The 57,182-nt window shown below is 62.5% G+C and carries 51 protein-coding genes (2 of these 51 cut by a window edge); 15 read left to right on the top strand and 36 right to left on the bottom strand.

The features are described from left to right. The 6 genes in view from D6Z43_RS15185 to D6Z43_RS15210 are tightly spaced (at most 41 nt apart) and all read right to left on the bottom strand, a layout consistent with a single transcriptional unit that may run on beyond the window. Positions 1–196: the start of a GspH/FimT family pseudopilin gene (locus tag D6Z43_RS15185; RefSeq protein ID WP_120652988.1), read on the bottom strand. It extends 296 nt beyond the left edge of the window; only the first 196 of its 492 coding nucleotides appear in the window; the start codon lies at positions 194–196; its stop codon lies beyond the left edge, outside the window. 41 nt (positions 197–237) lie between these two features. Continuing rightward, on the bottom strand, positions 238–3,264 hold the full coding sequence (locus tag D6Z43_RS15190; RefSeq protein WP_120652989.1) for a pilus assembly protein: 3,027 nt from the start codon (positions 3,262–3,264) through the stop codon (positions 238–240). Between the two features lie 25 nt (positions 3,265–3,289). After that, positions 3,290–3,787 carry a PilX N-terminal domain-containing pilus assembly protein gene (locus D6Z43_RS15195; protein WP_120652990.1) on the bottom strand — a complete coding sequence of 166 codons (498 nt, stop codon included), beginning with the start codon at positions 3,785–3,787 and terminating at the stop codon, positions 3,290–3,292. After that, positions 3,784–4,929, bottom strand: a complete 1,146-nt coding sequence (locus D6Z43_RS15200; protein WP_305955658.1) for a PilW family protein — start codon at positions 4,927–4,929, stop codon at positions 3,784–3,786. The genes D6Z43_RS15195 and D6Z43_RS15200 overlap by 4 nt, the downstream gene beginning before the upstream one ends. Then, on the bottom strand, positions 4,926–5,498 hold the full coding sequence (gene pilV, locus D6Z43_RS15205) for a type IV pilus modification protein PilV (protein WP_174235585.1): 573 nt from the start codon (positions 5,496–5,498) through the stop codon (positions 4,926–4,928). Before pilV ends, D6Z43_RS15200 begins: the two co-directional genes overlap by 4 nt. Positions 5,499–5,503: 5 nt before the next feature. After that, positions 5,504–5,845, bottom strand: a complete 342-nt coding sequence (locus tag D6Z43_RS15210) for a type IV pilin protein (RefSeq protein ID WP_371924423.1) — start codon at positions 5,843–5,845, stop codon at positions 5,504–5,506. Positions 5,846–6,320: 475 nt separating this feature from the next. Between D6Z43_RS15210 and D6Z43_RS15215 the strand changes: the two genes are divergently transcribed. Then, complete coding sequence (locus tag D6Z43_RS15215; protein WP_120655275.1) at positions 6,321–6,836, top strand: GspH/FimT family pseudopilin; 516 nt, start codon at positions 6,321–6,323, stop codon at positions 6,834–6,836. 87 nt (positions 6,837–6,923) lie between these two features. On the opposite strand, the gene ispH is transcribed toward D6Z43_RS15215, so the two are convergent. The 6 genes from ispH to murJ form a co-directional block, all read right to left on the bottom strand. Then, complete coding sequence (gene ispH / locus D6Z43_RS15220) at positions 6,924–7,871, bottom strand: 4-hydroxy-3-methylbut-2-enyl diphosphate reductase (RefSeq protein WP_120652993.1); 948 nt, start codon at positions 7,869–7,871, stop codon at positions 6,924–6,926. Between the two features lie 28 nt (positions 7,872–7,899). Continuing rightward, positions 7,900–8,337, bottom strand: coding sequence for an FKBP-type peptidyl-prolyl cis-trans isomerase (gene fkpB / locus D6Z43_RS15225; protein ID WP_120652994.1), 438 nt, complete (start codon positions 8,335–8,337; stop codon positions 7,900–7,902). Beyond that, positions 8,330–8,833 carry a signal peptidase II gene (gene lspA / locus D6Z43_RS15230; protein WP_044872181.1) on the bottom strand — a complete coding sequence of 168 codons (504 nt, stop codon included), beginning with the start codon at positions 8,831–8,833 and terminating at the stop codon, positions 8,330–8,332. The genes fkpB and lspA overlap by 8 nt, the downstream gene beginning before the upstream one ends. Then, complete coding sequence (gene ileS / locus D6Z43_RS15235) at positions 8,826–11,660, bottom strand: isoleucine--tRNA ligase (RefSeq protein ID WP_120652995.1); 2,835 nt, start codon at positions 11,658–11,660, stop codon at positions 8,826–8,828. The genes lspA and ileS overlap by 8 nt, the downstream gene beginning before the upstream one ends. 15 nt (positions 11,661–11,675) lie before the next feature. Next, positions 11,676–12,614, bottom strand: a complete 939-nt coding sequence (ribF, locus tag D6Z43_RS15240; protein WP_120652996.1) for a bifunctional riboflavin kinase/FAD synthetase — start codon at positions 12,612–12,614, stop codon at positions 11,676–11,678. A 110-nt stretch (positions 12,615–12,724) separates the two neighbouring features. Further along, positions 12,725–14,260 (bottom strand): murein biosynthesis integral membrane protein MurJ, encoded by a 1,536-nt coding sequence (gene murJ, locus D6Z43_RS15245; protein ID WP_120652997.1) that lies wholly within the window; start codon positions 14,258–14,260, stop codon positions 12,725–12,727. A 217-nt stretch (positions 14,261–14,477) separates the two neighbouring features. Here murJ and rpsT point away from each other — a divergent pair, with 217 nt between their 5' ends. Then, positions 14,478–14,753, top strand: a complete 276-nt coding sequence (gene rpsT / locus D6Z43_RS15250; protein ID WP_069082204.1) for a 30S ribosomal protein S20 — start codon at positions 14,478–14,480, stop codon at positions 14,751–14,753. 123 nt (positions 14,754–14,876) lie between these two features. Here the strand turns inward: rpsT and D6Z43_RS15255 are convergent, their stop codons facing one another. From D6Z43_RS15255 to rplU, 5 genes are all read right to left on the bottom strand, one after another. Beyond that, positions 14,877–15,341: a CreA family protein gene (locus D6Z43_RS15255; protein ID WP_120652998.1), complete on the bottom strand. Its 465-nt coding sequence runs from the start codon at positions 15,339–15,341 to the stop codon at positions 14,877–14,879. Between the two features lie 13 nt (positions 15,342–15,354). Then, complete coding sequence (gene proB / locus D6Z43_RS15260) at positions 15,355–16,473, bottom strand: glutamate 5-kinase (RefSeq protein WP_028629629.1); 1,119 nt, start codon at positions 16,471–16,473, stop codon at positions 15,355–15,357. 79 nt (positions 16,474–16,552) lie between these two features. Further along, the gene (cgtA, locus tag D6Z43_RS15265) at positions 16,553–17,770 is read right to left on the bottom strand and encodes an Obg family GTPase CgtA (RefSeq protein ID WP_120652999.1); all 1,218 of its coding nucleotides are present in this window, start codon (positions 17,768–17,770) and stop codon (positions 16,553–16,555) included. A 140-nt stretch (positions 17,771–17,910) separates the two neighbouring features. After that, positions 17,911–18,168, bottom strand: a complete 258-nt coding sequence (gene rpmA / locus D6Z43_RS15270; RefSeq protein WP_120653000.1) for a 50S ribosomal protein L27 — start codon at positions 18,166–18,168, stop codon at positions 17,911–17,913. A 24-nt stretch (positions 18,169–18,192) separates the two neighbouring features. Further along, positions 18,193–18,504: a 50S ribosomal protein L21 gene (rplU, locus tag D6Z43_RS15275; protein WP_120653001.1), complete on the bottom strand. Its 312-nt coding sequence runs from the start codon at positions 18,502–18,504 to the stop codon at positions 18,193–18,195. A 244-nt stretch (positions 18,505–18,748) separates the two neighbouring features. Here rplU and D6Z43_RS15280 point away from each other — a divergent pair, with 244 nt between their 5' ends. Continuing rightward, positions 18,749–19,717 (top strand): polyprenyl synthetase family protein, encoded by a 969-nt coding sequence (locus tag D6Z43_RS15280; protein ID WP_120653002.1) that lies wholly within the window; start codon positions 18,749–18,751, stop codon positions 19,715–19,717. A 129-nt stretch (positions 19,718–19,846) separates the two neighbouring features. Further along, positions 19,847–20,089 carry a hypothetical protein gene (locus tag D6Z43_RS15285; protein WP_120653003.1) on the top strand — a complete coding sequence of 81 codons (243 nt, stop codon included), beginning with the start codon at positions 19,847–19,849 and terminating at the stop codon, positions 20,087–20,089. Positions 20,090–20,229: 140 nt separating this feature from the next. On the opposite strand, the gene D6Z43_RS15290 is transcribed toward D6Z43_RS15285, so the two are convergent. From D6Z43_RS15290 to D6Z43_RS15315, 6 genes are all read right to left on the bottom strand, one after another. Beyond that, entirely contained in the window at positions 20,230–20,847 is a 618-nt protein-coding gene (locus D6Z43_RS15290) for an FKBP-type peptidyl-prolyl cis-trans isomerase (RefSeq protein ID WP_120653004.1), read from the bottom strand. A gap of 86 nt (positions 20,848–20,933) precedes the next feature. Continuing rightward, positions 20,934–21,239 (bottom strand): DUF6482 family protein, encoded by a 306-nt coding sequence (locus D6Z43_RS15295; protein WP_120653005.1) that lies wholly within the window; start codon positions 21,237–21,239, stop codon positions 20,934–20,936. A 122-nt stretch (positions 21,240–21,361) separates the two neighbouring features. Further along, complete coding sequence (locus D6Z43_RS15300) at positions 21,362–21,856, bottom strand: TIGR00645 family protein (protein WP_120653006.1); 495 nt, start codon at positions 21,854–21,856, stop codon at positions 21,362–21,364. A 193-nt stretch (positions 21,857–22,049) separates the two neighbouring features. Next, a complete protein-coding gene (locus D6Z43_RS15305) occupies positions 22,050–22,391 on the bottom strand; it encodes a hypothetical protein (protein WP_028629637.1) in 342 nt (113 codons plus the stop codon). A 211-nt stretch (positions 22,392–22,602) separates the two neighbouring features. Further along, positions 22,603–25,113 (bottom strand): Lon protease family protein, encoded by a 2,511-nt coding sequence (locus tag D6Z43_RS15310; RefSeq protein WP_120653007.1) that lies wholly within the window; start codon positions 25,111–25,113, stop codon positions 22,603–22,605. Between the two features lie 88 nt (positions 25,114–25,201). Beyond that, entirely contained in the window at positions 25,202–25,525 is a 324-nt protein-coding gene (locus D6Z43_RS15315; RefSeq protein WP_120653008.1) for a TraR/DksA family transcriptional regulator, read from the bottom strand. 161 nt (positions 25,526–25,686) lie between these two features. Here D6Z43_RS15315 and D6Z43_RS15320 point away from each other — a divergent pair, with 161 nt between their 5' ends. The 3 genes from D6Z43_RS15320 (at position 25,687) to D6Z43_RS15330 (ending at position 29,376) form a co-directional block, all read left to right on the top strand. After that, positions 25,687–27,540 (top strand): DUF4105 domain-containing protein, encoded by a 1,854-nt coding sequence (locus D6Z43_RS15320; RefSeq protein ID WP_120653009.1) that lies wholly within the window; start codon positions 25,687–25,689, stop codon positions 27,538–27,540. Positions 27,541–27,701: 161 nt separating this feature from the next. Then, entirely contained in the window at positions 27,702–28,922 is a 1,221-nt protein-coding gene (locus D6Z43_RS15325; protein WP_120653010.1) for an RtcB family protein, read from the top strand. A gap of 91 nt (positions 28,923–29,013) precedes the next feature. Then, positions 29,014–29,376, top strand: a complete 363-nt coding sequence (locus tag D6Z43_RS15330) for a hypothetical protein (protein WP_120653011.1) — start codon at positions 29,014–29,016, stop codon at positions 29,374–29,376. Between the two features lie 136 nt (positions 29,377–29,512). Here D6Z43_RS15330 and gdhA read toward each other — a convergent pair whose 3' ends face one another. The 3 genes from gdhA to ettA form a co-directional block, all read right to left on the bottom strand. Further along, positions 29,513–30,847 carry an NADP-specific glutamate dehydrogenase gene (gene gdhA, locus D6Z43_RS15335; RefSeq protein ID WP_120653012.1) on the bottom strand — a complete coding sequence of 445 codons (1,335 nt, stop codon included), beginning with the start codon at positions 30,845–30,847 and terminating at the stop codon, positions 29,513–29,515. Between the two features lie 600 nt (positions 30,848–31,447). Further along, positions 31,448–31,978, bottom strand: a complete 531-nt coding sequence (locus tag D6Z43_RS15340; RefSeq protein WP_120653013.1) for a hypothetical protein — start codon at positions 31,976–31,978, stop codon at positions 31,448–31,450. 64 nt (positions 31,979–32,042) lie between these two features. Continuing rightward, positions 32,043–33,710: an energy-dependent translational throttle protein EttA gene (ettA, locus tag D6Z43_RS15345; protein ID WP_120653014.1), complete on the bottom strand. Its 1,668-nt coding sequence runs from the start codon at positions 33,708–33,710 to the stop codon at positions 32,043–32,045. A 340-nt stretch (positions 33,711–34,050) separates the two neighbouring features. Here ettA and D6Z43_RS15350 point away from each other — a divergent pair, with 340 nt between their 5' ends. Together D6Z43_RS15350 and glyA are read left to right on the top strand one after the other, a co-directional pair. After that, the gene (locus tag D6Z43_RS15350; protein ID WP_120655276.1) at positions 34,051–38,190 is read left to right on the top strand and encodes an EAL domain-containing protein; all 4,140 of its coding nucleotides are present in this window, start codon (positions 34,051–34,053) and stop codon (positions 38,188–38,190) included. Positions 38,191–38,325: 135 nt separating this feature from the next. Next, positions 38,326–39,579 carry a serine hydroxymethyltransferase gene (gene glyA / locus D6Z43_RS15355; protein ID WP_120653015.1) on the top strand — a complete coding sequence of 418 codons (1,254 nt, stop codon included), beginning with the start codon at positions 38,326–38,328 and terminating at the stop codon, positions 39,577–39,579. Between the two features lie 486 nt (positions 39,580–40,065). On the opposite strand, the gene D6Z43_RS15360 is transcribed toward glyA, so the two are convergent. The 4 genes from D6Z43_RS15360 to D6Z43_RS15375 form a co-directional block, all read right to left on the bottom strand. After that, entirely contained in the window at positions 40,066–41,133 is a 1,068-nt protein-coding gene (locus D6Z43_RS15360) for an extracellular solute-binding protein (protein ID WP_120653016.1), read from the bottom strand. Between the two features lie 243 nt (positions 41,134–41,376). Further along, entirely contained in the window at positions 41,377–41,580 is a 204-nt protein-coding gene (locus D6Z43_RS15365) for a YbdD/YjiX family protein (protein WP_120653017.1), read from the bottom strand. Positions 41,581–41,593: 13 nt separating this feature from the next. Then, complete coding sequence (locus D6Z43_RS15370; protein ID WP_120653018.1) at positions 41,594–43,660, bottom strand: carbon starvation CstA family protein; 2,067 nt, start codon at positions 43,658–43,660, stop codon at positions 41,594–41,596. A gap of 154 nt (positions 43,661–43,814) precedes the next feature. Beyond that, positions 43,815–44,321, bottom strand: a complete 507-nt coding sequence (locus D6Z43_RS15375) for a DUF3015 domain-containing protein (protein WP_120653019.1) — start codon at positions 44,319–44,321, stop codon at positions 43,815–43,817. Positions 44,322–44,492: 171 nt separating this feature from the next. Here D6Z43_RS15375 and D6Z43_RS15380 point away from each other — a divergent pair, with 171 nt between their 5' ends. From D6Z43_RS15380 to D6Z43_RS15390, 3 genes are read left to right on the top strand one after another with little or no spacing between them, the layout of a single operon-like run. Continuing rightward, positions 44,493–45,674: a DUF3142 domain-containing protein gene (locus D6Z43_RS15380; protein ID WP_120655277.1), complete on the top strand. Its 1,182-nt coding sequence runs from the start codon at positions 44,493–44,495 to the stop codon at positions 45,672–45,674. Then, entirely contained in the window at positions 45,661–47,826 is a 2,166-nt protein-coding gene (locus D6Z43_RS15385; RefSeq protein ID WP_120653020.1) for a hypothetical protein, read from the top strand. The genes D6Z43_RS15380 and D6Z43_RS15385 overlap by 14 nt, the downstream gene beginning before the upstream one ends. Positions 47,827–47,878: 52 nt before the next feature. After that, on the top strand, positions 47,879–48,247 hold the full coding sequence (locus D6Z43_RS15390; RefSeq protein WP_120653021.1) for a PilZ domain-containing protein: 369 nt from the start codon (positions 47,879–47,881) through the stop codon (positions 48,245–48,247). A gap of 281 nt (positions 48,248–48,528) precedes the next feature. Here D6Z43_RS15390 and radA read toward each other — a convergent pair whose 3' ends face one another. The 3 genes from radA to D6Z43_RS15405 form a co-directional block, all read right to left on the bottom strand. Beyond that, positions 48,529–49,893 (bottom strand): DNA repair protein RadA, encoded by a 1,365-nt coding sequence (gene radA / locus D6Z43_RS15395; RefSeq protein ID WP_120653022.1) that lies wholly within the window; start codon positions 49,891–49,893, stop codon positions 48,529–48,531. Between the two features lie 43 nt (positions 49,894–49,936). After that, positions 49,937–50,215, bottom strand: a complete 279-nt coding sequence (locus D6Z43_RS15400; protein ID WP_120653023.1) for a hypothetical protein — start codon at positions 50,213–50,215, stop codon at positions 49,937–49,939. 79 nt (positions 50,216–50,294) lie between these two features. Then, positions 50,295–50,540, bottom strand: coding sequence for a YdcH family protein (locus tag D6Z43_RS15405; protein WP_120653024.1), 246 nt, complete (start codon positions 50,538–50,540; stop codon positions 50,295–50,297). 209 nt (positions 50,541–50,749) lie between these two features. Between D6Z43_RS15405 and mscL the strand changes: the two genes are divergently transcribed. Continuing rightward, entirely contained in the window at positions 50,750–51,166 is a 417-nt protein-coding gene (gene mscL / locus D6Z43_RS15410) for a large-conductance mechanosensitive channel protein MscL (RefSeq protein WP_120653025.1), read from the top strand. A gap of 121 nt (positions 51,167–51,287) precedes the next feature. On the opposite strand, the gene D6Z43_RS15415 is transcribed toward mscL, so the two are convergent. The 3 genes from D6Z43_RS15415 to D6Z43_RS15425 form a co-directional block, all read right to left on the bottom strand. Then, entirely contained in the window at positions 51,288–52,850 is a 1,563-nt protein-coding gene (locus tag D6Z43_RS15415) for a TerC family protein (RefSeq protein WP_120653026.1), read from the bottom strand. Between the two features lie 278 nt (positions 52,851–53,128). Then, positions 53,129–53,605: a DUF934 domain-containing protein gene (locus tag D6Z43_RS15420; RefSeq protein ID WP_120653027.1), complete on the bottom strand. Its 477-nt coding sequence runs from the start codon at positions 53,603–53,605 to the stop codon at positions 53,129–53,131. Then, entirely contained in the window at positions 53,602–55,272 is a 1,671-nt protein-coding gene (locus D6Z43_RS15425; protein ID WP_120653028.1) for a nitrite/sulfite reductase, read from the bottom strand. Before D6Z43_RS15425 ends, D6Z43_RS15420 begins: the two co-directional genes overlap by 4 nt. A 270-nt stretch (positions 55,273–55,542) precedes the next feature. Here D6Z43_RS15425 and ccoN point away from each other — a divergent pair, with 270 nt between their 5' ends. Both ccoN and D6Z43_RS15435 read left to right on the top strand, forming a co-directional pair. Then, positions 55,543–56,979, top strand: coding sequence for a cytochrome-c oxidase, cbb3-type subunit I (gene ccoN / locus D6Z43_RS15430; RefSeq protein WP_120653029.1), 1,437 nt, complete (start codon positions 55,543–55,545; stop codon positions 56,977–56,979). Further along, positions 56,972–57,182: the 5' portion of a cbb3-type cytochrome c oxidase subunit 3 gene (locus tag D6Z43_RS15435; protein ID WP_120653030.1), read on the top strand. 35 nt of this gene lie beyond the right edge of the window; only the first 211 of its 246 coding nucleotides appear in the window; it begins with the start codon at positions 56,972–56,974; its stop codon lies beyond the right edge, outside the window. The genes ccoN and D6Z43_RS15435 overlap by 8 nt, the downstream gene beginning before the upstream one ends.

Consider the following 57,182-nt stretch of genomic DNA (forward strand, 5'->3'; position numbering starts at 1 on the left):
GGGTCACCGGTTGGTTGCGCTTGATCGCCTCGCTTCTTGCCAGTGTGGCGCCAGCGACCAGATCATTGGCCTGGCTCCGCAGCTTGCTGCCCAGGGTCACGCCAGTGAAAGACGGAATCGCAATACCGAGCAGCACCGCCAAGACCGCCAGTGTGACCATCAGCTCAATCAGGGTGAAGCCGACGGAGCCGCGCATCCCAGCGGCTCTGCCGTCATCCAGTCCCAAAGCTAAACGACTCATTCTCTGTCGATGCTCCAGTAAACCCGGCCCTTGGGTTGTGTCACAGAGGAGAACTCGGGATCTGGCTCGAAGCACTCGAGGGTGCAGACGAACGGCAATTCCGTACCATCATCCAGCCTAACTTTGCCCGCCACTGGAGAAGGTGAAAGCCCGCCTCCGTCGAGAACGACGAACCGGTCGCCATCGAGGCCAGAAGCATCCTTATAGGCGATGTTGTAAGCCCGGTTGGTGCCCAGACCGGAACAGGCATTCGGATCCGGCGGGGTCGGTTGATGGGTATTGAAGACGATTCGGCCGAAAACCGTCACTGCCGAAGTCACTACCTGTTCGGAGGCCTCCAGGCCAAGGTACCAGCCCTTGGGCTTGGCATTCAGTTGCTCCTGGGTCGGAGTGGAATCGCCGGATATCGCCAGCAGGGAATCTAGACAGATGAAGTCTTCCCCGTCATCCGAACAGGTGTCATCAGTGCTAAGCCAGTCCGATTCGGTAGGCCTATCCTTGAAATTGAAGAAGTAATTGGTAACCCCCGCGGTTGCAGTGAAGGTGCTCAACGGCTTCTCCCGGTCGCCGGAGCCAATCTGGAGCAGATAGCCATCACTGGCAACCACCACCTCAGGGGCGAACATGAATTTCCGGTTGCTAGAGCAACTTTCCTCATCCGCACAGCCGAACGAAGCAATCCGGGTGATATCCCAATCGTCCGGCTCGTCATTGCCGATGGTTATGCGGTAGACATTGCCTCCGACATCGGCGGCATAGGCATATTTCGCCAATCCCGAACTGTCGGGCACTACAGTGATATCTCCGACCACACCACGCTTGGTATCCAGTACCGCCAGCACGGCTCCGGTATTGGCATCCAGCACGTAGATCTTGTTGCCCTTGCTGGAGGCGGTACAGGAGTGATTGACCGTGCCGTTATCGGTATCCTCGCAGTTGTCATAACCCCCGCCCATAATAAGCATCGGCGAGTTGCCGGCCCCATAACCCGCAGCCTTCAATACCACTGCCGAGGACCAGGTCTGCCCAATGCCGCTCATCTGGCTGGAGCAGCCATCATCATTCGCAAGGTTCGGGCAGCCAACCTTCCATTTCAGCGAGGGGCTGGCCGGGGTTGTGACATCGAATGCATAGAGGGCCCGCCCACCACGCCGCATGCCGGCATAGATAAAGGTCTTCTCCGTAGTGTCGACGCTGCCGCGGAAGGCCGTGATGGGGCCATCGATACCATAGCTCTTCGGCTGGCCGCCGGTACTGCCCTGGAAGCTGATGGTCGGGGACTCCGCGCGCAACCGACCCAGCTTGCCGTAGAACTCGGGCGGGACGAAGGACCACAGCTCGCCACCCGCTGCAACGGAGCCAATGCTATCGGCGCGATTTCCGTTGATCGCCCGGAATACACCATCGTTGCCTCCATAGAAAACCACGACCCGAGGCGAACCGGTGGTGCCGTAGTCAATTGCCACCGGGCGCGAATGCACCACGTCACCATGGGCGGACTGACGCTTTTCGGCGGTGGTGACCGAATCCTGATCCTCGTTATTCACGTCCAGGCCGCGCGCCCAGTTGATCAGATTGCTCCGCTCGGAATCGGCGACGCCCAGCAGGGACGAGGTGATGTCCGGGTTGGTGCTGTCAAAGCTGGTGAGTTGGTTACAGGAGGCGAAAGACGGATTGCAGGTGTAGACCGTCCGGTTGGCATCGCTGCGCAGCAGGTAACCCTGTCCGCCCTTCTCGACCACGTTGCCGTCCGGCGTATTCGAGATGTCGGAATTGGCCACCGTCAGGCAGGCGCCCTGCGGCTTGTTCTGCCAGTAGGTATCGAGGCTCGTGGGCGTCCAGAAGCTACGGGCGCACTCAGTGATGAAGTTGGTCGAAGTGTTGATCGCCGTGTTTCCGGCGGCGTCCTGCAGTCGCAGGGCACCATTGCTGAGGCCCAGCTTGTATTGCTTGAGATTGCCGGCCCAGCGTGGTCCCAGGTTCTCATCGGGGCGGAACATCCCGATGAAGACCTGGTTCAGATAGGTCCCCTGGGTGTTCACGCTCACCGGCAAGCTAACCGAGGCGAAGGCACTGTTCACCGACTGGATCTCTGAAAGAGCTGTCTTCAGCGCATCGGCAATTTCGCTACCACTGCTGGTCACGTTGAAGTACTTGCCACCGCTGACGCTCGCCATACTCTTGAGCAGCGCCGTCCAGCCTGGCCCCTGGCCAGTGGTCACCTTGTTGACGTCGATTGTGTAGGTAACGATGCCGTGCTCACTGGACTTCATGAAGCGCGCCCACTCATCCGCCACATTGTCCTGCGAACCACTGGGCGAAATGGGAATGGTGGTCGTCCTGCCCCCGGCCGCGGCCAAGGCTGACGTGCCGGCAGTAATGTCGGCGTTGTTGTCCTGGGCCGCCCCATTACTGATATAGATGATGAAGTTCTTGGCACATCCCGAGGCTATCGGCGTGTTGTATACCGTCGCATCCTTTGCGGCCAGGGCATTGCCGGCCAGGGCATAGACCGCGTTCGACGCTGTGGTACCCAAGGCGTTGCCGGTGTAATCCGTCTTCTTCTTGCCATTGCCCGCGTGGGGCGCTCCGGCGGAGAAGTACTGGTAGGCCTCCCACATGGCCAGGCCTACCTTGCCGCCATTCGACTTGTCGTCTGTGATATGCAGGCTTTGCACGAGCTGCTGGTACTTGGTTTTGTTGCTGCTATCCAGCAAGCGAATGGCGGCGCGCACATAAGCACCATCCGTGTTGGAGTTGCCCTGCCCGGTTTCGGTGAACATCATCAGTCCAAGGCGAAACTTGTTGGCATCCAGGCCACCCAGCACGGTACTCAGCGCAGCCATTTCATTAGTGAAGGCGTTGTTCCAGTTCGCGGTGTTGTCCAACACAATCAGTACATTCGGCACATCGTTGTCGCTGGGTGTAGTACCCACGAACAGGTCAATGTCCTCCGCCTGGACGGGCAAGCAGAACGACAGGGCCGACGCCGCCAAAACTCCTTTCAAGAACCCCGTTCTCATACCGCTCTCCTGAAACAACATTCGGTTACGGACACACGCTTTCCTTCTCGATCTCCGACAGTAACACCCGCACGCCAGACCGCACGCGCGCGGATGCACCGCTAACCGGATCGGAGACTGTCGCCACCAACTCCCAGACCGTGTTCCATTGCGAATCTGGCGGCTCCACCCCAGCGCGCAAGCCACTGAGCTGATCCTCGGTCGCGACAGGAAGCTCGGTTTCGCTCATGCAGACTGGGGTAGCGATGTCCACTGTGTAGTCGGCGGTACCGTCATTATTGATGTCCACGTTAATCGACTCGGCCGCCGGCGCATCGGTGAATGGCGAACTCACAACCTGTTCGATTGCGATGTTGGCGGCGGCCAGCGCCTCGTCTCGAGCCTGCATATTCCCAACCGATTTGAGGCTGCTGCCACTCATGGTGAACGCACTGCCCACCAGAAGGGTAAGCATCAGCAGCATGATCAGTCCGACGACGAGCGTCGCGCCTTGTTGATCGCGGTGCGCAGCCCTCATGATCATGGTGTTTCCCTCCGTCCCGAGACGTTGACCAGGCGAGCAGTGGTTGAATAGACGTGACGTTTGTAGTTACTACCGACGATCTCCGCTGCCGGATCGGCCGCCCCCAAGGCGTAGCTCTTGCTGTCGCTGAAACCCAGCGAAGGCTGAACGCCACGGACTAGCAGGTAGACCTTGACCGCGACCACGTCAATGAGCTGTTCCTCTGAGCAACCTGCGGCCGGGCAACGCACGAACTCGCCGTCCGCGGTCCCGTTGCCCCGATTGATCGGTCGCGAACGATCAACGTCGCCCTGGGCATTCAGGGCGAAATTGATCGCTTCGCTGTAATCATTGGCCACGCCACCATCGCCGACGCTGTCGATGCCCAGCTCAACCCGGAAGCCCTCGATGCCTTCGATCAGCGCTTCCCCTGCACCCGGCGTAGCTCCCGAACCGAAAGTCGAACGCATGAGCGTCGGTATGCCATCCCCGGCGGTAACCGAATAATCGCGGATGTAATAGAGATTGGAGACGAACCTGCGCTTGTCCGATAGTGTGGCGCAGTCCCTTTTCCTCAAGGTGAAGCCACTGGTGCCCAGCACGTAGCGAACCGCGTCATCCGCGCAGAAGGAGGACTGGAAGTAGAGCTTTCCAGATTGCTCGGCCTCGCAGTTGCCGACTCCGGGACGACACGTTTCAGCATGCCGCACCACGAGTACATCCGTATTGGCCTTCTTGTTGGTGACTATTCCAGAGCAGCCAGGCGGCACGCCGTCATATACCTGCACGGAGATGCCCAAAAGGTTCGCGTTATCGGCGGCGGTCCAGGAACACGGCTCTGGTACCGAGTCGGGAACGTCGGTAGGCACTGCGCTGCTGCTCAGGTCATCGAACTCGGGAACATAGCCACTCCAGAATCCTGCATGAGCCAGATCCTCTTGGAGCAGTTGCAACGCAAAGCGGCCATTCTCAATCTGCGCGTTAGTTTTGGCCATTTCATCGTTGGTCCTCGACACGTCTAGGAAAAGCGTCAGGACCGCCGCCATTATCAGTAGGCTGATGACGGCCGCGATCATCAGCTCGACCAGGCTAAATCCCGACTGTCGTAGGCGGCCACAAGTTCCGGATGCGAGGCCGCGAAAAGCGGTATTCATGTCATTCATAGGTTTGCGACACGCACAATGGTGGTTACCACACGCCGACAAAGGTCATTCGCACAAGCGGACCCGGTTACGCCGTTATAACTGTTAGCCCCGCACGCTACACCTGACGGTGGAGCCGAGATTGGTGTAAGCCCTTGCCAGGCAACGGTGACCAGATACTGATTGCTACCTATAGACTCCACGCAGCCCCTTGCCCCTACCATCGCACCGACCCTGGCCGTGCCGCTGGTCTCCGTCACGCCTTGCAAGGTATTGCACCACTCGCTGATGTCCCGGTCTCTAGGGGACGAACTCGACGTCACGCTTGCGCAGGTCATTCCAGCGCCCAGGGGAGATGTCGTTCCGGTGACATAACTAACCGCCGCGTTGCGATTGGCAGCAATGCGGTTTGCCATATCATCAAGCAGCAGCAAGGCCTGGGCACGCTGATACGCCTCCATTTCGGACTGCTGTAGCCGGGCCTGAAGGCCAGCCATACCCAGCAGCCCGATGGACAGGATGAGGATAGTGACCAGCACCTCGATAAGGGTCAGGCCGCGCTGCGGGGTCAACCACAATGAAGGATTCATTGCACCTACCACTTGGCCGGAGGGTTCTTGACCCCCTCATTATTGAGGGTCAAGTTTCCATCACTCGCCTGCGACCCAGCCGCCGTGAAGGTGATGGTGAAGCTGGGGACGGAACCGGAGCCCAGAGTGATGCTATCGGTGTACTTGCCGACCAGGTCGCTCTCAAGGCTATAGCCCAGTTGCTCCTTGGTCGCATACGTACGATTGGCGAGGAAGTACTGCTGCTGGCGATTGGCGATATCCATCATCTGCGCCTGTGCAGCCGCACGATTACCGCGAATCACATACTGCTGGTAACTCGGATAGGCGATTGCTGCAAGGATGCCGACTATCGCAACCGTGATCATGAGTTCTATGAGGGTAAAGCCACGCTGCTTCGTTCTGCCCACCGAGTCACCTTCTTGGGTTGACGACCAGAGTAGTGCCTGATTCGACTGCTTAATCCCTGATTCAGCTGAAATCCCTTCAGTTGCCGCCATTGTCCATTCTCCGACTGCTGTCGCAACTTCACCCGATTCTCGTCTCAGTTTCAGTGCGCACAACGGGTATCAGTCACCGACAGTGTAATGCGCGCTTTACACATGCTTTCCTAGGACATCCATACCCACAGCATGCGTCATTCCTTTATGGCGCGAAGTGATCTGCCGCCAATTTCCGGAGTTTTCCCTAATTCACCGTCGACCTGGTGATCTTGAGAAATCCCTTCAATTCCAGAAGCTTACAGGCCAGGCCTGATTCCGGTCCTTTTGTCGGCGACGGGCGGACAAAGGTCAGGGACGACAGGCCGATATTCCCTGAATTCTCAAGAAGGGCAAGGATGCCATGGTCAAAACCCCACACGGATTCACCCTTATCGAAGCATTGATCGTACTGACACTTGTCGCGCTGTCCATCAGCCTTGGCGTTCCGGCGCTCAGCCAGTTCATCCGGGCGCAGGAATTGACTTCCGCCAATCAGGCACTGATCACAAGCTTTGCCTATGCGCGCCAAGCATCGGTAACACGGAGGGTCGCGGTGCTCGTTGATAACCAGGACGGAAACTGGTCTACAGGGTGGCTGATCTACGCCGACCGGAACGACAATGGTCGATGGGACTACGACGACCCCGTACTGAAGCAGGTCGGTCCACAGCCGGAAGGGTTGGTCATCAAGGGCAATTCGCCAGTACGACGTTATGTGCGCTACACGCCAATGGGCCGAACAGCCTTGATAGGCGGCGCCTTCCAAGCCGGCACATTGACGCTTTGCCATGCCAATGGCCAACTGCCGGTCAGGCAGTTGGTACTAAATGCAACAGGCAGGGTACGCAACGTCAAGAAGAGGCCTGACAAGTGCTGACTCGCGGCTGCCCCGGTCTGCAGCAGTTTCAGCTCCGGATGGGCAAAGACTCTCGCACGCCTCCGGATTTGGGCGGTATGGGTAGTGTCAACCTACGTTGACCACCCGCAATTCCTTCGGCATGGAGAAGGTCACGTTCTCCGGCCTTCCATCCAGCTCTACCGCGACCTCCGCGCCCCACTCCCGGAGCTGGTCAATCACTCCTTGCACCAGCACCTCAGGCGCGGAAGCGCCGGCGGTGATGCCGACACGCTGTGCCTTGTCGAACCATTCGCGTTTGAGGTCCTCGGCGCCGTCGATCAGGTAGGCGGGGGTGTCCATGCGCTCAGCCAGCTCGCGCAAGCGGTTTGAGTTGGAGCTGTTGGGGCTACCGACCACCAGGACGATGTCGCTCTCGTTGGCCAGTTGCTTGACCGCATCCTGGCGGTTCTGGGTGGCGTAGCAGATGTCGTCCTTGCGCGGCCCACCGATGCTGGGGAACTTCGCGCGCAACGCGTCGATGACGCGACTGGTGTCATCCATGGACAGGGTGGTCTGGGTTACGAAGGACAATGCTTCCGGATTGCGGACCTGCAAGCGCTCCACGTCGGCCTCGTCTTCAACGAGGTAGATTGCGCCGCCATTGCTGGCATCGTACTGCCCCATGGTGCCTTCCACTTCGGGGTGGCCGGCGTGGCCGATCAGGATGCATTCGCGGCCGTCGCGACTATAGCGCGCGACTTCCATGTGCACTTTGGTCACCAGCGGACAAGTGGCGTCGAACACCCTCAGGCCACGGCGGGTGGCTTCCTGGCGCACGGCCTGGGAAACGCCGTGGGCGCTGAAGATGACGATGACGTTGTCCGGCACCTGATCCAGTTCTTCGACGAAAACCGCCCCCCGGGCGCGCAGGTCCTCGACCACGAACTTGTTGTGCACCACTTCATGGCGCACGTAAATCGGCGGGCCGAAGACTTCCAGGGCGCGGTTGACGATCTCGATGGCGCGATCGACGCCGGCGCAGAAGCCGCGCGGATTGGCGAGTTTGATTTGCATGGCAGTTACCTCGTCCGGCCGCAGGAGATCAGGCCGGCTTGACCGACAGGATCTCTACCTCAAATGCGAGTGGCTTGCCGGCCAATGGGTGATTGAAATCGATGGTCACATGCGTGTCGTCGATCAGCTTGACCACCCCAGGCAACTCGGCATTGGCCGCGTCATTGAAGATGATCAGCAGGCCTTCGGAAAGCTCCATGTCCTGGAAGTTGCCTCGAGGCATCACTTGCACGTTCTGCGGATTAGGTTGACCGAATCCCTGCTCGGGCTCGATGGCCAGGACGCGTTTGTCGCCGCTCTTGAGGCCGAAAAGCACGCTCTCGAAACCTGGCAGCAGATTGCCATCGCCCACTTTGAAGGTGGCTGGTTTCTTCTCGAAGGTGCTGTCCACCACGTCGCCGTTATCCAGCTTGATGGCGAAATGCAGGGTGACTTCCATGTCCGGCCCTATGCGATGTTCAGTCATGGGCAGGTTCTCCGGACTTCTTCGCTTTGAACATATCCAGCGCCAGCATCACGGCGCCGACGGTGATGGCGCTGTCGGCCAGGTTGAACGCCGGGAAGTACCAGCGGTTCTGCCAATGCACCAGGATGAAATCGACCACGTGGCCAAGCACCACGCGGTCGTAGAGGTTACCGAGGGCGCCGCCAAGGACCAGGGCCAGCGCGACAGCCAGCCAGGTTTCCTCGGGTTTCAGGCGCTTCAACCAGACCACCAGCACACCGCTGACCACCAGTGCGATCACGGCGAACAGCCAGCGCTGCCAGCCGGAGCTGTCGGCGAGGAAACTGAAGGCCGCACCAGTGTTGTAGGCCAGAGTCCAGCTGAAGTAGTCCGGAATGACCACGATCTGCTGGTAGAGGTTGAGTTCGGTTTCGAAGAACCATTTGCTCGCCTGGTCCAGCACGAATACCAGGGCAGTCAGCCAGAGCCAGCCGAGTCGGCCGTATGCCTTAGGCATAGTGACGAACCTCGCCGGCTCCATCGATATTCTCGACGCAACGACCGCACAGATCCGGATGCTTCACGAACTGGCCGACATCGGCTCGGTGGTGCCAGCAACGACCGCACTTGGTGTGGGCTGACTTGTGGATCTTCAGCTTGAGACCGGCAACTTCGGTCTCCACGGCATCGGCCGGCGCGCTGGCCAGGGGCTGGACGTCAGCAGCCGAGGTTATCAGCACGAAGCGCAGTTCATTGCCCAGCTTGGCCAGGCTCGCCACCAGGGCGTCCTCGGCGAACAGGGTGACTTCGGCCTGCAGGTTGCCGCCAATCGCCTTGTTGCTACGCAGGTTTTCCAGCTCCTTGTTGACCGAGGCCTTGACGGCCATGACCTGCTCCCAGAACTCGCGGTCCAGCTCAGTGCCTTCGGGCAGTTCGGACAGGCCCTGGTACCAGGTATTGAGCATGACGGACTCGTTACGCTCGCCCGGCAGGAACTGCCAGATTTCCTCGGCGGTGAAGGCCAGGATCGGCGCAATCCAGCGCACGAGCGCCTCGGCGATGTGGAACAGCGCAGTCTGGCAGGAGCGGCGCGGTATGCTGTCAGAGGCTGTGGTGTACTGACGGTCCTTGATGATGTCGAGGTAGAAGCCGCCCAGCTCTTGCACGCAGAAGTTGTGCACTTTCGAGTAGACGTTCCAGAAACGGTACTCGCCGTAGGCTTCTTCCAGTTCGCGCTGCAGAAGCAGGGCGCGGTCCACGGCCCAGCGGTCGAGGGCCAGCATGTCTTTGGCAGGCAGCAGGTCCTTGACCGGGTCGAAGCCGTTCAGGTTGGCCAGCAGGAAGCGCGCGGTGTTACGGATGCGGCGATAAGCATCGGCGCTGCGCTGGAGGATCTGCTGGGAAACGGCCATCTCGCCGGAATAGTCGGTGGCCGATACCCACAGGCGCAGGATGTCGGCACCCAGGCTGTCGGTAACCTGCTGCGGGGCGATGACGTTGCCGAGGGATTTGGACATCTTGCGGCCGCTCTCGTCCACGGTGAAGCCGTGGGTCAGAAGCTGGCGGTAAGGGGCATGGCCGTCGATGGCGCAGCCGGTCAGCAAGGACGAGTGGAACCAGCCACGGTGCTGGTCGGAACCTTCCAGGTAGAGGTCGGCAGCCGGGCCGCTGGCGTGGCCCAGTTCGGCGTGGGATCCGCGCAGGACGTGCCAGTGCGTGGTACCCGAGTCGAACCAGACGTCCAGGGTGTCGCTGATCTTGTCGTACTGGCCAGCCTCGTCACCGAGCAGCTCGGCAGCGTCCAGCTTGAACCAGGCTTCGATACCTTCCTGCTCGACGCGTTGAGCAACCTGCTCCATCAGCTCGACGGTGCGCGGATGCAGGTCGCCGGTGGCCTTGTGCAGGAAGAACGGGATCGGCACGCCCCAGTTGCGCTGACGGGAGATGCACCAGTCCGGACGGCCGGCGATCATGCCGTGCAGGCGGGCCTGCCCCCAGCCGGGGACGAACTCGGTCTGCTCGATGGCGGTCAGCGCACGCTCGCGCAGAGTCGCGCCCTGCTCCGGCTGCTTGTCCATGCCGACGAACCACTGTGCAGTGGCGCGGTAGATCAGCGGGGTCTTGTGGCGCCAGCAGTGCATGTAGCTGTGGCTGATGGATTCGTGCTTGAGCAACGCACCCACTTCTTCCAGTTTGGCGACGATAGCCGGATTGGCTTTCCAGATGAACTGGCCGCCGAAGAACGGCAGGTCCTGGACGTAGACGCCATTGCTCTGTACAGGGCTGAGAATGTCATCGTTGCTCATGCCGTACTGCTTGCAGGTACGGAAGTCATCCTCACCGTAGGCCGGCGCGGAATGAACGATGCCAGTGCCGGCACCCAGCTCGACGTATTCGGCCAGGTATACGGGGGACAGGCGCTCGTAGAACGGATGACGGAAACGGACCTGGTCCAGCGACTCGCCCTTGGTGGTGGCGATGACCTGACCTTCCAGGCCGTAGCGCTGCAGGCAGGATTCAACCAGTTCTTCGGCCAGCACCAGCAGGCGCGCGCCGGTATCGACCAGCGCGTAGTCGAACTCGGGGTGGACGTTCAGCGCCTGGTTGGCCGGAATGGTCCAGGGGGTGGTGGTCCAGATGACGATGGCAGCAGGCTTGGCGAGGCTGGACAGGCCAAAGGCGGCGGCCAGCTTATCGGCATCTTCGATGGGGAAGGCGACGTCGATCGCATCGGACTTCTTGTCGGCATACTCGACTTCCGCCTCGGCCAATGCCGAGCCGCAGTCGAAGCACCAGTTCACCGGTTTCAGGCCCTTGAACACGAAGCCCTGCTTGACCATTTCAGCCAGCGCGCGGATTTCGCCCGCCTCGTTGCTGAAAGCCATGGTCTTGTAGGGATTGCTCCAGTCGCCCAGCACGCCGAGGCGGATGAAGTCGGCCTTTTGGCCTTCGATCTGCTCGGCGGCGTAGGTACGGCACAACTCACGGGTCTTGTCCGCGGCCATGTTCTTGCCGTGGGTGGTTTCGACCTTGTGCTCGATGGGCAGACCGTGGCAGTCCCAGCCCGGGACATAAGGGGCGTCATAGCCCGCCAGGGTCTTGGAGCGGACGATGATGTCCTTGAGGATCTTGTTGACCGCGTGACCGATGTGAATGCTGCCGTTGGCGTAAGGCGGGCCATCGTGCAGGACGAACCTCGGGCGACCTTCGCCGATCTGCCGCAGCTTTCCGTACAGGTCGATGCTGTTCCAGCGCTGCAGCAGTTCCGGTTCGCGCTGGGGCAGACCGGCCTTCATCGGGAATGCCGTCTCTGGCAGGTTCAGGGTCGCTTTGTAATCGGTCATTTCAGTCCAGGCTCTTCAATTTGATTGAGTACCCTGCCAATAGGCACGGGCGGCAGCGACATCCGCATCGATCGCCGACTTCAACGCCTCCAGGGAGGCAAAACGCTGCTCATCACGCAGCTTGTGGTGGAAGGTCACGCTGATCCGCCGGTCGTAGAGGTCGGCGGAATAGTCCAGCAGATGGACCTCCAGGTGGGCGCGTCCGTCGCCCTTCACGCTGGGGCGCACGCCGATGTTCGCAACGCCAGGCAGTTGCCTGCCTTCCAGCTCCACACTGACCAGGTACACACCATTGAGCGGGACGCGGCGGCGCTTGAGCTGCACATTGGCAGTCGGGGTACCCAGCTGGCGGCCGAGCTTCTGCCCGTGCAGCACACGGCCGGTAATGGTGAATGGACGCCCCAGCAGCCGCTCGGCAAGCACGAAGTCGCCCTCGGCCAAGGCTTGGCGCACGCGGGTGCTGCTGACCCGCAAGTCGTCCAGCTCAACAGTTGCAGCGGCTTCGACACTGAAACCTTCCGCTTCGCCGGCTTGCAGCAGGAAATCGAAATCACCGGCGCGGTCGCAGCCGAAACGGAAATCGTCGCCGATCTCCAAGTGCTTGGCGCCCAGCCCCTCGACGAGTACTGCATGCACGAATTCGGCGGCACTGAGCTCACGCAGGCGGTGGTTGAACGCCAGGCAGAGCACCCGATCCACCCCTTCACGAGCAAGCAGCTCGAGCTTGTCACGCAATCGTGTGAGGCGGACAGGAGCAGTGTCAGGGCCGAAGTATTCGCGTGGCTGCGGCTCGAAAATCACCACGCAAGTGGGTAAACCCAGCTCAGCCGCACGCTCGCGCAACCGCTTGAGAATGGCCTGATGGCCGCGGTGCACGCCGTCGAAATTGCCGATGGTGGCGACACAGCCCCGATGATGGGGCCGCAGGTTGTGTAAACCTCGAACCAGCTGCATAGCACAAGTCTTGTTCACAAAGTGGTCGATTATACGCACAGCCGAGGCTGGACAACAGGCGCTACAGGCCCGTCACCGCGACAAGCGGCGACGAGTCGCAACCCGAAGAGTCACACGGCCCGTCGTGCGAAGTCCCGAAGACGGAAGCCCAGCAGTGCCAGCATGCCGAAATAAGTGATCACACCCGCACCCACAAGGGCAGCCAGGCGCACCAGGCGCTCGGCCATCCCCCCCTGCTCCCAGGCGGGCAGCAGGTACATCACCCCGAGCAGAACAGCACACATTGCCAGCACCGCGAGCAACAGTTTTGCGAGGAACTTCCCCCAGCCCGGCTGCGGCTGGAACAGCTGCTGCTTGCGCAACTGCCAGTAGAGCAATCCGGCGTTCATGCAGGCGGCGAGACTGATGGCCAGTGCCAGGCCGGCATGTTTCAGGGGGAAGACGAAGGCGAGGTTCATCAACTGGGTCGCCACCAGGGTGAAGATGGCGATCTTCACCGGCGTACGGATGTTCTGGCGCGCATAGAAACCGGGTGCCAGAACCTTGACCAGGATGATCCCGAGCAGACCCACGGCATAGGCGATCAGCGCGCGCTGGGTCATCAGCGCATCGATGGCGGTGAATTTCCCGTACTGGAACAGCGCCACGGTCAGCGGTTCGGCCAGCAACGCCAAGGCCAGGGTGCATGGCAATACCAGCAGGAAGCAGAGACGCAGACCCCAGTCGAGCAACTGCGAGTAGGCATGGCGGTCGTCGCTGGCGTACGTCTTGGCCAGGGAAGGCAGCAGGATCGTCCCCAAAGCCACGCCAAGCACGCCTGACGGCAGCTCCATCAGACGGTCCGCGTAGTACATCCACGACACCGACCCCGCCGCCAGGAACGAGGCGAAGATGGTGTTGATGATCAGCGAGATCTGTCCTACGGAAACCCCGAAGATCGCCGGCCCCATCTGTTTGAGTACGCGCCAGACGCCGGTATCTCGCAGATTCAGGCGCGGCAACACGAGCATACCGATGCGCTTGAGCGCCGGCAGCTGGTAGAGCAGTTGTGCCAGGCCGCCTACGAGCGTCGCCCAGCCAAGAGCCATGATCGGCGGGTCGAAATAGGGAGTCAGGAACAGCGCGAAGACAATCATGCTGACGTTCAACAGGGTCGGCACGAAAGCCGGAACCGCATACCGGTTCCAGGTGTTGAGGATGGCCCCCGCCAGGGAAGACAACGAAATCAGGAAAATGTACGGAAAGGTCACCCGCAGCAGATCGGTGGTCAGCGCGAACTTCTCGGGGGTGTCGGCGAAGCCCGGCGCGGTCACCCAGATCACCCACGGCGCCGCGAGTATGCCCAGCAGGGTCACCAGCGCCAGCACCAGCGTCAGCAGACCGGAGATGTAGGCGATGAACGTACGGGTCGCCTCCTCGCCCTGCTGGGTCTTGTACTCCGCCAGGATCGGGACGAATGCCTGGGAGAACGCCCCTTCGGCAAAGATGCGACGCAGCAGGTTGGGCAACTTGAAGGCGACGAAGAACGCGTCAGTGGCCATTCCCGCGCCGAAATAGCGTGCGACGATGGTATCGCGGACGAAACCCAGTACGCGGGAAAGCATGGTGATGGAGCTGACGGCCGCCAGCGACTTGAGCAGGTTCATTCAGGGGTCCGGACAGGTGTTGCACAGCCCTTAGGCAGTGCTGCCAGGGGACGGTCAAGGCTGCCGAGTGTAGAGTCCGTGCGGGATAAAAGCATCCAGCAAGAAAAGCTGACGCTCGTCGCCCGACCTGCCTGATCGCCCTTGACAAGGCCAGATCACGTCGGCATGATTCGCGGCCTTAATTTGATTCAATTCCCCAGTTTCGAGGAGCTTGACGGTGGCCAACACACCTTCTGCCAAAAAACGCGCCAAACAGGCTGAGAAGCGTCGTAGCCATAACGCCAGCCTGCGCTCCATGGTTCGTACCTACATCAAGAACGTGGTCAAGGCTATCGACGCCAAAGACCTGCCCAAGGCACAAGCCGCTTTCACCGCTGCTGTACCGGTGATCGACCGCATGGCCGACAAAGGCATCATCCACAAGAACAAAGCTGCTCGTCACAAGAGCCGCCTGAACGCCCACATCAAGGCGCTCGGTCAAGCTGCTGCCTAAGCTTGAGTTCTTGCGAAAAACCGGCCTTCTGGCCGGTTTTTTATTGCCTGCATTTTATGCAACAGGATCTGCATCCATGAAAAAGCCCGGAGATTCCGGGCTTTTCTTCGCTCTGGCATTAACTCAAGGCCGGTTCGGCCATGGAATGATCGGGATCGCGGTAACGGCATTCTGCGGACTGCCCTCGATTATGCGATCGCTGTAGACCAGATAGACCAGCGTATTGCGCTTGCGATCGAAGAAGCGCACGACCTGCATGGTCTTGAACACCAGCGATGTGCGTTCCTTGAATACCTCTTCGCCATCCTTGAGCTCGCCATTGAAGCGAATGGGCCCCACCTGACGACAGGCAATGGACGCCTCGGCACGATCCTCGGCCAACCCCAGACCACCCTTCACACCGCCAGTCTTGGCTCGCGAAAGGTAGCAGGTCACACCCTCCACCTTCGGATCGTCGAATGCCTCGACGGTAATCTTGTCATTCGGCCCCACCCACTTGAACACCGTGGATACCGAACCGATTTCCTCCGCGACAGCCACCAGCGGCATTGCCAGAAGCGCCACCACCATTCCCTTGATCAGTCGCATCTACCCCTCCAACTCAGACCAGAACCAGGTTGTCTCGATGCACCAACTCCGGCTCATCGACATAACCCAGTAGCTTTTCGATGAGATCGGACGATTGGCCGATGATCTTCTGCGCCTCGAGCGCACTGTAGTTGGCCAGGCCGCGGGCGATTTCCGCACCATCAGGCCCGACGCAAACGACCATCTCGCCGCGACGAAAGCTACCCTGGACGGCTTTCACGCCGACCGGCAGCAGGCTCTTGCGGTCTTCGCGGAGCGCCTTGACCGCCCCCGCATCGAGCACCAGGGTGCCACGGGTCTGCAGATGACCAGCCAGCCACTGCTTACGCGCGGCCAGCATGCCGCGCTCAGGCGCAAGCAGCGTGCCCAGACGCTCACCAGCCTTGAGGCGATCCAGAACACGCTCGATTCGCCCACCAACGATCACCGTATGGGCGCCGGAGCGAGCCGCCAGCCGCGCAGCGCGCAGCTTGGTCTGCATGCCACCGCGCCCCAGAGCACCACCGGTGCCGCCAGCCACAGCATCCAGCGCCGGGTCATCGGCACGGGCCTCGAAGATCAATTGAGCATCAGGATTGTGGCGAGGGTCTGCATCGAACATGCCGTCGCGATCGGTAAGGATCACCAACAAATCCGCCTCCACCAGGTTGGCCACCAGAGCCGCCAGGGTGTCGTTGTCACCGAAGCGAATTTCATCGGTAACCACGGTGTCGTTTTCGTTGATCACCGGAATCGCACCCAGCTCCACCAAAGTGCGCAGAGTGCTGCGAGCGTTCAGGTAGCGCTTGCGATCGGACAGGTCGTCGTGAGTCAGCAGGATCTGCGCAGTGTGACGGCCATGCTCGGCGAAACTGGACTCCCAAGCCTGGACCAGCCCCATCTGCCCTACGGATGCGGCAGCCTGCAGCTCGTGAACGGCGCTCGGACGGCTCTGCCACCCAAGGCGACTCATACCAGCCGCCACGGCACCGGAAGACACCAGCACCAGCTCCACCCCCGCATTACGCAAGGCCACCATCTGCTCGACCCAGACAGCCATTGCCGAGCGATCCAGCCCGCGACCGTCAGCCGTGAGCAAAGCACTACCAATCTTCACCACCCAGCGCTGCGCGCCAGTCACCTTGTCCCGCATATCGTCCAACCTTAGCTAGAAGGCCACGCGGCAAGGCGCGCGGCCATGCGAACACCCACAGCGCCGGGCGGCGCCGGGATCAGGGTACGTAGAAGATTTCCGGCCCGTCGCCGTCATCCTCGTCGTCATCGAAATCGTCGTCGTCATCGACGCCAGCGCTCTTCATGCCGGCACGACGCAGGGCACGCTGGTCATCCATAGCCTGCAGACGGGCACGCGCCTCGTCCTCGATGCGCTGATCCAGCTCGGCAAGCTGCTCGGCATACTCCGGCTCCTCGCTCATGCGCAGGGTGCGCTCGTCGAGGTAACGCATGATCTCCTGCGAGAGTGCCTCGGTACCCTCGCGCTCCAGCGCGGAGATCACGAACACCGGACCCTCCCACCCAAGACGCTCGAGCACAGCCTTCAGGCGCGCATCGCGATCATCATCAAGAAGCTGGTCAGCCTTGTTCAGCACCAGCCAGCGATCACGCTCGGTCAGAGCCGGACTGAAGCGCCCCAGTTCTTCGATGATGGTTGCGGCAGCCTCGGCCGGATCGCTCTCATCCAGCGGCGCCATATCGACGATGTGCAGCAACAGACGGGTCCGCGCCAGGTGCTTGAGGAAGCGAATGCCCAGGCCGGCACCTTCCGCGGCACCCTCGATCAGACCCGGGATATCGGCCACCACGAAGGACTTGAAACGCCCCACACTGACTACACCGAGGTTCGGCACCAGCGTGGTGAACGGGTAATCAGCCACTTTCGGCTTGGCGGCGGAAACAGCACGAATGAATGTGCTCTTGCCCGCGTTCGGCAGCCCCAGAAGACCGACATCAGCCAGCACCTTCAGCTCCAGCTTGAGATCGCGGGACTCGCCCGGCTTGCCCTTGGTGGTCTGACGCGGCGCGCGGTTGGTACTGGACTTGAAACGGGTATTGCCCAGGCCGTGCCAGCCACCCTGGGCAACCATCAGGCGCTGCCCCGGCTTGGTCAGGTCGCCAATGATTTCCTGGGTCGCAGCATCGATGATCGTGGTCCCCACCGGCACCGGCAGGATCAGGTCCTCGCCCTTGCGACCAGTGCAATCCTTGCTGCCGCCATTTTCGCCACGCTGGGCATCGAAACGACGGGTGTAGCGATAATCAACCAGGGTATTGAGGTTCGGATCGGCCTCCATGAACACGGAGCCGCCATCGCCCCCGTCACCACCGTTGGGGCCGCCCTTTTCAATGAATTTTTCGCGACGGAAACTCATCAGGCCATTGCCGCCGTCGCCCGCTTTTACAAAGATCGATACTTCATCGACGAATTTCATCAGGACGCCTCCCGCCACGGGGACGGGTTGAGTGAAACAAAGCACATAGGATACAGGGAACCCTGCTCAATGCAGAGTTTCCATGAAGCAGAAACGAAAAAGCCCCGTCGCAAGACGGGGCTTCTCCAGCGAAGTCGCAATCAGGCTGCGACGATGCTTACGTACTTGCGGCCGAAAGCACCTTTGACCTCGAACTTGATCACGCCGTCCACTTTCGCGAACAGGGTGTGATCCTTGCCCAGGCCAACGCCGACGCCGGCGTGGAACTTGGTGCCGCGCTGACGCACGATGATGTTGCCAGCTTTGACAACCTGGCCACCGAACAGCTTCACGCCAAGGCGTTTACTTTCTGAGTCGCGGCCGTTGCGGGTAGAACCGCCAGCTTTTTTGTGTGCCATGAGTCAAATCCTCCAAAAAGGAAATTAGGCCTGGATGCCGGTGATTTTGATTTCAGTGAACCACTGGCGGTGGCCCTGGCGCTTCATGTGGTGCTTACGACGGCGGAACTTGATGATGCGCACTTTGTCGTGACGGCCTTGAGAGACCACTTCTGCGACCACTTTGGCGCCATCAACAACCGGAGCACCGATCTTCACGTCTTCGCCATTGCCGATCAGCAGGACGCGGTCGAAAGTCACGGATTCGCCAGTGGCGATTTCGAGCTTCTCGACTTTCAGGAATTCACCTTCAGCGACTTTGTATTGCTTGCCGCCGGTAACGATAACTGCGTACATGGATTTTCTCCGTTAAACCTGCTCACCCGACGCTTTATAAAAAGAGGTATCGGTCGGCATGGCTGCATGGGGCCGGAACTGACGCCCGTGCAATTGCGTAAGGCAGGAAAATGCCCAAGGAAGTTCAGGGGCCGCGATTGTACGCAAGCCGAGATTACCGCGCAAGCACCGCCAGCGCTCGCCTTGACAGCCCCCGGCCCGGTCCCTAGCATGCCGCGCATCCCAACAGGAGCACATCTGGCCGATGCAACCCCAGGCTTTCTACCGCGTGGTGGCGGACGATTTTACCGCAGTCGACGACATCATTCGCCGGCAGTTGACCTCTCGCGTCCCCCTGGTGGAAAAGATCGGTGACTACATCGTCTCCGCCGGAGGCAAGCGCCTTCGCCCTCTGCTCGTACTGCTGAGCGGCAACGCTCTCGGTTTCGGTGGCGACCAGCTCCGCCTGCTGGCCGCCACCATCGAGTTCCTGCACACCTCCACCCTGCTCCACGATGACGTGGTGGATGCCTCCGGCCTGCGCCGCGGCCGTTCCACCGCAAACGCACTGTGGGGCAATGCGCCCAGCGTGCTGGTGGGCGACTTCCTCTATGCCCGCTCCTTCGAAATGATGGTGGAACTCGGCTCCATGCCGGTGATGCGCATCATTTCCCAGGCCACTCGGGTCATCGCCGAAGGCGAAGTGCTGCAGTTGTCGAAAATCCGTGACGCCAGCACCACCGAAGAAACCTATATGGAAGTCATTCGCGGCAAGACCGCGATGCTCTTCGAAGCCTCCACACACAGCGCCGCTGTGCTCGCCGGTGCAAGCACCGAGCAGTCCGAAGCCCTGCGCCAGTTCGGCGACGCCCTGGGCATCGCTTTCCAGTTGGTGGACGACCTGCTCGACTACCGTGGCGATGCAGCCACCCTCGGCAAGAACGTCGGTGATGATCTGGCCGAAGGCAAGCCCACCCTGCCGCTGATCGCCACCATGCGCGACGGTACTCCGGAGCAGGCGAGCCTGGTGCGCAAGGCCATCCAGCAAGGCGGCAGCCAGGACCTGGAGGGTATTCGCGCTGCCGTGGAAGCAGCTGGCGCCCTTGACTACACAGCCCAACTGGCCCGCGACTACGCAGCCCGTGCCATCGCCTGCCTGGACACGCTGCCGGCCAATGCTTATCGCGATGCGCTGGTCGAGCTCACCGAGTTCGCAGTCGCGCGAACCCACTGAGGTTGAGCCAGCCGAAAAGCCCGTCTTGGTGACGGGCTTTTTTCTGCCTCGACGAAAAGCATCGACTAGCACTTGTTATTTATAAAATAAGAATTATTCTCATCTCGAAGATTTTCAAGGAGATGAGCCATGACCTACCTGATCGATGCCTGGCTGGATCGCCCCCACCCTTACCTGCGGATACTTCATCGGGAAACCGGTGAGGTCTGCGCCGTGCTGGAAGAAGAAGCCCTCGACGAACTGCGTGACCAGGGCGACCTCGACCTCGCCGGCCTCAACTCCAGCGAACCGCTGGTGCTCAAGGAACTGGTGCGCAACCTCTTCCTGTTCTGCTACGCCAGAGCATTGCGTCCGCACGGCGAGCTGCACTGAAGGTCATTTGGGAATCTGGATGACGCCAGGATGCGTCATCCGCAAGAGCGGCGCCCGGGCGCCGCTCTTGCAGCGAGGGCAAAGGCGCCCTCGCCGGTTCCTGGGCGTGTCAGGGACGACTAACCCAGGGGTCGACTGGATCAGAGGATGTCCAGGAGTTCCACGTCGAACACCAGCACGCTGTGCGGCGGGATACTGCCGACAGCCTGGCCGCCGTAGGCCAGTTCGCTCGGAACGTGCAGGCGCCATTTGCTGCCGGCATTCATCAGTTGCAGGGCTTCGACCCAACCGGCGATCACGCCGCCAACCGGGAATTCGGCCGGCTGACCGCGATCGTAGGAGCTGTCGAACACAGTGCCGTCGATCAGGGTGCCGTGGTAGTGAGTCCGCACGGTGTCTTCAGCGGACGGCTTTGCGCCCTCGCCCGCTACCAGTACTTCGTACTGCAGGCCGGACGGCAGGACGGTCACGCCTTCGCGCTTGGCGTTCTCTTCAAGGTAGCTACGGCCGGCGCCAGCGGCGGCTTCGGCCTTGGCCGCGGCTTCTTCCTGCATGCGCTCACGGATCACGCGGAAGCTGGCGGACAGGGCGGCGCCATCAACACGGCTTTCCAGGCCCTGGAAGGCATCGCTGAGGCCAGCGATCACAGCTTCCAGACTCACGCCGGGCGGAGGATTGTCACGGATCTGGTCGCCGAGCTGACGGCCAATGCCATAGCTGACGCGGGTTTCGTCGGTGGAAAGATCGAGTTGGGACATGGCGGAACTCCGCTCCGGGAAAAAAGGCCGGCCAGACTAGCACAGCTTCCCTTCCCCGGCGCGGGCTCCCGCCGGCAACAACCGGGTCAGTGGGAGACGCGAGTGGAAATGGGCACGCGCACCGTGTCCTGGCTGTCCGCCTCCATCCCACACATCTCATCGTGCACCACGCTGTGCACCAGATGGAACGGCAACTCCGGGAACTCGCGAAGCACTTCCCGCGCATGTTCCACCGAGCGCAGGTGCGTTGCATGCCCCTGGCCGTCGTCCAGATGATGGGTGCGGCCATCGATCCGGGCTTCCAGCAGGTAGATGCCGCCCTCCAGGGAGATCAGGTTGATTTCTTCGACGTGCCCGGCACGGGCATGACTACTGAGGTCGTGCAATTTCATGGCGTCGCCCTCGCTCGATGTACACCTCAAATCTAATGCACAGGAACCAATGGGGGCGGCAGATACGCAACCGCCCGTCCGCTTTTCAGCGGCCGGGCGGTCTGGATGGCGATTTCACCCGGTCAGTGGTCGTGCTTGGTCATCTTGTCCAGGTAACCCATGGCGAAGGCCGAGACGACGAAGGTCATGTGCAGGACGACGTACCACATGATCTTGTTGTTATCGATGTTCTGCGCGTCCATGAAAATGCGCAGCAGGTGGATGGATGAGATCGCTACGATGGATGCCGCTACCTTCATCTTCAGCGAGCCGGAGTCCATCTTGCCGAGCCAGCTCAGCTTCTCTTTGCTGTCGTCGATATCCAGTTGCGAAACGAAGTTCTCGTAGCCGGAGATCATCACCATCACCAGCAGGCCGCCCACCAGCGACATATCGATCAGCGACAGCAGCACCAGGATCAGATCCGCTTCGGTCTTCTCGAAGACGTGCGGCAGGATGTGCACGATTTCCTGGAAGAATTTCAGGGTCAGAGCCAACAGAGCCAGGGACAGGCCGAAGTAGATCGGGGCCAGCAACCAGCGTGCGGCGTACATCGAATTTTCTATAAAGCGTTCCATGGCTTCTCGTAGTCAGTAAAAAACCGGCCGCGAGTATAACTAGCTGTTTCCTACAGAAAAATAATGGCAGCACGGGGAGAAATATCCCCAAACACTGTGGATAAGTCTGTGAACGAGCACTGGAGCGTCTGGCGAACGCCGCTTCGGCCGCAGGCTTGCAGCCGCTGCACAAAAGCTGGCCAGCCGAAATCCGTCAGGTTTCAGGACGGAACTGGTAGTCACCAAGGTTTCGGCAACGTGTGCCATTGATGCGTCGCAGCTCACCCTGGAGATGCAGGCGCCAGATCGGCGGATCGTGGGCTTCGGTGTAGCCCTGCTCGGCCAGGCAATCGGCAATGGCGGAGAGTACCGACTCCGCCACGAGAGGCCCATGGAACGGGCCCTGGGCTTTGATTGCCGAGGGTTGCTCCCCCGACATCCCCGCTGCGCAAAGCAGCGTCCAGAGTCCATTCTCTCCCGCCAGCGGACGGATCACGCACTCGATCCGGGTCACGAGTCCCAGGCACTGGCGGGTAAGGCAGAGGTTGCGCGTCATGGCGGCTTTCCTCGCAGAGGCCTGTTTTCAGCCTACACCCGAGTTCAGACCTGCGAAAGCGCGATGCTTATCCACGTGAACTGTGGATAACCCTGTGTACAGGGTGAGGGAAAGGCGGTGGGGCGTTGGCTGACCGAGGCTCCTCCCCCACCGCTCAATGACTGACCAGCCACACCGGGCACCAACCCCGGCGTGACGAGTCAGGGTTTGCTCACGATGGGCCCTGAGTCTTGTCCGGAACCGGCGCCTTGCCCGGCTCCTGCTTGGGGCCCTTGCGCGCAGGCTTGGGCGGTGCCGCAACCTTGGCGACGGCCTCCACCACCTCCTGGGCAAGTGCTGGTTTCTCTTCTTCCTCCAGCCCCATCTCGGCGATTTCCCGCAGTCGCGCCACGACGCGGGCGTTGACGCTGCCTTCAGGGAACTGGCCCTTGTCGTCCGGAACACCCGCCGGCTCGCCCACCAGCAGGCTCAGGGCCTCGTCGGCCTGGCGAACCGCGTAGACGTGGAAGCGGCCCTGGCGCACCGCCTCCAGCACGCGCTCGTCCAGCATCAGGGTGGTGACGTTCGCGTGAGGAATGATCACCCCCTGCTCGCCGGTCAGGCCGCGGGCCTCGCAGAGCCGGAAGAAGCCCTCGATCTTCTCGTTGACGCCACCCACCGCCTGCACTTCACCGAACTGGTTGATCGAGCCGGTGATGGCAAAGCACTGCTTGAGCGGCGTGCGCGAGAGAGCGGAGATCAGGGTGCAGGCCTCGCCAAGGGAAGCGCTGTCGCCGTCCACATAGCCGTAGGACTGCTCCAGGGCGATGCTCGCGGAGATTTCCAGGGGGAATTCCTGGGCATATCGGCTGCCGAGGTAGCCAGTAAGGATCATCACGCCCTTGGAGTGGATGGGCTGGCCCAGGTTGACCTCGCGCTCGATGTCGACGATGCCCGAGCTGCCCGGGTAGACGGTCGCGGAAATCCGCGCCGGCACACCGAACGCCGAATCGCCCACTTCCAGTACTGTCAGGCCGTTGCACTTGCCTACTGCGGCGCCAGCGGTGTCGATCAGGATGATGCCCGCCAGCATGTCGTCGAGGATGCGCGCGGAGACGCGGCCAGTCCGCGTGGCCTTGGCCTTGAGGGCGCGGTCGATATGATCGGCGTCGGTCAAGGGCTCATTCGCCAGCTGACGGATGAAGTCCGCTTCGCTGACCAGCTGGAACAGGTCGCCAATGCGCGCGGAAAGGCGGCCCTGGTGTTCGGCCAGACGGGCGCTGTAGGTCGCCAGACGGGCTACAGCTGCGGCAGTGAGGGGGGCCATGCCTTCTTCCGAGGTGCGGGTCTTCAGCAACTGAGCGAACTGCTCCAGGCTGTCGTCCGACAGGGCAATTTCCTCGTCGAAGTCCACGAGCACGCGGAACATCTCCTGGAAGTCGGGATCCAGGTCCTGCAGCGTGTAGTAGAGCTGGCGCGAACCGATGATCACCACCTTGACCTGCAGCGGGATCATCTGGGGTGTCAGGGTCACGGTGGCCAGGCGGCCGAGCTCAGCAAGGGGCGACTCCATCTTCAGCTTGCGCGACTGCAGTGCGCGTTTCAGGGCATCCCAGACGAAGGGTTCGCTCAGCAGTTTCTCGGCTTCCAGGATCAGGAAACCGCCGTTGGCCCGATGCAGCGCACCTGGGCGCAGCTGGCGGTAGCTGGTGTAGAGGGCACCCTGGTCGGTGCCGTACTCGATACGGCCGAACAGGTTGTCATACGTGGGGTGCGGCTCGAATACCACAGGGGCACCGCCGCTGGCGTGATGGCCCACCACCAGGCTGGGGCAGTATTGCTCTTCCAGCAGCTCGCGACGCTGGGCGTCCGGCTTGTCGTCCAGCAGCTGGTCCACCACCGTCTTCAGCAGATTCACCTGCATGGCCTGCAGATAGGCCACCACGCCGGCATTCTCCGCGTACTTTTCCGACAGAGGCGAAAGCAGCGGTTGCAGTGCCTGGGTAATGGTTTCCTCGTTGAGATGGCGCAGCTGGTTGCTGGACTCGCGCTTCCACTGCGGCAGGCTGGACAGCTCCTCGTTCAGGCGCTCCTCCAGCAGGGAAATGTCGTCATGGAATCGATCGCGCTCGGCTTCATCCAGCTGGGCGAAGTCCGCTTCGTCCAGGGCCTTGCCGTCCTTCATGGGCGTGAAGGCGATGTTCGCGCTATCGCGATAGAGGGCGACATCCTTCTCCAGGGCCAGGCGCTCGATCACGTCCAGAGCACGGTCGTAACGCTGGTTGAAGGCGCGATCGATAGCGCTTTTCTTCTGTTGGAAAGTGGGCGTCTCGAATACCGCTGGGAAAGTAGCCAGCAGGTTATCCACCAGATGCTCGATGTCGCTGATGAAATCGTTCGCCTCGCCAGCCGGCAACTGCAAGGCCCGAGGCTCGCGGGGCTCTTCAAAGTGGTTGACGTAGAGCCAATCAGCCGGGGTTTCCAGGCGTTTGCCCTCGGCTTTGAGGTAGCGCTTGACGAAGGAGAAGCGGCCGGTGCCCGGCTCCCCCATCACATAGACGTTGTAACCGGGACGTGGCATCGCCACGCCGAACTGCAGGGCCTCCACCGCGCGCTCCTGGCCGAGCACGCCGCGGAAAGGCTCCAGATCTTCGGTCGACTTGAAACTGAACTGGTGGGGCTCGAAGGGACGGGTCAGCGCATCGGGCGCCAGTCGTAGGCTGGCAGCGAAGGAGTCAGGCATCGAGTGTCCTTAATGGCTCGGCAAGAAAGCAATGGCCGCATTCTGGCGCCGCCCTGACATCACTGGCAAGGCATAACGCCAGAGGTCTTCAATGGGGCAGGTCAGCGCAGCTCAGGCAGTACTCGGCCGCAGGTAGCACCGCCAGTCGCGCCGGCTCTATGGGCTCGCCGCAACGCTGGCAGTAGCCGTAGCTGCCGTCCGCCAGACGCAGCTTGGCCATGCCCACACGGCGCAGGGCAGCCTCGGTCTCGGCGAGGATGGCCGTCAGCACTTCGTCGTTCTCGCGCTCCCCCGCCTGTTCGGCGAAATCCGGTGAGTGGCTACTGGCCAGGTCTTCGCGAATCGAATTGGCGCGTGCGGTGTATTCCACTATCAGGGCGTCGAGGGCGGCCCGAGGGTCGGTGGTATTCATGCTGGAATCTCCCCTGTTCACTCCCTAAGTGTGGACGCTGTAACGCAGCCTGCACCCCGCTTGTGCAAACTTGCGCAAATGCACGTCTTAACCTTGCTTGACACCCGCCCCGGCGTTACCCAAAGCTCCGGGCGAATCTCTCACCAGGAAGAGCTGCGCCCTTGAAACGGATTTTCCCGTACCTCGCCCTGTGCACCTGGATCAACGCCCACGCCACTCCCCAGATCTCAGCCGAGCGCCTCGAGGCGCTGGCGAACAATCCCTATTGGATTGCCCTCGGCCATTACGAGACCGGAAAACTGGGTGGCTGGCGCAGCTATGTGGATGATCCCGACTTCTTCCTCGCCGAAGAGGGAGCGAGCGACCCGGCAGCCGAGCTACGTGCCACCCTGACGGCCCTCTACACGGCGACCGATCAAGGCGACAAGCATCCGCAATGTGTCTACCCCGCTCGCACCCGCTGGCTTCGAGAGCAGCTCCAGCTCAGCGACCTGCCGCAGCCGGTTTGCGGCGAATACAAGGCCTGGTACGCCGACATCAACCCGCACAGCACCGTTCTGGTATTCCCCGCCGCCTACCTGAACAGCCCCTCGTCCATGTTCGGCCACACGCTGCTGCGCATCGACCAGCCGGACATCCACGAAAACAACACGGCAATGCTCAGTTATGCGCTGAACTTCGGCGCATTCATCGAAGGGGCGGACAACAGCATCCTCTACGCCTGGAAGGGCCTGATGGGGGGTTACCCCGGCCTGTTCGCCCTGGTGCCCTACCGCGACAAGCTCAAGGAGTACAGCCGCCTCGAGAACCGCGACCTCTGGGAGTACCGCCTGAACCTCACCGCCGAGGAAACCGGGCGCATGGTGGAGCACGTCTGGGAGCTCAAGCAGATCCGCTTCGACTATTACTTCTTCGACGAGAACTGCTCCTACCGCCTGCTGGAACTGCTGGAGATCGCCCGCCCTGGAATCGAGCTCACAGACCAGTTCCCGATTACCGCCATCCCCACCGATACCGTGCGCGCGGTCAAGCAGGCCGGCCTGGTGGAATCGATCGACTATCGTCCCTCGCGAGAAAAGGAACTGCTGGCACGCGCCGAGCCGCTGAACCATGCCGAGCAACAATGGGTACGCCAGCTGGCCGAAAACGAAAAGCTGCTGGATGCCCCGGACTTCCTCGCCCTGCCCGCTCCACGCCGTGCCCTGATCCAGGACGCCGCCTTCCGCCTGGTTCGCTACCGCGCGACCGGGGAAGCGCGCAGCAGCGAAAACGCCACGCGCAGCTACAAGCTGCTGCGGAGCATCAATCGCAATCCGCCGCCGGAGCTGAGTCTGGACCGCCCCGGGCTGCCCGAGGAGGGCCACGAATCGCGTACCTGGCAACTGGGCGCTGGTACCCGTGAGGACCGTGCTTTCGCCGAGTACGGCCTGCGCATGGCCTATCACGACCTCAACGACAACCTGTCAGGTTTCCCGCTGGGTGCGCAGATCGAGATCCTCCAGCTCAAGCTGCGCCAGTACGAGGACAGCCACTGGCAGTTGCAGCGCCTGGACCTGGCCACCATCCGTTCACTGACCCCACGCGGGGAACTGCTCAAGCCCCTGTCCTGGCAAGTGGCCGGTGGACTAGAGCGCGTGCTGGGCGAAGATGGCGACGAACGCCTGGTCAGCCATCTCAATGGTGGTGTCGGTGGCTCCTGGCAGCTTGATGAAGACGCCCTCGGATTTGCCCTGGCAACTGCTCGCATCGAGCACAACGAGGACTTCGCCCCCTTCGTCGCCACTGCAGCGGGCTTCAACACCGGCCTGCTATGGCACAACCCGCTGGGCAGCCTCAGCCTGGAGGCGGCCGGTGACTACTTCCACAACGGTGAAGTCCGCCGCCGGCTCTCCCTCAACCAGCAATGGGACATCTACCGCAACCTCGGCTTGCGCCTGACAGCACAGCGGGAGTTCAGCCAGCTTGCCGCGCCAGTGAACGAAGTGATGCTCGAACTGAAGTGGTATCACTATTGATGGGTTTCGTACCTCAAAGAAACGCCGCGCGTCCCATCCCAAGGTGCCTGCCTTGTCACGGCGGCGGCAGCGATTACCGCCGGCGCAGCCATCTGTAAGATGCGTCGCCGACCTGCCCCGACAGGCCCACAATAGATATCCACTCCTACCTGGCAGCACCGATGAAACCGAACAACTCACAACTGCTGGAAGTGGCCGGCGGCAAACCCATTCGCCTCTGGACGCAGGGCGTGCCGGTGGAGGACGAAGCTCGCCAGCAGTTGATCAACACCGCGAAGATGCCCTTCATCTTCAAGCACCTGGCGGTGATGCCCGACGTTCACCTGGGCAAGGGTTCGACCATCGGCAGCGTGATTCCCACCGTGGGCGCCATCATCCCCGCAGCGGTCGGCGTGGACATCGGCTGCGGGATGATCGCCGCCCTCACCTCCCTGCACGCCCGCGACTTGCCGGACAATCTCCACGGCCTGCGCAGCGCCATCGAACGCGCGGTCCCCCACGGAAAGACCTTCGGCAGGCGTGACCAGGGCGCCTGGGATGATGTACCGGACATCGCTGACCAGGCCTGGCGGCCGCTGGCCCGACGTTTCAAGGCCATTACCGCGAAGTACCCTCGCCTGGAAAAGACCAATAACCGGCATCACCTGGGCACCCTGGGAACCGGCAATCACTTCATCGAGGTCTGCCTGGACGAAACCGACCGAGTCTGGTTCATGCTGCACAGTGGCTCGCGTGGGGTCGGTAATGCTATCGGTACCCTGTTCATCGAACTGGCCCAGGCCGACATGCGCCAACACATCGCCAACCTGCCCGACCGGGACCTGGCCTACTTCGAGGAAGGCAGTCGACACTTCGACGACTACGTGGAAGCCGTGGGCTGGGCCCAGGACTTCGCCCGGCAGAACCGCTCGCTGATGATGCAGGCGGTTATCGAGGCTGCCCGCAAGGCGCTCAAGCGTTCCTTCGAGGCCAGCCTGGAAGCGGTGAACTGTCACCACAACTACGTGCAGAAAGAACGGCACTTCGGCCACGAGGTACTGGTGACGCGCAAGGGTGCGGTGTCAGCGCAGAAGGGCGAACTGGGCATCATTCCCGGCTCGATGGGCGCCAGGAGCTTCATCGTACGTGGCCTCGGCAATGAAGACGCCTTCTGCTCCTGCAGCCACGGTGCCGGTAGGGCCATGAGCCGTGGACGGGCAAAAAAACTGTTCACGGTGGAAGACCAGATCCGCGCCACCGCCCATGTCGAATGCCGCAAGGACAAGGATGTGATCGACGAGATCCCCATGGCCTACAAGGACATCGACGCCGTGATGGCAGCCCAGCGCGACCTGGTGGAAGTCGTGCACACCCTGCGCCAGGTGGTCTGCGTCAAGGGTTGAGCGCCTTGACGTTTTCATCACGCGCCTCGCGCTAGAGTCGCTCGCAACCCCCATTGCGCGTGCGCCCGCTTCCCGGCGCACGGGAGTCAACATGGCGTCGCGTCACGCCGCCCTCTTCATACTCATCAGCAGCCTGCTGGCAGGGTGTGAGTCCACCCATGACCACCTGATCGCCCAGGGTTATCCACCTGCATTCGCCGACGGTTTCGCCGATGGCTGCAGCAGCGGCCGCCAGGCCGCCGGAACCATCAGCGGAGAATTCCGCAAGGACGTACCGCGCTATCTCAAGGACGCAACGTACGCCGAAGGCTGGAGCGATGGATTCCGCCAATGCCAGGCACAAGTGCAGAGCGAGGAACGCCGCGAGTACGAGGATTGGCGCCGCGATCGGCACGACGATGAATGGGAACGGGACAGGAGCAACGCCATGGGGAGGGCGTTGCATCCGGATTGACGGCAAAGAATCTGTAGGGGCGAATTCATTCGCCAAGCAGGCCGAAGGTCTGCCCGTCAGCCCCTGAAGGGGGCAGCCAAGCTGCCCTTGGCGAATGAGTTCGCCCCCACGAGGTCTGCCTCAGGAAACAGCAGCGTTACACCACACCTTGCGCCAGCATGGCATCAGCCACCTTCACGAAGCCGGCGATATTGGCGCCCTTCACGTAGTTCACCCGGCCGTTCTCCTCGCCGTAGCTCACGCAGGCGTGGTGGATGTTCTGCATGATGCCGTGCAGGCGCTGGTCCACTTCACCCGCGGTCCAGTGCAGGCGCATCGCGTTCTGACTCATTTCCAGGCCGCTGGTAGCAACGCCGCCGGCGTTGGATGCCTTGCCCGGAGCAAAGAGGATGCCCGCTTCGTGGAACAGGTCCACTGCTGCCAGAGTCGACGGCATGTTGGCGCCTTCGGCGACGCAGACACAGCCATTGGCCAGCAAGGCGCGAGCATCGTCGGCGTCCAACTCGTTCTGGGTCGCGCAGGGCAACGCGATGTCACAAGGCAGGGCCCAGGGACGCTGCCCAGGCAGGAAGCGCAGACCCGGGGCGGAGAGCTCACTGAGACGGCCACGGCGGACGTTCTTCAACTCCATCGCTGCTTCCCACTGTTCGACGGTCAGACCCGCCTCGGCGAACAGGGTGCCTTCGGAGTCGGACAGCGAAATCACTTTGCCGCCCAGCTCCATCACCTTCTGCGCCGCGTACTGGGCCACGTTGCCAGAGCCGGAAATGGCCACGCGCTGGCCGTCGAAGCCACGACCGATGCCTTTGAGCATTTCCTGAGCGAAGTAGACGCAACCGTAGCCCGTCGCCTCCGGGCGGATCAGGCTGCCGCCGTAGGCCAGGCCCTTGCCGGTGAACACCGACGTGAACTCGTTGGACAGACGTTTGTACTGACCGAAGAGGAAGCCGATTTCGCGGGCGCCGACACCAATGTCGCCGGCCGGCACGTCCAGGTCGGCGCCGATATGGCGGTAAAGCTCACTCATGAAGGACTGACAGAAGCGCATGACTTCGGCGTCGCTCTTGCCCTTGGGATCGAAGTCCGAACCGCCCTTGCCGCCGCCCATGGGCAGTGAGGTCAGGGAGTTCTTGAAGACCTGTTCGAAGGCGAGGAATTTCAGCACGCCCAGGTTCACCGAGGGATGGAAACGCAGGCCGCCCTTGTAGGGGCCGATGGCGCTGCTCATCTGCACGCGGAAACCACGGTTGACGCGGACCTGCCCTTGGTCGTCGACCCACGGAACCCGGAACAGCACGGCGCGTTCCGGCTCGACGATCCGCTCGACGATGCCGGCCTCCAGATACTGTGGATGGGTTTCAAGGAACGGCCAAAGGCTACGCAGTACCTCTTCCACGGCCTGATGGAACTCAGGCTGGTCGGGGTCGCGCTGCTTCAGGCGCAGCAGGAAGGCGTCGACAGATTGCGTCATGACTCTCACCAATTTCTTCTTTTGTGAACAATTTATGGCGCGAGACTCTACCAAGCCAGGCAGCACCTCGATAGGGCAAAATGACGCATATATGAATCTTTTTGGTGCAAAGAATATAAATCTTCACCAGCCGCAGTGAACTTACCTGCCAAAGGCCCAATTCCACGGGCACATAGAACGCACCCGTTCAAGCCATGAAGGCACCATCACAAAGCATCAACGCACCACAACGGACACTCAACCATTCATGCCTGATTGCTACATCGATGCCGGCGCTGCTGCCAGTCACGACTGGATACAATTCGCCATCTCAGGAACATGCGACGCGAGGAGAAATCATCGCGATGTGCCATATCGGCACTCATTGAGGAGTCCAAGGGATGCCCGGCCTGCGAAACGAACCCTGCACATTCATTGACACGGCACTTGGCGTCTTGATGCTGGGCGAGCTGATCACGCCAGCAGCAGCTCCAACGAACTGGATCGCCTCAAGCGCACTGTCGAAGAGCAAAAGAGCCAGATGGATCAATTGAAGCGCAGCGTCGAAGACCTCAACCGCAAGGTGAAGTAACCCAAGGCGTGGGACGGGGCCTGAACGGTTCAGCGCCCCGCCGACGTGCGCAGCACCTCTCGGGGATTGATGCCCAGTGCACTGCGCTTGCCGCGCAGCACTACCGCGCCGTGGTCCGGCAGGGAATGCCAGACATCTTCCGCAACGCAGACACCGACGCCCATTGCCGCGTCGTCCAGCACCAGCTCCACCCGGAACTGGCAGCCGAGGCCGCCGTCATCCTTGTCCAGAACCCTGGCCGCGAACTCGGCGTCCTCCCCCAGCCACTGGGTGTAAAGCGCCGCCACCGGCACCTGCAGCGCGCCCCAGACCACCAGGATCAGTAGCGACCCCAGGACAGCGTGTAGCTGCCAGCGCGCACTGTCGGTTTCCAACTGAAAGAGGCTGACGAAACGCTCCCGCCAGGCCAGCCAGGCGTACAGCCCGCTGCCAGCCACGAGGGCACAGCCGACCGAACCGGCTTTCCAGGCAGGTGACGGGTAGAACGAGAAGTACAGGCCGCAGACCCCGAACAACGCCAGGGACGAGAGCCAGAACAGGTAGTGATTGAATCCCTTCACGGAGCCTCCTGAAACGACAACGGAGCCAAAGGGCTCCGTTGTCTTCTGCTGCCTGCCCGGTAAATTACTGGGCGAGCTTCTTGTAGCGCACCCGGTGCGGCTGGGCGGCAGCCTCGCCGAGGCGTTTCTTGCGGTCCGCCTCGAACTCGGTGTAGTTGCCTTCGAAGAAGGTCACCTTGCCGTCGTCCTCATAGGACAGGATGTGGGTGGCGATACGGTCCAGGAACCAGCGATCGTGGGAGATCACGATGGCGGCGCCCGGGAAGTCCAGCAGCGCTTCTTCCAGCGCACGCAGGGTTTCCACGTCGAGGTCGTTGGACGGTTCGTCGAGCAGCAGCACGTTGCCGCCCTGCTTCAGGGTCAGGGCCAGGTGCAGGCGGCCACGCTCACCACCGGAGAGGTCCTTGACGAACTTCTGCTGGTCGGCGCCCTTGAAGTTGAAGCGGCCGACATAGCTGCGCGACGGGACTTCATAGTTGCCGATCTTGATCTGCTCGAAACCGTCGGAAACCTGCTGCCAGACGGTCTTGGTGCCTTCCAGGCTGTCGCGGCTCTGGTCGACGCTGGCGATCTGCACGGTTTCGCCGATGTCGATGGTGCCGGAGTCCGGTTGCTCCTTACCGGTGAGCATGCGGAACAGCGTGGACTTACCCGCACCGTTGCCGCCGATCACGCCGACGATGGCGCCTTTCGGAATGCTCAGGGACAGGTCGTCGATCAGGACACGATCACCGTAGCCCTTGGTAACGTTGTGCAGCTCGATGACCTTGTCACCCAGGCGCGGACCGGCCGGGATGTAGATCTCGTTGGTTTCGCTGCGCTTCTGGAATTCCTGGGATTGCATTTCCTCGAAGCGTTGCAGGCGCGCCTTGGACTTGGACTGGCGAGCCTTGGCGCCCTGGCGAACCCACTCCAGCTCGGCCTTCATGGCCTTGGCGTGGGAGGCTTCCTGCTTGGCTTCCTGGGCCAGGCGGTTGGCCTTGGATTCCAGCCAGCCGGAGTAGTTGCCCTCGAAGGGGATGCCGTGGCCACGGTCCAGCTCGAGAATCCAGCCGGCTACGTTGTCGAGGAAGTAACGGTCGTGGGTAATGGCTACCACGGTGCCGGGGAAGTCGTGGAGGAAGTGCTCCAGCCAGGCCACGGAGTCGGCGTCCAGGTGGTTGGTCGGCTCGTCCAGCAGCAGCATGTCAGGGGCGGACAGCAGCAGGCGGCACAGGGCCACGCGGCGCTTCTCGCCACCGGAAAGGTGTTCGATCTTCGCGTCCCACTGCGGCAGGCGCAGAGCATCGGCGGCGACTTCCAGCTGGCGCTCCAGGTTATGGCCATCGGAGGCCTGGAGGATGGCTTCCAGCTTGGCCTGCTCGGCAGCCAGGGCATCGAAATCGGCGTCCGGCTCGGCGTAGGCGGCGTAGACCTCGTCCAGGCGGGCCTGGGCCTGCTTGATCTCGCCCACCGCCTCTTCGACGATGTCGCGCACGGTCTTGGTCGGATCCAGCTTGGGTTCCTGGGGCAGGTAGCCGACTTTGATGCCAGGCATCGGGCGGGCTTCACCATCGATCTCGGTATCCACCCCGGCCATGATGCGCAGGAGGGTCGACTTACCCGCGCCGTTCAGACCGAGCACGCCGATCTTGGCGCCCGGGAAGAAGGAAAGGGAAATGTCTTTGAGGATCTCACGCTTCGGGGGCACGACCTTGCCGACCCGGTGCATGGTGTAGACGTATTGAGCCATGACTGACCTTGGTGCTGTGACGAATGTGGAATAAGGCGGGGAGCGACTATCAGGGAACAGGCGCTCCCGCGCGCGTGCGGCAAAGCTACCGGAATGCACCGGGGAGGGCAAACGACACTCGTCGGTCGTACTGGCACTTTGCATGCCTTCAGGGCATGCTAGCCGCCCCGCGCCCCATGTGGCACGGGACACCCCGTCACCTGCCAATCGAGCAGTAGCAGGAACGCCACGCTTGCCAGTCAGCTCCCGCCCTCCAACCCAGCATGAGCCAGGACATCTCCTGGCCAGCGCGCCCGCGCGCGGCTCGGTCAAGGGACTGCTGGTCGGTCTCGTGCTGCTGATGCTCGCACTGCTCCTCTGGCAGCTGCATCAGGAGTACCGCCAGCTGCAGGACGGCGCCCGGGAGCGCAACTACACGCTGACCCGCGAGCTGGCCAGCCACCTTGAGCTGGTCATGCAGATGAAGGCCGACGCGGTGCTTGCACTGCTTCGCCAGCAACCGACCAGGCCCGAGGTCGAAGACGAGCGACTGGCCGAACTTGAGCTCGTGCGCCCCATCCTGCCAGCGATCACCAGCCTGGCCTGGCTCAACCCCAATGGCGGCGTACTGGCAGATACCCAGGCCGACAGCGACGATGAACTGTTCCTCGCCAGCCTGGCCCAGCGTAGCGAGGGCCAGACCTATCACTTCGCCTTCAGCACCGCGGGTCGAGGCGAGGTCTACCTGATCCTGCGCCAGTCGCCGCTGCCCGAGCCCAGCGGCTACTGGGCCCTGCGCCTGGACGCCGAGGCCATTCGCACCTGGCTGCTCAAGCACGAAGACCGCAATTACCGCTGGCTACTGGAAGACCATTTCCTGCAGCGGGTCCTGGCGCAAAGCGGCAAATTCAGCCACAGCAATCCCATCGTGATGCCCGTGACCGCCGAGCAGGAAGGGCAGACCATCCTCGTTTCGGCGCTCAAGAACAGCGATTGGCAATTGCGAGCGCTGCACGACGAGCGCCAGGTACGCGCCCGACTGCTGCCTGAACTGCTCAGCAAACTGCTGCTGTTCCTCATCAGCGCCAGCCTGGCGTTGATCGCCCTCTACTACCTGCAGCGCGAGCAACGCGGCCTGCGCGAACTCAACGCCGCATCACGACGCTCGCTGCGCCAGGCTGCCAGTGCCCTTGGTGTGATCGAGGAGCGTGTGCTGGTGACCCAGGTAGACGGCCGCCTGAGCTACCTCAACCCCCAGGCCGAGACCATGTTCGGCATCAGCGGCGAAACCGCCCAGGACCACCACCTGCTGGCCCTGCTGCCGGGCCTGGACCCGCTGCTGCTCAATGCGCCGAACCTGGACCACGAACTGGGTTCGGACCTGGTGCAGTTTCGGCGCAACGGCGAGACGCGCCTGCTGGCTGTCACCCGTAACGATCTCAATGACGGTAGCCAGCTGCTCGGCTATGTCTGGGTGGTGCGCGACGTCACTGAAGAGCAGCACGCACTGCGCGTACTGCAGGAAACCCGGCGTCGCTACCAGGACATCTTCGAGGGCAGCGGCATCGCGCTCTGCGTGCTGGACCTCGCCGATCTGCGCAAGTACCTGATCCAGCAAGGTATGCGCGATCACGCCAGCCTCGCGGCATGGTTCAAGGACAATCGCGAACGTCACGCCGAACCGCTGCGCCTGCTGCGTATCACCGAGGTGAACCAGGTGGCCATGCGCCTGCTGGAAGTCAGCAGCAGCGAGCAGGCCTGGTGCCAGTTGATCGGCACGCACCCACTGCGTGAGGGCGGCATCCGCTTCCAGGTGATGGCCGCCCTGCTGGGAGGCAACAGGCACCTGGAAATGGAAAGCCAGATCGTCACGGCCCAGGGACAGGTGAGACACATCTGGCTGGTGCTGCACCTGCCGGACATGATCCAGGACCTCGAAGCCGTCACCCTCAGCATCAGCGACATCACCAGCCGCAAACAGGTCGAGCTGTCGCTGATCGAACGTGAGCGATTCTGGTCCGACGTGGTGCTGGCGGTGCCCGATACCCTTTATGTGCACGACATCATCAGCAAACGGGTGATGCTCACCAACAATCGCCTTGCCCAACAGCTGGGCTACAGCCGAAAAGATGTGCGCAAGATGGGCGAGCGCTTCTGGGAGGAAGTGCTACATCCCGACGACGCCGAACAGTACTGGCGCGTGCGCAGCCTGCAGCAGGTAGTGGGCGATGGCATGCTTCTGCAGTGCCAGTTGCGCTGGCGACACAAGGACGGAAGCTGGCACTGGTTCGATGTGCGCGAGCAGGCCCTGGCCCGCGACGACAAGGGCCGCGTCAGCCGCCTGATCGGCGTGGCGAAAGACATCACCGAGCAAATCGAAGCCACCGAGTCCATGCGCGAGAGTGAACGCCGCTACCGCATGCTGGCCGAAAGCATCAGCGACGTGATCTTCACCACCGACAGCGAACTACAGCTCAACTACGTCAGCCCCTCGGTCCAGCCAGTACTCGGCTATAGCGCTGACTGGGCCATCGCCAACGGTTTCCAGGGAATGGCGGCCGACCCACGGCAAATGCTCGAGCTGTTCGATCAGCTTGAGCAGATTCGCAGCGCCCTGGGCAACCCCCAGCGCCTGGCCGAACTGCGCAACCAGATGCCGGCGCGGCTGTTCCTTTTCGACTGCATGCGTGCCGATGGCCAGAAGATCCCGGTGGAACTGCGCACCATGCTGATGTGGGACGAATACGGGCGCTTCGAAGGCATGCTCGGCGTCGGTCGGGACATCAGCCAGCAACGCCGCGCCGACAAGGATCTGCGCATGGCGGCTACGGTGTTCGAGCACTCCACCTCGGCCATCCTCGTCACCGATCCGGCGGGTTACATCGTCCAGGTCAACGAAGCCTTCTGCCGCATTACCGGCCACAAGGCCGACGAAGTGCTGGATCAGCTGCCATCGATGCTCACCGCCGACCGCCAGCAGGCCAATCAGCTCAACTACATCATTGGCCAACTCAACCAGCGCGGCAGTTGGGAAGGCGAGATCTGGCTCAAGCGCCACGAAGGCGACACCTACCCCGCCTGGGTCGGCATCACCGCCGTGCACGACGAAGACGGTGACCTGGTCAGCTACGTCTGCTTCTTCAGCGACATCAGCGAGCGCAAGGCCAGCGAGCAGCGCATCCATCGCCTGGCCTACTACGACGGCCTGACCCACTTGCCCAACCGCACGCTTTTCCAGGACCGGCTGCATACGGCCCTGCAGTACGCCGAGCGGCACCAGGAATGGGTGGTGCTGATGTTCCTCGATCTCGACCGTTTCAAGCCGATCAACGACTCCCTCGGTCACGCCGCCGGCGATCGCATGCTTAAGGATGTCGCCGTGCGCCTGGCGGCCTGCGTTCACGATGACGACACCGTGGCGCGCATGGGCGGCGACGAATTCACCTTGCTGCTGCAGCCACGCGCCACCCGAGAAGGCGCCCTGAACCGGGCCGTGCATGTCGCCGAACAGATCCTCGACAGCCTGGCCCGCCCCTTCGTTCTTGAAGGCCGCGAGTTCTTCGTCACTGCGAGCATCGGCATCGCCCTCGCGCCCCAGGACGGCCGCGAGCTGAGCCAATTGATGAAGAACGCCGACACGGCGATGTACCACGCCAAGGAACGCGGCAAGAACAACTTCCAGTTCTACCAGGCGGATATGAACGCCCGCGCCCTGGAACGCCTGGAACTGGAGAGCGATCTGCGTCACGCCCTGGAGCAGGGCGAATTCCTTCTCTACTACCAGCCGCAGTTCTCCGGCGACGGCAAGCGCCTGACCGGAGTGGAGGCCCTGCTGCGCTGGCGCCACCCCAAGCGCGGGTTGGTACCGCCTGGTGAGTTCATTCCGGTGCTGGAAGAGCTCGGTCTGGTGGTGCAGGTAGGCGACTGGGTACTGAACGAAGCCTGCCGCCAACTCAAGGCCTGGCACCAGGAGAAGATTCGCCTGCCGAAGATTTCGGTGAACATTTCCGCCCGCCAGTTCGCCGACGGACAACTGGCCGAGCGCATCGCCGCCATCATCGAAGACAGTGGCCTGCCACCGGCCTGTCTGGAGCTGGAATTGACCGAGAGCATCCTGATGCGCGACGTGGCCGAAGCCATGGACATCCTCGAGAACCTCAAGCGCCTGGGCCTGTGCATTGCAGTGGACGACTTCGGCACCGGCTACTCATCGCTCAACTACCTCAAGCAGTTCCCCATCGACGTACTGAAGATCGACCGCAGCTTCGTCGACGGCCTGCCCGATGGCGAGCGCGACGCACAGATCGCCCGCGCCATCATCGCCATGGCCCACAGCCTGAACCTGGCGGTGATCGCCGAAGGCGTGGAGACCCACGCCCAGCTCGAGTTCCTTCGCGAACACGGTTGCGACGAAGTCCAGGGCTACCTCTTCGGCCACCCGATGCCGGCGGCGCGCTTCGAGCACCTGTTCGGCAGCAGTGCCAACTTCATCCTCAGCTGAGTCGGCGTTCAGTTCCGCACAAGCGCTGGCCATGAGGGCCACTTGTCTGTCACATGACCGACCTTCATATGCCAGCCAGCGACCTATCAGGTAGAATGCGACCCTTTCCTAGCACCGATCCTTATGAGGACCGCCATGTTCAGCCGTGATTTGACCCTCGCCCGCTACGATGCCGACCTGTTCGCCGCCATGGAGCAAGAAGCCAAGCGCCAGGAAGAGCACATCGAGCTCATCGCCTCCGAGAACTACACCAGCCCGGCGGTGATGGAAGCCCAGGGCTCCGTGCTGACCAACAAGTACGCCGAAGGCTACCCGCACAAGCGCTACTACGGTGGCTGCGAATACGTCGACATCGTCGAGCAACTGGCCATCGACCGCGCCAAGGAACTGTTCGGCGCCGACTACGCCAACGTTCAGCCGCACGCGGGTTCCCAGGCCAACGCCGCTGTCTACCTGGCGCTGCTCAATGCCGGTGACACCATCCTCGGCATGAGCCTGGCCCACGGCGGCCACCTGACCCACGGCGCCAGCGTGAGCTCCTCCGGCAAGCTGTACAACGCCGTACAGTACGGCATCGATGCCAATGGCCTGATCGACTACGACGAAGTCGAGCGCCTGGCCGTCGAGCACAAGCCGAAGATGATCGTCGCCGGCTTCTCCGCCTACTCCCAGGTTCTGGACTTCCCGCGCTTCCGCGCCATCGCCGACAAGGTAGGCGCCTACCTGTTCGTCGACATGGCCCATGTTGCCGGTCTGGTCGCCGCTGGCGTCTACCCGAACCCGGTTCCGTTCGCCGACGTGGTCACCACCACCACCCACAAGACCCTGCGCGGTCCGCGTGGCGGCCTGATCCTCGCTCGCAAGAACGAAGAGATCGAGAAGAAGCTGAACTCCGCTGTATTCCCGGGCGCCCAGGGCGGTCCGCTGGAGCACGTGATCGCCGCCAAGGCCGTGTGCTTCAAGGAAGCCCTGCAGCCTGAGTTCAAGACCTACCAGCAGCAGGTCCTGAAAAACGCCCAGACCATGGCCCAGGTCTTCATCGACCGTGGCTTCGACGTGGTTTCCGGCGGTACCCAGAACCACCTGTTCCTGCTGTCGCTGATCAAGCAGGACATCACGGGTAAAGACGCCGACGCCGCCCTGGGTCGCGCCTTCATCACCGTGAACAAGAACTCGGTACCGAACGACCCGCGTTCTCCGTTCGTCACCTCCGGCCTGCGTATCGGCACCCCGGCGGTCACCACTCGCGGTTTCAAGGAAGCCGAGTGCCGCGAACTGGCCGGCTGGATCTGCGACATCCTCGAGAACATGGGCGACGAGTCCGTGATCGACGCGGTTCGCGAGAAGGTCAAGGCCATCTGCGCCAAGCTGCCGGTTTACGGCAAGTAAGCGACAGAGCAACGAGAAAGCCCGGCAAATGCCGGGCTTTTTTGTGGGTGTTCAGCTCGTACCGGATTGGCAATCCGGTACGAGTCGGCTTCGACATAGGTGACCCGTTCATTGCCGAGTGGACTTCCACTTTCTGTTTCGTCTTCCCAGGCGAGTCCCTTCCTCAATCGGCAGATGGCCGCACCCGGAAAGAAGCCAAAGGGCTTGCCCCTGCATCCGGCCCCGGCTTCGCCGGGGTGCCCTCCCTCCATCATTGCGCTGGGCTTACTGAAGAGGCGGAGTCGCTGCCCCACCTCCTCTGCAAACCTTCAGGCGATACCCACGCATCAGCATTGTTCTGCCACTTCCGGTGCGAGTCCCCCCTCTACCTCGGGGAGAGGGGCGGGGGTGAGGGAAGCCCGCGCCTCTCGCGCAATCTTGCCAATCGAGGATGAGACCTTGATCTGGAAATCCGCATACCTCCAAGGCCTCAGGATGCTCCACCCCTCACAACGCAGTACGCGCCGCCTTGATCTGCTGCCACAGCGCGTCGACGTGCGTTTTCTGCTCTGGCTTCAGGCGCTCCAGGAAGTACAGGCGCTTTCGCTCTGCCTGGTCGGGCACCAGCATCGGTTGCTCCTGCGCCAGCCGGGCCATTTCCGGCGAATCTGCCGCCATGGGCGAATAGAAGCGCGATGCCAGGGCATTGCGCCGCGCATTCTCGGGCTTCAGCAGATAGTCGATGAACCGGTAGGCAAGGTCGGGCCGCGCGGCATTGGCGGGAATCGCCAGGCTGTCGATAAACACCAGGGCACCCTCATCAGGAATCCGAAAACGCAGCGCAGGGTTCTTTTCCGCCGCCGTCAGCGCATGTCCAACCCAGGCCATGGCCACACAGAGCTTGCCGCTGGCGAGGTCGCCGACATAGCCGTCGTTGTCCAGGTTACGGAACTGCCCCTGCATGGCCAGCAACTGCTTGCCGGCCTGGTCAATCTGCCGGGTGCCTGCCTTGCTCAGGTTACGGCCTCGATAGTTGAGCCATAGTGAAAGGGTCTCCTCCGGTGCATCCAGCATTCCCAGGCCGCAGCCCGCCAGGCGCGATCGCTGCTGCTCGTCGAAGAGCAGGCTCCAGCTGTTTGGCAAGGCACCGCCAAGCGCCGCTTCAGCCAGGGACGGATTGCTCACCAGGCCAACCGAGCCCCAGAGATAGGGCACCACGTAGCGGTTCGCAGAATCGAATCCGGCCAGCATGGCCAGCAGTGCAGGGTCCAGGCTGCCGTAATGGGGCAACTGAGCGAAATCCAGAGACTGCAGGCGCTTTTCGCCGATCAACCTTGTGAGCTGGAAATGCGAGGGCACCACCAGGTCGTACTGCGCCGACCCGGCCAGGGCCGCATCCAGGTCAGCGGCAGTATTGAAAGTGGTGTACTCGACGCGAATCCCGCTTTCACGCTGGAAAGCGGCGAGCACCTCGGGATCGATGTAGTTGGTCCAGTTGTAGACCCGCAAAACCTCTTCGGCCTGGGCAAACGCGGTCAGCAACGTGCACAGCAACAGGCAGAACGTCTTCTTCATGGTTCCCTCCCGCCCTGCTCCGTTGAGGGCTGGGAAGGATTAGAACCATCACCATCGACGGCGTCGTGATCGTGCGTGCCAGTCACTTGTGTCTGGCTGCCGGATTGTTGGGACTGCGGGCCGGTTCGCACCGGGCCCAGGTGGCACGTCACGTGGAGTGGACCGCGCTTCACCGGTCCAGCAACTGAGCACAAAAAAAAGCGCCACGACAACGCGTGGCGCTCCTTGCCTCTGCCTTTCAGCTCAGCAACAACGCACGGGCCGTCCCTTGCCACCGCCGTAACGCGCCTCCTGGCGCTCGCGGAAGAACTCCTCGTAAGTCATTACCGGCTTGTCCGGGTGCTTGTTGTGCATGTGTTCGACGTAATTGTCGTAGTCGGGCATGCCCACGAGCATTCGCGCGGCCTGCCCGAGGTATTTCCCCATGCGGCTCAAGTCATTGAACATACGCGCGGCCTCCTCATGCGTCCGGAATCGGCTGGAACGGCGATTCCTTGTCGGTGCGCTCCGGTTTCATCCAGGCGCTGCGTCCCACCTTGATGGCGTAGAACAGGATGCTCAGTACCACGAAGAGGAACAGCACGGTCAGGGTCGCGTTGGTGTAGGCGTTGAAGATCACATGCTGCATCTGGGTAATGTCCTTGGCCGGTGCCATGATTTGGCCAGCCTCGAGCGCATCGCTGTACTTCTTGGCCAGGGCCAGGAAACCAACGGCCGGGTTCGGGTCGAGCAGCTTGATCAGGCCCGCAGTGGTGGTGCAGATCAGCAGCCAGGTGGCCGGAATCAGCGTCACCCAGACGTAGCGCTGGCGCTTCATCTTGATCAGCACCACGCAACCCAGCATCAGGGCGATGCCCGCCAGCATCTGGTTGGAAATGCCGAACAGCGGCCACAGGGTGTTGATACCGCCCAGCGGGTCGATCACGCCCTGGTACAGCAGCCAGCCCCACATGGCCACGCAACCGGCGGTGGCGATGACGTTGGCGGTCCAGGACTCAGTGTTGCTGAGTGTCGGTACGAACTCACCCAGAAGGTCCTGCAGCATGAAGCGCCCGGCACGGGTACCGGCGTCCACCGCGGTGAGGATGAACAGTGCCTCGAAGAGGATCGCGAAGTGGTACCAGAAGGCCATGGTGTTCTCACCCGGCAGCACCTGGTGAAGGATCTGCGCGATACCCACGGCCAGAGTCGGCGCACCACCGGCGCGGGCCAGGATGGTGTGCTCGCCGATGTCCTTGGCGGTGGCCTCCAGTGCCTCGGGCGTGATGGCGAAGCCCCAGTTGCTGACCGCCGCGGCCACGCTGGCGACATCCGCACCTACCACGGCAGGCGGGCTGTTCATGGCGAAGTACACACCCGGCTCGATCACCGAGGCGGCGACCATGGCCATGATGGCGACGAAGGACTCCATCAGCATGCCGCCGTAGCCGATGTAGCGGGCATGGGACTCACTGGACAGCAGCTTGGGTGTGGTGCCGGAACTGATTAGCGCGTGGAAGCCGGAAACGGCGCCGCAGGCGATGGTGATGAACAGGAAGGGGAACAGGGCGCCCTTCCACACCGGACCGGTGCCGTCGACGAACTGGGTCAGCGCCGGCATTTTCAGTTCCGGCATGGTGATCAGGATGCCGATGGCCAGCGCGACGATGGTGCCGATCTTCAGGAAGGTCGACAGGTAATCACGTGGCGCCAGCACCAGCCACACTGGCAGCACGGCGGCCACGAAGCCGTAGCCGATCAGCATCCAGGTGATCTGCACACCGGTGAAGGTGAAGGCCGGGCCCCAGACCGGGTCAGCAGCCACCTGGCCACCCAGCCAGATGGATGTCAGCAGCAGCACCACGCCCACCACCGAAATCTCACCGATGCGCCCCGGGCGGATGTAGCGCATGTAGATGCCCATCAACATCGCGATGGGGATGGTGGCCATCACGGTGAACATACCCCACGGGCTTTCGGCCAGGGCTTTCACCACGATCAGCGAGAGCACCGCGAGGATGATGACCATGATCAGGAAAGCGCCGAACAGCGCAATGGTGCCAGGGACCTGCCCCATTTCCTCGCGCACCAGCTCGCCAAGGGACCGGCCGTCTCGACGACTGGAAATGAACAGCACCATGAAGTCCTGCACCGCACCGGCCAGCACCACGCCGGCGATCAGCCAGAGCGTGCCGGGCAGGTAGCCCATCTGCGCGGCGAGTACCGGGCCCACCAGCGGACCGGCACCGGCAATGGCGGCGAAGTGGTGACCAAAGAGCACATGCTTGTTGGTCGGAACGTAGTCCAGACCGTCGTTATGGATGATCGCCGGTGTGGCACGGGCGGGGTCGAGCTGCATCACCTTGTTGGCGATAAACAGGCTGTAGTAGCGGTAGGCAACCAGATAAAGGGCAACGGCGGCCACCACAATCCACAGGGCGTTGATCGCTTCGCCGCGACGCAACGCGACGACGCCCAGAGCACAGGCGCCGACCACAGCCAGCACTGCCCATGGCAGGTGGCGCAGGACGCTGTTGTTATTGTTCATAGGAAGCTCCGAATGGATGGACAAACAAGCTGCCGCACAAGCTTAGTCCGTCTGGAGGCAACCGGTGGCTGGCCACCGTCTGCAATGACCCTTTGCACGACCGGGGGCTAGAAAAAAGCCGGGCATTGCCCGGCTCTTTTATGCGCTGCGGAACTTAACTCGGCTGCTTGGCATAGCGGGCCAGCTGGTGGTCGCGGCTCATCACGTCCAGGGTCGCGGCAAGTACTTGCTCCCCGGTGACGTCCGAGCCGGAGAAGATGGTAGAGAAATTGGCCTGGGTGACCTGGGCGAAGTGCGCGCGGTCGCCCTGTTCGATACCCAGCAGGGTCGCATAGGCATCCAGTGCCTCGCCCTTGCCCTGGGCCATGTCCTCGGCAATGTTGTCCAGCATGCCGTTCATGGCAAGCAAGGACCGGCCTCCATAGCCAATGCGGACGCTGGAATCGCAACCGTTGGTCCCCGAAGTCAGGCCGAAGGTGGCATTACCTGACGTACCGTTGGTGGTGGTGGCCAGCAGATGTGGCACGAGGCCACGCTGACCTTCGAACACCATGTTGCCCCAGCCGCAGCCGCCACCCCCGGCCTGGTCCGCTTGTGCAGCCAGACTCGCCGCACTCAGCAGTCCTACGATCAACCCCTTGCTCAGCAGTCGCTTATCCATATTCTGCGCTCCGCATGGATTTATAGAGAAACCGCCTAAGGAGCTTTGGTGACGGATGGGGAACTGTCAAACCAGCGCCGGCAGGCCTTGCCGGCACCTGGGAATGCGGATGTAATTCGCCGCACTCCGGCTCGAATGCCCAAGGACACCGCCCCAGTGCGCGTCGCATCCATGCCTGTCCCCTATCTCCGTGTCGCCCTCGCCCTTCTGCTGCTCGGCGAGGCTGGCTGTCGGCCGGAAATACCACAAGCGCTCGACCAGCAGCTCTACATCTGGCAACGCCAATGGCGGCCCGCCCACGCAGATGCGCTGGCTGCCAGCCGCGCCGACTTTTCTACCCTTCGAGTGCTCGCCGCCCAGGCCCATCCCGGCGCAGGCTGGTCTCGTATCAGGGTGAATGCAGGGATGCTCAAAGCCGATAGCCGTCCGCTGGTGGCCGTCGTGCGGCTGGATGGCCAACTGCCGGAGCTGGACCTACAGCGCACCCGCGACGATATCCTCGCGCTGATGAACGACTGGCGCGCGCTGGGCCTCGCCGTGCAGGGGCTGGAGATCGACCACGATTGCGCCAGTGCACGCCTGCCAGCCTATCGCGCCTTCCTCGGTGAACTGCGCCAAGCGCTGCCAACGGAGCTGAAACTCAGTATTACCGCCCTGCCCGCCTGGCTCGACAGCCCCGCCCTCGTCGATTTGCTGCGCGAGGTGGACAGCAGCGTGCTGCAGGTCCATGCAGTCAACGCCCCGGCGAACGGACTGTTCGACCCTGCCCGCGCCCTGACCTGGACCCGGCGCTGGAGCCAGATCAGCGACCGCCCCTTCCAACTCGCCTTGCCCGCCTATGGCATCGCCCTGGTGAACGGCGTGGTGGAAAGTGAAAGCCCGCTGGCGCTTGCCGGACCGCGCCGTGAACTACAGGCAGACCCGCGGCAACTGGCCGAATTGCTCACCGAACTACGGCAGACGCCTCCCGCGCACCTGGCCGGCGTCATCTGGTTCCGCCTGCCGCTGGCCGGCGACCGTCGTGCCTGGCCGCTCGACACCCTCAAGGCTGTAGCGCGCGGCGACGAGCTATACGCGGATATCCGGCCACAGGTCAGTCAGCATGGGCCGCTCCACGAACTGGTCCTGACCAATCAAGGCAACCTTGCCGCCGCGTTGCCGGAACGCATCGAGCTGCCGGCGCAAGCCTGCGATGCTGCCGATGCCCTGGCCGGCTATCGCCTGGAACGTACGGCCAGTGCCCTGGTATTCACCCGCCACACCGAAGGCCAGCTCTCCGCCGGCCAGCAACGTGCCCTGGGTTGGGCACGCTGCCAGCAAGTCGATCAAGGAGGATCCCATGTCTACCCCTGAACGCAGCCGGCGACTGGCGCTGGCCATTGCACTCTGCCTGCCGGTATTGAGTGCCCAGGCCTGCGGGCCGGATTTTCCCCTGAGCCTGCTGGGCGACCGTGCGCAGACCCTGGCCGAACTGCCTGAGGGCAACTTCGCGTTCGAAGCGGCGCGTCTGGGCAAACCGGTGCCCGGCCTCGGCCAGTCCGGCGATGCCACCCTGGCGGGCTACTGGGACGACGGTGGAGAGCGATACCTCCAGCAGCGCGACGAGATCGAACAGAAGGAACTGGGAGACACCCTCTACCAGCAGATAAAACGCCTGCGTACGTTGACTGACTCCCGCCAGGTCGAAGACCAGGGCCAGGAGCTGCCCGCAGAGCTGCGCCTCTACAGTGCCGGCGCGGTGGCCTTCGCCCAGCAGGACTACCTGCTGGCCAGCGACTACTTTCGCCGCGTGCTGGAACTTCCGGCGGACCAACGCCGCTTGCGCGGTACCTGGGCCGCCTACTCCCTGGGGCGAGCCCAGGCCAATCTGAGCCGCCCCGAAGGCGTACCCGTCGAAGCAACCCAGCGCAGTGAGGAAGATCAGCGCCTGTTCATGCAGGATGCAGCCCAGTCCGCGCGGGAAGCGTTCCAGCAGACTCGCCAGCTCGCCATCCAAGGCTATGCCGACCCGCTGGAACTGGGCATCGCCAGCCTCGGCGAGGAAGCCCGCCTGGACTACCTGGCCGGTGACTGGGCCAGCGCCATCCGTCTCTATGCCAGCCAGACGGCCCATCGATCCAGTACCGGCTACAGCTCCCTGCGCCAACTCGCTGGCGAACTGGCGCGCATGCCCAACGAGGAGCTGGCGCCACTGCTGGCCCTACCCGAAGTGCAGCACCTGCTCACCGCTCGCCTGCTCAGCCGCATCGACGGTGAGCAGAGCGGTGATGAACGCATCAGTACGCTACTGATCGAGAACGCTGGTGCCGACCTGGCCAATGCCGATCGCCTGGCCGCCCTGAGCTACCAGTTCGGGCGCTACTCTGAGGCCGAGCACTTCGTCGCCAAGGCCGGCGACAGTGGGCTTGCCTGGTGGCTGCGGGCCAAGCTGGCCTTGCGCGATGGCGACGCGACCCGCGCCACCGAGGCCTATGCCAAGGCCGCGCGGGACTTCCCGAAGGAAGAAGACTGGGGCTACCGGCGCACCGCAGATTGGGATTGGGAGGACGTGAAGCCGCGCTGCCGAGTGGACGGCGAGAACGCCATCCTTTCGCTCCAGCGCGGCGACTATCTGGACGCCTTCGACCTGCTCTGGCACAGCGGCGATATCTACTGGTGGGACAGCGCCACCATCGCCGAGCGCGTGCTGACCCTGGAAGAGCTCAAGGGCTATGTCGACGCCAAGGTGCCAGAGCCCAAGCCGCAGACTGCGGAAGAGCGCGAGAACTACCAGCCACGCCCGGTCGCGGCCCAACTGCGCAACCTTCTGGCCCGGCGTCTGCTGCGCGAAGGCCATTACAACGAGGCATTGCCTTACTTCGATGATGTTGAACTGCGCGAAACCGCCCGTCGCTATGGCCAGGCCCGCGAGGAGGCGGATAACCGCTGGACCGCTACCGGGCGCGCCGAAGCCCTCTATAAAGCCGCGCTGATCGCCCGCGAGCAGGGCATGGAACTGCTGGGTTACGAGATGTCGCCAGACTTTCACAGCCTAGGCGGCTCCTTCGCCCTGCTCCAGGTGGGGCAACAGCAAGCGGGCGACCTGCTGAGTGCAGACGAAGCCAAGCGACAGAACGACAACCTCGCCCAGCCCAACACCCGCTATCACTATCGCTGGGTCGCCGCGCATCTGGCCGGGCGGGCCGCCGACCAGTTGCCGCAAAATAGCCAGGCCTTCGCCGCGGTGCTGTGCAAGGCAACCGGCTTCCTGCTCAGCAGCAATCTGGAAGACGCGCGCGGCTACTACCGGCGTTATGTGCAGCACGGCCCCTATGTGCCCTGGGCAGCCAATTTCGGACGGAACTGCGAGGAGCCTGATTTCGACGCCGCGGGCAAGCGTGTCTGGGAGGAGCGCGGGAAGCAACTGCGCAACAGCTTGCGCCCCTACAAGTACCTGCTCGCCGGGGCTGGAGCGCTGATCCTGGCCCTGTCGTTTTTCTGGTTCAGGCGTCGCCGCGGCGAATGAACAGTCTCGTTGGCCTTGGCTATAGTGGATGAAATCTCTCAGGAGCATGACCATGAGTGAAATCGCCAACGACCGTCGGCGCTTCCACCGCATCAACTTCGACGCCGCCACCACAATCAACCAGGGCGACAAGCGCTGGACGGCGGAGCTGCATGACATTTCCCTCAAGGGCTTGCTGGTGATCCGCCCGGCTGACTGGGATGGCGATCCGGCAAGGCCGTTCGACGTGCGCGTCGATCTGGGCGCAGACGCCAAGGTCGAGATGGAAGTGGAACTGACTCGCGCCCAGGGCGACCAACTTGGATTCGTCTGCCGCCATATCGACCTCGACTCCATCAGCCACCTGCGTCGCCTGGTGGAACTCAACCTGGGTAGCGAAGAACTGCTGGAACGTGAACTGACGGCACTGGGCGAGGAGTAGCCCGCCGGGCTGAAGCTCCCTATAGGGGCGAATTCGTTCGCCAAGCAGATCGCAGTTCTGCCAAAGGTCCCTCACCCCCAGCCCTCTCCCAAAGGGAGAGGGAACTCTCCGTGCAAGTAATGACCTTCTCGCTTTTCCTGTAGGGGCGAATTCATTCGCCTAGCAGGTCGCAGTTCTGCCAAAAAGTCCCCACCCCAGCCCTCTCCCAAAGGGAGAGGGGGCTGTCCGTGCAATCAATTGGCTTTTCGCTCTTCGTGTGGGAGCGAATTCATTCGCGAAAACTACTCGAACAGCGCATCCAACGCCTGCTCCAAGCGCGTCACCGCGACCACGGTGAGGCCCGGCGGATCTTCCTTGGGGGCGTTGCCCTTGGGCACGATCGCCCGCTTGAAACCATGCTTGGCGGCTTCCTTCAGGCGCTCCTGGCCGCTGGGCACCGGACGTACCTCACCGGACAACCCCACTTCACCGAACACCAGCACATCATGGGCCAGGGGGCGGTTGCGCAGACTGGAGATGATGGCGGCGATCAGCGCAAGGTCGGAAGCGGTCTCAAGTACCTTCACACCGCCAACCACGTTGAGGAACACATCCTGATCGTAGGTCGGGATGCCGCCGTGCCGGTGCAATACCGCCAGCAACATGGCCAGGCGGTTCTGGTCCAGCCCCAGGGTTACCCGTCGCGGGTTGGCCAGGTGGCTGGTGTCGACCAGCGCCTGAACCTCCACCAGCATGGGCCGCGAGCCTTCCCAGGTCGCCATTACCACGCTGCCGGGCACGGACTCCTGGGCGCGTGTGAGGAAGATCGCCGAGGGGTTGGAAACCTCCTTCAGGCCTTTGTCCGTCATGCCGAACACGCCCAGCTCGTTGACCGCACCGAAACGATTCTTCACCGCCCGCAACAGGCGCAGTCGGCCGTCGGACTCGCCCTCGAAATAGAGCACGGTGTCCACCATGTGCTCCAGCACGCGCGGGCCAGCCAGGGCGCCTTCCTTGGTCACATGACCGACCAGGAAGATCGCCGTGCCACTCTGCTTGGCGAAACGCACCAGCAGTGCCGCACTCTCGCGGACCTGGGCCACGCCGCCAGGGGCGGACTGCAATTGCTCGGTGAAGATAGTCTGGATGGAATCGATCACCATCACCTTGGGCTGCTCGACCCGCGCGGTGGCGATGATGCTTTCGATGCAGGTCTCGGTCATGACCTTCAGCTTGTCTTCCGGCAAGCCCAGGCGGCGGGCACGCATGGCGACCTGTTGCTGGGACTCCTCACCGGTGACATAGAGCGCGGGCAGACGCGTGGCGATGTTGCAGAGGGTTTGCAGGAGGATGGTGGATTTGCCGATGCCCGGATCGCCGCCGATCAGAACCACCGACCCGTCCACCAAGCCACCACCGAGCACCCGATCAAGCTCGGTGGAAGCGGTGGAAAAACGCGGCATTTCCTCAACGCTGACCTCGGCCAGGGTCTTGATCTGCGCCTGCTGGCCGGCCCAGCCGCCGCGCCCCCCGGAAGTAGCGGCGGCGCCTTCCAGCACGGTTTCCACCAGGGTGTTCCAGGCCCCACAGTCAGCACACTGGCCGGCCCATTTGGGGAAGGTAGCGCCGCACTCGGTGCAGCCGTACATGCGCTTGGCCTTGGCCATCAGCGGACTCCGTCAGAAAAACGAAAGCCCGCATGATAGCGGATCAGCCTCGGCAACCGCCGCCGCAGTTGCAGCATTGGCCGCTAGCGCGCCGACGCTGGCGCTCGAGATCCTGGCTCAGGCCGTCCAGGCGCATGTGCAGGGCGCTAAGGCTGGAGCCGTCCAGCGGCTCGCTGCCTTCCTCGACGCGAGCGATGCGACGTTGCAGCAGATCGTACTGTTGTTGCAGGCGGTCGAGACGCTCGATGGCTTCCTGGCGCTCAGGGGAGAGCGACGACGCGGACGAAAAATCCGCGCCGGACGAGAGGTTAGTAGCAGGCATGGGACTGGCTCCGGATAGAGGGTGAGCCAGCCTATCCGGCCTCCTTCCTGGCGCTGTTGACCCCGATCAAATCAAAGTGTCAGCCCTTGGCACTCTTGAGCATCCGGGCGATTTCGTCCTTCAGGGCAACCCTCTGCACCTTCAAACCGTGCAGGATGTTGTCATCGAGGGCCTTGTTGCCGTCCTCGACTTCGTAGATTTGCGAATCCAGATCCTGGTACTCCCCCGCCAACCGGGCAAAGTGCGCATCGCTCTGCAGCAGTGCGCGCATGGTGTCCTTGAACTCTGGGAATTCACGGTTGAGCGGGTGGTGTTCTAGTGGCATGGCAGCGACCCTCCTCTTGCAGCCTCACTCTCAGGCTAGACCAGGGACCACAGGCGGAAAGCGCCGCCTGACGGAAACCTCACCCGGACTTGGCACTGCCACCTCCGGCCCCTAGCATGAGCACCGGCACAAGGAGGTGGCCGTCGCTGGCAGCCTCGACCTGCTGAATTACACTTCAGCGTTGAATCCAGAACCTCAGGGAGTGAAACATGAGCTTGCTCAACGAATTCAAAGCCTTCGCCGTCAAAGGCAACGTGGTCGACATGGCCGTTGGCATCATCATTGGCGCTGCCTTCGGCAAGATCGTCTCGTCCTTCGTGGGCGACGTGATCATGCCGCCCATTGGCCTGCTGATCGGCGGGGTCGACTTTTCCGACCTGGCCATCATCCTCAAGGCCGCCGAGGGGGAAATCCCGGCTGTAGTGTTGAGTTATGGCAAGTTCATCCAGACAATCCTCGACTTCGTGATCGTCGCCTTCGCCATCTTCATGGGGGTGAAAGTGATCAACAAACTCAAACGCGAAGAAGCCGCTGCTCCCGAGCTGCCACCGGCGCCCTCCCCCGAGGAAACCCTGCTGACCGAGATACGTGACCTGCTGAAAGCCCAGGGGGACAAGCAGCCCTGAGTTGCCCGAGGCGTCCTGTGTGGAAGCGAATTCATTCGCGAATCCAACTGACCTCAGCAAAAGAAAAGGGCCGCATCGCGGCCCTTCTTCATTTCGCGACTGAAGTCGCTCCCATAAGTGATCAGGTTGCTGTTGTCAGCGGCTTGAGCAGCAGGCGATTGACCCGCCGCTCCTTCACTTCGATCACCTGCAACTGCCAGCCTGCGACTTCCAGGGAGTCACCGATGACCGGCAGGCGATCCAGCAGACTCATGGCCAGGCCTGCGAGGGTCTGGTAGTCCTCGCCGGGCTTGGCGGCAAAGCCGACGCGCTCCCCCAGCAGGCTGAGGTTCACCGCACCACTGACCTTCCAGCCCTCATCGCACGGTTCGATATCCAGGCCATCCACCTCACTGGCGTCAGGCAGCTCACCGGCGATGGACTCGAGTATGTCGGTCATGGTCAGCAGCCCCTCGAAGCCGCCGAATTCGTTGACGACGAACGCCACGTGGGTAGAGGCCTTGCGCATTTCTTCCAGGGCGCCCAGTACGGAAGCGCTCTCCGGCAGGTTCGGCGGAATCCGCAGCATCTGCTCGAACTCCGGCTCCTGCCCCTGCAGCAACTCGCGCAGCAGTTCCTTCTTGTGCACATAGCCCAGGGGCTCATCCACATCGCCGCCCCGGATCACCAACAAGCGCGAGTGCGGCGAACGCAGCAGGGCGTCACGGATGCTTTCGCGCGGGTCGTCGAGATCGATGCGCTCCACCTCGCTGCGATTGGTCATCAGCGTACGGACCTGGCGCTCGGCCAATCCCAGTACGCCGCTGATCATGATCCGCTCACGACGGTCGAAGGGCACCTTGCCAGCGTCGCCGCCATCCAACAGGTCGGCGATTTCCTCGCCTACTTCATCGGCCTCCACGCCACGGCCACCCAGCAGGCGGAGCACGGCGTGGGCAGTTCGCTCACGCACGCTGCGGTCGCCCTGGAGCTGGCGCTTGCGGCGCCAGCGCACCAGTTGGTTGGCAGCCTCGATCAGCAGCGAGAAGCCGATGGCGGCATACAGGTAGCCTTTCGGGATATGGAAGCCCAGGCCTTCGGCCGTCAGGCTGAAACCAATCATCATCAGGAAGCCCAGACACAGCATGATCACCGTTGGGTGGGCGTTGACGAAGGCAGTCAGCGGCTTGCTGGCGATGATCATCAGGCCGATGGACACCACCACCGCGATCATCATCACTTCCAGGTGTTCGACCATGCCCACGGCGGTAATCACCGCGTCCAGGGAGAACACCGCATCCAGCACCACGATCTGCGCCACTACCGGCCAGAACAAGGCGTAGGCACGGCTGCCCCCCTGGCTGTGAACGCGGCCTTCCAGGCGCTCGTGCAATTCCATGGTGGCCTTGAACAACAGGAACACACCACCGAACAGCATGATCAGATCACGGCCGGAGAAGCTCTTATCGAACACCTCGAACAGCGGCGTGGTGAGGGTGACCAGCCAGGAAATACTGGCCAGCAAACCCAGGCGCATCAGCAGGGCCAGGGACAGGCCGATCAATCGCGCACGGTCGCGCTGATGGGGGGGCAGCTTGTCGGCCAGGATGGCGATGAACACCAGGTTGTCGATACCGAGGACGATCTCCAGGACGATCAGAGTCAGCAGGCCCAGCCAGGCCGTAGGGTCAACTATCCATTCCATAGGGATCAGGCTCTCGAACCAGGTTTACGGGCAGGCGCAAACGGCGCCTGCGGGCGCTGCATCGACATGCACGAAGAGTGGGCAGCGGGACGCTGCAATTCGAAATGGCGTGCGTAGACGCCGGCGGGAAGGGGGGCGGCCGCACCCGGGGTTGCAGGGGGCGGCTTACAACTATCGCTGTCCATTGGTTTCCAGTTCGGATAAACGAACCGCAAATGCTAGGTCAGAAATCATCCAGCGCTAAGTAGGGAATTTTTACCATTCATGTACGAAATCTCTCAGCGCCTGCGAAACAGTGGCCTTGGCTCTATCACCGAACGGCCATAAAGCACACTCACACCCGCCAATCCCTTCAGCGCATCCTCGGCGGATTTATCCTCGCGAACGGCAAAGGCGTCGAAGCCGCACTGACGCATATGGCTGAGTTGGTCACGCAGCACATCACCGACCGCACGCAGCTCACCGCGCCAGCCCAGGCGGGTACGCAGCAGGTAGGCCTGGCTGTAGCCGCGGCCGTCACGGAAGCTGGGAAAGTCGACGGCGATCAGGGGCACTCCTTCCAAGAGCGGTGCCAGCGGCTCGACTTCATCGTCCGGTTGCAGCAACAACCCGTCGCGGCCGTCGCGCTCACGCCAGAGCGCCAGCGGCAGGATCAGTTGCCCATCCGGCAAGGTTTCGCCCGCCTCGCGCACCAGGGTCCAGGTGTCTTCCACCAGGCGAGCCTCACCATCCACAAGTTTGATCAGGTTGTTCATGCCGGTACCCCCACTTTGGCGTAGACCCGTTCCTTGAAGGGATCCAGGCCGATGCGCCGCACCGTATCGACGAAGCGTTCCTCCGGCTCGCGATAGTCGCGGAAGGTTTCCACCACCTTTTCGATCACGTCCGGCACCTCGTCAGCGCTGAAGGAAGGTCCGATCACCTTGCCCAGTTCGCTGTCCATGCCCTGGGCGCCCCCGAGGGTGATCTGGTACCACTCGCTGCCGCCCTTATCCACACCGAGGATGCCGATGTTGCCGATGTGGTGATGACCGCAGGCGTTCATGCAGCCGGAGATGTTCAGGCTGAGCTCACCCAGATCCTGAAGTGCCGCTGGATCAACGAAGCGCGCCTGGATGGCCTGGGCGATGGGGATGGACTTGGCGTTGGCCAGGGAACAGTAGTCGCCGCCCGGGCAGGCAATGATGTCGGTGAGCAGGCCGATGTTGGCGGTCGCCAGGCCACAGTCGCGGGCCTTCAGCCAAAGTGCGTGCAGGTCGGCCTTGCGCACGTCGGGCAGCGCCAGGTTCTGTTCGTGGGCGATGCGGATTTCACCGAAACCGAAGCACTCGGCCCAGTCGGCTACTGCCTCCATCTGGACGTCGGTGACATCTCCGGGCGGGGCATCCGGTCCCGGCTTGGTGGACAGCACGACGGCGGCGTAGCCCGGAACCTTGTGCGGTTGCAGGTTGCGCGCACACCAGCGGGCGAATTCCGGGTCCCGCGCCAGTTGGCTGCCGAAGTCCAGGTCGGCCTCATCCAGGCGGGCATAGGACGGTGCATCGAAGCTGCTGGCAACGCGCTGGTACTCAGCCTCGGTCAACTCGGCCGGGCCCTCCTTCAGGTGCTGCCACTCGGCTTCCACCTCGCGGGCAAAGGCTTCGATACCCAGCGCCTTGACCAGGATCTTGATCCGCGCCTTGTACTTGTTGTCGCGCCGGCCGTGGCGGTTGTAGACGCGCAGGATGGCTTCGACATAGGACAGCAAGTGTCGCCAGTGCAGGCCGTCACGAATCTGCTGACCGAGGATCGGTGTGCGGCCGAGGCCGCCGCCCACCAATACCCGCAGGCGCATTTCGCCCGCATCGTCGCGGTACAGGTAAAGGCCGATGTCGTGCATCTGCACGGCGGCTCGATCCTGCTCGGCTGCGCAGAGCGCGATCTTGAACTTGCGCGGCAGGAAGAGGAATTCCGGATTGATGGTGGACCACTGGCGGAGAATTTCCGCCAGTGGTCGCGGGTCCAGCAACTCGTCGGCGGCCACCCCGGCGAAGGCTTCGGTGGTGATGTTGCGCACGCAGTTGCCGGATGTCTGGATCGCGTGCATCTCCACCTCGGCCAGTTGCTGGAGGATGTCCGGCACCTCGGCCAACTCGATCCAGTTGAACTGGATGTTCTGCCGGGTGGTGAAGTGGCCATAGCCGCGATCATGTTCGCGGGCGATTCGCGCCAGGCAACGCATCTGGCTAGACGACAGCGTTCCGTAGGGGATGGCGACCCGCAGCATGTAGGCGTGCTTTTGCATGTAGAGGCCGTTCTGCAGACGCAGCGGCAGGAACTCTTCCTCGGAAAGCTCGCCGCTGATACGCCGCGCCACCTGGTCGCGGAATTGCTCCACGCGCTCCTGCACCAGGGCGCGGTCGTAGTCGTCGTAGTGGTACATGCAAGCGGGCTCCAGCAAGGCGGGCGGGGGCCTTCACTATGGGCGCGCGAGCCCGGCGTAAACAGCTTCAGGTCCGTCTCAAAAAACCATATCAGATTGACTTGCAGGAGCGAGCTTGCTCGCGAATGCCGGCGGTTCGCGAGCAAGCTCGCTCCTACAAGGCGCCAGCCGATCTGAGCACTAAAAAGTGCGTTTATCTGAGTCTGTTTCCCCAGCGACGGGGTTTCCAGAATGGCGGCCGCTCAGTCTTCTCAACCGAAAGGCCCGCACATGAACACCGCAATCCCGGAACCGACCTACGACTACAAGGTGGTTCGCCAGTTCGCCCTGATGACGCTCGTCTGGGGCATCGTCGGCATGGGCATGGGCGTGTTCATCGCCGCCCAGCTCGTCTGGCCGGCGCTGAACCTCGACCTGCCCTGGACCAGCTTCGGCCGCCTGCGCCCGCTGCACACCAACCTGGTGATTTTCGCCTTCGGCGGTAGTGCCCTGTTCGCTACCAGCTACTACACGGTGCAGCGCACCTGCCAGGCACGATTGTTCGGTGGTGGGCTTGCCGCCTTCACCTTCTGGGGCTGGCAGGCACTGGTGGTGATCCTCCTGGTCACCCTGCCCCAGGGCCTGACCACTACCAAGGAATACGCCGAGGTGGAGTTCACCGGCGCGGTATGGATGGGCATCGTCTGGATCGCTTACGCGGTGGTGTTCTTCGGTACGGTGATGAAGCGCAAGACCAGGCACATCTATGTGGGCAACTGGTTCTTTGGCGCCTTCATCGTGGTCACCGCGATGCTGCACATCGTCAACCACATGGCCATTCCGGTGCGCTGGTTCAAGTCGTACTCGGTCTATTCCGGCGCTACCGACGCCATGGTGCAGTGGTGGTACGGGCACAACGCCGTGGGCTTTTTCCTGACCACCGGCTTCCTCGGAATGATGTACTACTTCATTCCCAAGCAGGCCGGGCGCCCGGTGTACTCCTACCGCCTGTCCATCGTGCACTTCTGGGCACTGATCACCCTGTACATCTGGGCCGGCCCGCACCACCTGCACTACACCGCCCTGCCGGACTGGGCCCAGTCCCTCGGCATGGTGATGTCGATCATCCTGCTGGCGCCATCCTGGGGCGGCATGATCAACGGCATGATGACCCTCTCCGGGGCCTGGCATAAGTTGCGCGACGACCCAATCCTGCGCTTCCTCGTGGTGTCGCTGGCCTTCTATGGCATGAGCACCTTCGAAGGCCCGATGATGGCCATCAAGACCGTAAACGCGCTGTCCCACTACACCGACTGGACCATCGGCCACGTGCACGCCGGGGCGCTGGGCTGGGTGGCGATGATCACCATCGGCTCGCTCTACCACCTGATCCCGCGCCTCTACGGCCGCGCGCAGATGCACAGCACCGGCCTGATCAACGCCCACTTCTGGCTGGCCACCATCGGCACCGTTCTGTACATCGCCTCCATGTGGGTCAACGGCATCACCCAGGGCCTCATGTGGCGCGCGGTGAACGAGGATGGCACCCTCACCTATTCCTTCGTCGAAGCGCTGGAAGCCAGCCACCCCGGATTCGTGGTGCGCATGGTGGGTGGCATCTTCTTCGTCACCGGCATGCTGCTGATGGCCTGGAACACCTGGCGCACGATCCGCGCCGGTGATACGCGCACCACCGACGCGGTCCCGCAGGCGGTGGCCCATGGATAGCGAAAGCGCATACGCCCTGCTTAGCCTGGCTGCCCTGACCTTCTTCTACCTCGCCATCCAGGCCAGCCTGGGTGGCAGGAGCCAACGCCAAATGGACGAAGCCACCATGCTGCCCTTTGCCGACGACGAGCCCGTAGCCAGGCGAATGGAACGCGCCACCGCCCGCAGCAGCACGGGGTGCAGCTGTCCGGGTCGGTGTGATG

The organism is Pseudomonas sp. DY-1, from assembly GCF_003626975.1.
Lineage (GTDB): Bacteria > Pseudomonadota > Gammaproteobacteria > Pseudomonadales > Pseudomonadaceae > Metapseudomonas.

Coding starts and splice junctions, on each gene's coding strand:
- D6Z43_RS15190 (WP_120652989.1), bottom strand. CDS start 3,264: ATGAGAACGGGGTTCTTGAAAGGAGTTTTGGCGGCGTCGGCCCTGTCG.
- D6Z43_RS15195 (WP_120652990.1), bottom strand. CDS start 3,787: ATGATCATGAGGGCTGCGCACCGCGATCAACAAGGCGCGACGCTCGTC.
- D6Z43_RS15200 (WP_305955658.1), bottom strand. CDS start 4,929: ATGAATGACATGAATACCGCTTTTCGCGGCCTCGCATCCGGAACTTGT.
- pilV (WP_174235585.1), bottom strand. CDS start 5,498: ATGAATCCTTCATTGTGGTTGACCCCGCAGCGCGGCCTGACCCTTATC.
- D6Z43_RS15210 (WP_371924423.1), bottom strand. CDS start 5,845: ATGATCACGGTTGCGATAGTCGGCATCCTTGCAGCAATCGCCTATCCG.
- D6Z43_RS15215 (WP_120655275.1), top strand. CDS start 6,321: ATGGTCAAAACCCCACACGGATTCACCCTTATCGAAGCATTGATCGTA.
- ispH (WP_120652993.1), bottom strand. CDS start 7,871: ATGCAAATCAAACTCGCCAATCCGCGCGGCTTCTGCGCCGGCGTCGAT.
- fkpB (WP_120652994.1), bottom strand. CDS start 8,337: ATGACTGAACATCGCATAGGGCCGGACATGGAAGTCACCCTGCATTTC.
- lspA (WP_044872181.1), bottom strand. CDS start 8,833: ATGCCTAAGGCATACGGCCGACTCGGCTGGCTCTGGCTGACTGCCCTG.
- ileS (WP_120652995.1), bottom strand. CDS start 11,660: ATGACCGATTACAAAGCGACCCTGAACCTGCCAGAGACGGCATTCCCG.
- ribF (WP_120652996.1), bottom strand. CDS start 12,614: ATGCAGCTGGTTCGAGGTTTACACAACCTGCGGCCCCATCATCGGGGC.
- murJ (WP_120652997.1), bottom strand. CDS start 14,260: ATGAACCTGCTCAAGTCGCTGGCGGCCGTCAGCTCCATCACCATGCTT.
- D6Z43_RS15255 (WP_120652998.1), bottom strand. CDS start 15,341: ATGCGACTGATCAAGGGAATGGTGGTGGCGCTTCTGGCAATGCCGCTG.
- proB (WP_028629629.1), bottom strand. CDS start 16,473: ATGCGGGACAAGGTGACTGGCGCGCAGCGCTGGGTGGTGAAGATTGGT.
- cgtA (WP_120652999.1), bottom strand. CDS start 17,770: ATGAAATTCGTCGATGAAGTATCGATCTTTGTAAAAGCGGGCGACGGC.
- rpmA (WP_120653000.1), bottom strand. CDS start 18,168: ATGGCACACAAAAAAGCTGGCGGTTCTACCCGCAACGGCCGCGACTCA.
- rplU (WP_120653001.1), bottom strand. CDS start 18,504: ATGTACGCAGTTATCGTTACCGGCGGCAAGCAATACAAAGTCGCTGAA.
- D6Z43_RS15280 (WP_120653002.1), top strand. CDS start 18,749: ATGCAACCCCAGGCTTTCTACCGCGTGGTGGCGGACGATTTTACCGCA.
- D6Z43_RS15285 (WP_120653003.1), top strand. CDS start 19,847: ATGACCTACCTGATCGATGCCTGGCTGGATCGCCCCCACCCTTACCTG.
- D6Z43_RS15290 (WP_120653004.1), bottom strand. CDS start 20,847: ATGTCCCAACTCGATCTTTCCACCGACGAAACCCGCGTCAGCTATGGC.
- D6Z43_RS15295 (WP_120653005.1), bottom strand. CDS start 21,239: ATGAAATTGCACGACCTCAGTAGTCATGCCCGTGCCGGGCACGTCGAA.
- D6Z43_RS15300 (WP_120653006.1), bottom strand. CDS start 21,856: ATGGAACGCTTTATAGAAAATTCGATGTACGCCGCACGCTGGTTGCTG.
- D6Z43_RS15305 (WP_028629637.1), bottom strand. CDS start 22,391: ATGACGCGCAACCTCTGCCTTACCCGCCAGTGCCTGGGACTCGTGACC.
- D6Z43_RS15310 (WP_120653007.1), bottom strand. CDS start 25,113: ATGCCTGACTCCTTCGCTGCCAGCCTACGACTGGCGCCCGATGCGCTG.
- D6Z43_RS15315 (WP_120653008.1), bottom strand. CDS start 25,525: ATGAATACCACCGACCCTCGGGCCGCCCTCGACGCCCTGATAGTGGAA.
- D6Z43_RS15325 (WP_120653010.1), top strand. CDS start 27,702: ATGAAACCGAACAACTCACAACTGCTGGAAGTGGCCGGCGGCAAACCC.
- D6Z43_RS15330 (WP_120653011.1), top strand. CDS start 29,014: ATGGCGTCGCGTCACGCCGCCCTCTTCATACTCATCAGCAGCCTGCTG.
- gdhA (WP_120653012.1), bottom strand. CDS start 30,847: ATGACGCAATCTGTCGACGCCTTCCTGCTGCGCCTGAAGCAGCGCGAC.
- ettA (WP_120653014.1), bottom strand. CDS start 33,710: ATGGCTCAATACGTCTACACCATGCACCGGGTCGGCAAGGTCGTGCCC.
- D6Z43_RS15350 (WP_120655276.1), top strand. CDS start 34,051: ATGCTCGCACTGCTCCTCTGGCAGCTGCATCAGGAGTACCGCCAGCTG.
- glyA (WP_120653015.1), top strand. CDS start 38,326: ATGTTCAGCCGTGATTTGACCCTCGCCCGCTACGATGCCGACCTGTTC.
- D6Z43_RS15360 (WP_120653016.1), bottom strand. CDS start 41,133: ATGAAGAAGACGTTCTGCCTGTTGCTGTGCACGTTGCTGACCGCGTTT.
- D6Z43_RS15365 (WP_120653017.1), bottom strand. CDS start 41,580: ATGTTCAATGACTTGAGCCGCATGGGGAAATACCTCGGGCAGGCCGCG.
- D6Z43_RS15370 (WP_120653018.1), bottom strand. CDS start 43,660: ATGAACAATAACAACAGCGTCCTGCGCCACCTGCCATGGGCAGTGCTG.
- D6Z43_RS15375 (WP_120653019.1), bottom strand. CDS start 44,321: ATGGATAAGCGACTGCTGAGCAAGGGGTTGATCGTAGGACTGCTGAGT.
- D6Z43_RS15380 (WP_120655277.1), top strand. CDS start 44,493: ATGCCTGTCCCCTATCTCCGTGTCGCCCTCGCCCTTCTGCTGCTCGGC.
- D6Z43_RS15385 (WP_120653020.1), top strand. CDS start 45,661: ATGTCTACCCCTGAACGCAGCCGGCGACTGGCGCTGGCCATTGCACTC.
- D6Z43_RS15390 (WP_120653021.1), top strand. CDS start 47,879: ATGAGTGAAATCGCCAACGACCGTCGGCGCTTCCACCGCATCAACTTC.
- radA (WP_120653022.1), bottom strand. CDS start 49,893: ATGGCCAAGGCCAAGCGCATGTACGGCTGCACCGAGTGCGGCGCTACC.
- D6Z43_RS15400 (WP_120653023.1), bottom strand. CDS start 50,215: ATGCCTGCTACTAACCTCTCGTCCGGCGCGGATTTTTCGTCCGCGTCG.
- D6Z43_RS15405 (WP_120653024.1), bottom strand. CDS start 50,540: ATGCCACTAGAACACCACCCGCTCAACCGTGAATTCCCAGAGTTCAAG.
- mscL (WP_120653025.1), top strand. CDS start 50,750: ATGAGCTTGCTCAACGAATTCAAAGCCTTCGCCGTCAAAGGCAACGTG.
- D6Z43_RS15415 (WP_120653026.1), bottom strand. CDS start 52,850: ATGGAATGGATAGTTGACCCTACGGCCTGGCTGGGCCTGCTGACTCTG.
- D6Z43_RS15420 (WP_120653027.1), bottom strand. CDS start 53,605: ATGAACAACCTGATCAAACTTGTGGATGGTGAGGCTCGCCTGGTGGAA.
- D6Z43_RS15425 (WP_120653028.1), bottom strand. CDS start 55,272: ATGTACCACTACGACGACTACGACCGCGCCCTGGTGCAGGAGCGCGTG.
- ccoN (WP_120653029.1), top strand. CDS start 55,543: ATGAACACCGCAATCCCGGAACCGACCTACGACTACAAGGTGGTTCGC.